General features: G+C 54.9%; 38 protein-coding genes. 12 read left to right on the top strand and 26 right to left on the bottom strand.

All coding sequences use genetic code 11. The features are described 5' to 3' along the window. Nucleotides 1-146: 146 nt before the first annotated feature. The 6 genes from ABLV04_RS07170 to aspA form a co-directional block, all read right to left on the bottom strand. A complete protein-coding gene (locus ABLV04_RS07170; RefSeq protein ID WP_180266231.1) occupies nt 147-2,234 on the bottom strand; it encodes a DUF1176 domain-containing protein in 2,088 nt (695 codons plus the stop codon). A gap of 67 nt (nt 2,235-2,301) precedes the next feature. Further along, the gene (locus ABLV04_RS07165) at nt 2,302-2,892 is read right to left on the bottom strand and encodes a transcriptional regulator (RefSeq protein ID WP_348815536.1); all 591 of its coding nucleotides are present in this window, start codon (nt 2,890-2,892) and stop codon (nt 2,302-2,304) included. Nucleotides 2,893-2,912: 20 nt separating this feature from the next. After that, complete coding sequence (locus tag ABLV04_RS07160) at nt 2,913-4,709, bottom strand: protein-disulfide reductase DsbD (RefSeq protein WP_180266230.1); 1,797 nt, start codon at nt 4,707-4,709, stop codon at nt 2,913-2,915. Further along, nucleotides 4,685-5,008, bottom strand: a complete 324-nt coding sequence (gene cutA / locus ABLV04_RS07155; protein ID WP_004206404.1) for a divalent cation tolerance protein CutA — start codon at nt 5,006-5,008, stop codon at nt 4,685-4,687. The genes ABLV04_RS07160 and cutA overlap by 25 nt, the downstream gene beginning before the upstream one ends. Nucleotides 5,009-5,102: 94 nt before the next feature. After that, a complete protein-coding gene (locus ABLV04_RS07150; RefSeq protein WP_180266229.1) occupies nt 5,103-6,404 on the bottom strand; it encodes an anaerobic C4-dicarboxylate transporter in 1,302 nt (433 codons plus the stop codon). A gap of 114 nt (nt 6,405-6,518) precedes the next feature. Then, nucleotides 6,519-7,955, bottom strand: coding sequence for an aspartate ammonia-lyase (aspA, locus tag ABLV04_RS07145; protein ID WP_004177762.1), 1,437 nt, complete (start codon nt 7,953-7,955; stop codon nt 6,519-6,521). Between the two features lie 337 nt (nt 7,956-8,292). On the opposite strand from aspA, the gene ABLV04_RS07140 reads away from it, so the two are divergent. Continuing rightward, nucleotides 8,293-8,769, top strand: a complete 477-nt coding sequence (locus tag ABLV04_RS07140; protein WP_023291691.1) for an FxsA family protein — start codon at nt 8,293-8,295, stop codon at nt 8,767-8,769. A gap of 50 nt (nt 8,770-8,819) precedes the next feature. Here ABLV04_RS07140 and yjeH read toward each other — a convergent pair whose 3' ends face one another. Continuing rightward, entirely contained in the window at nt 8,820-10,070 is a 1,251-nt protein-coding gene (gene yjeH / locus ABLV04_RS07135; RefSeq protein ID WP_086075967.1) for an L-methionine/branched-chain amino acid transporter, read from the bottom strand. Nucleotides 10,071-10,303: 233 nt separating this feature from the next. On the opposite strand from yjeH, the gene ABLV04_RS07130 reads away from it, so the two are divergent. The 3 genes from ABLV04_RS07130 (at nt 10,304) to ABLV04_RS07120 (ending at nt 12,894) form a co-directional block, all read left to right on the top strand. Further along, nucleotides 10,304-10,597 (top strand): co-chaperone GroES, encoded by a 294-nt coding sequence (locus ABLV04_RS07130; RefSeq protein ID WP_004152420.1) that lies wholly within the window; start codon nt 10,304-10,306, stop codon nt 10,595-10,597. Nucleotides 10,598-10,634: 37 nt separating this feature from the next. Then, on the top strand, nt 10,635-12,281 hold the full coding sequence (groL, locus tag ABLV04_RS07125; protein ID WP_023291693.1) for a chaperonin GroEL: 1,647 nt from the start codon (nt 10,635-10,637) through the stop codon (nt 12,279-12,281). A gap of 259 nt (nt 12,282-12,540) precedes the next feature. After that, nucleotides 12,541-12,894 carry a DUF4156 domain-containing protein gene (locus ABLV04_RS07120; protein ID WP_004152419.1) on the top strand — a complete coding sequence of 118 codons (354 nt, stop codon included), beginning with the start codon at nt 12,541-12,543 and terminating at the stop codon, nt 12,892-12,894. A gap of 54 nt (nt 12,895-12,948) precedes the next feature. Here ABLV04_RS07120 and yjeJ read toward each other — a convergent pair whose 3' ends face one another. From yjeJ to ABLV04_RS07080, 8 genes are all read right to left on the bottom strand, one after another. Then, nucleotides 12,949-13,812, bottom strand: coding sequence for a YjeJ family protein (gene yjeJ, locus ABLV04_RS07115; RefSeq protein WP_023291694.1), 864 nt, complete (start codon nt 13,810-13,812; stop codon nt 12,949-12,951). Between the two features lie 14 nt (nt 13,813-13,826). Further along, nucleotides 13,827-15,950 (bottom strand): peptidase domain-containing ABC transporter, encoded by a 2,124-nt coding sequence (locus ABLV04_RS07110; protein ID WP_180266228.1) that lies wholly within the window; start codon nt 15,948-15,950, stop codon nt 13,827-13,829. Beyond that, nucleotides 15,943-17,229 (bottom strand): HlyD family secretion protein, encoded by a 1,287-nt coding sequence (locus ABLV04_RS07105; protein ID WP_180266227.1) that lies wholly within the window; start codon nt 17,227-17,229, stop codon nt 15,943-15,945. Before ABLV04_RS07105 ends, ABLV04_RS07110 begins: the two co-directional genes overlap by 8 nt. Nucleotides 17,230-17,331: 102 nt before the next feature. Continuing rightward, entirely contained in the window at nt 17,332-17,682 is a 351-nt protein-coding gene (locus tag ABLV04_RS07100; protein WP_023291697.1) for a hypothetical protein, read from the bottom strand. Between the two features lie 331 nt (nt 17,683-18,013). Next, on the bottom strand, nt 18,014-19,030 hold the full coding sequence (locus tag ABLV04_RS07095; RefSeq protein ID WP_080901616.1) for a fimbrial protein: 1,017 nt from the start codon (nt 19,028-19,030) through the stop codon (nt 18,014-18,016). A 22-nt stretch (nt 19,031-19,052) separates the two neighbouring features. After that, on the bottom strand, nt 19,053-21,596 hold the full coding sequence (locus ABLV04_RS07090) for a fimbria/pilus outer membrane usher protein (protein WP_180266226.1): 2,544 nt from the start codon (nt 21,594-21,596) through the stop codon (nt 19,053-19,055). A gap of 35 nt (nt 21,597-21,631) precedes the next feature. Continuing rightward, the gene (locus tag ABLV04_RS07085) at nt 21,632-22,318 is read right to left on the bottom strand and encodes a molecular chaperone (RefSeq protein WP_004206417.1); all 687 of its coding nucleotides are present in this window, start codon (nt 22,316-22,318) and stop codon (nt 21,632-21,634) included. Between the two features lie 58 nt (nt 22,319-22,376). After that, entirely contained in the window at nt 22,377-22,937 is a 561-nt protein-coding gene (locus ABLV04_RS07080) for a fimbrial protein (protein WP_004206418.1), read from the bottom strand. A gap of 477 nt (nt 22,938-23,414) precedes the next feature. Here ABLV04_RS07080 and ABLV04_RS07075 point away from each other — a divergent pair, with 477 nt between their 5' ends. Then, nucleotides 23,415-24,059 (top strand): winged helix-turn-helix domain-containing protein, encoded by a 645-nt coding sequence (locus tag ABLV04_RS07075; protein ID WP_044525214.1) that lies wholly within the window; start codon nt 23,415-23,417, stop codon nt 24,057-24,059. Between the two features lie 129 nt (nt 24,060-24,188). Here the strand turns inward: ABLV04_RS07075 and epmB are convergent, their stop codons facing one another. After that, nucleotides 24,189-25,217, bottom strand: a complete 1,029-nt coding sequence (gene epmB / locus ABLV04_RS07070) for an EF-P beta-lysylation protein EpmB (RefSeq protein WP_180266225.1) — start codon at nt 25,215-25,217, stop codon at nt 24,189-24,191. Nucleotides 25,218-25,258: 41 nt separating this feature from the next. Here epmB and efp point away from each other — a divergent pair, with 41 nt between their 5' ends. The 4 genes from efp to sugE all read left to right on the top strand — a co-directional run bounded on the left by efp (nt 25,259) and on the right by sugE (nt 26,795). After that, nucleotides 25,259-25,825, top strand: coding sequence for an elongation factor P (gene efp, locus ABLV04_RS07065; RefSeq protein WP_004206421.1), 567 nt, complete (start codon nt 25,259-25,261; stop codon nt 25,823-25,825). A gap of 73 nt (nt 25,826-25,898) precedes the next feature. Further along, nucleotides 25,899-26,030 carry an entericidin A/B family lipoprotein gene (locus ABLV04_RS07060; protein WP_004206422.1) on the top strand — a complete coding sequence of 44 codons (132 nt, stop codon included), beginning with the start codon at nt 25,899-25,901 and terminating at the stop codon, nt 26,028-26,030. A gap of 157 nt (nt 26,031-26,187) precedes the next feature. After that, nucleotides 26,188-26,334 carry a lipoprotein toxin entericidin B gene (gene ecnB, locus ABLV04_RS07055; RefSeq protein ID WP_004206423.1) on the top strand — a complete coding sequence of 49 codons (147 nt, stop codon included), beginning with the start codon at nt 26,188-26,190 and terminating at the stop codon, nt 26,332-26,334. A gap of 143 nt (nt 26,335-26,477) precedes the next feature. Next, a complete protein-coding gene (gene sugE / locus ABLV04_RS07050) occupies nt 26,478-26,795 on the top strand; it encodes a quaternary ammonium compound efflux SMR transporter SugE (RefSeq protein WP_004206425.1) in 318 nt (105 codons plus the stop codon). Here the strand turns inward: sugE and ABLV04_RS07045 are convergent. The 5 genes from ABLV04_RS07045 to frdA form a co-directional block, all read right to left on the bottom strand. After that, nucleotides 26,792-27,325: a lipocalin family protein gene (locus ABLV04_RS07045; RefSeq protein WP_049013722.1), complete on the bottom strand. Its 534-nt coding sequence runs from the start codon at nt 27,323-27,325 to the stop codon at nt 26,792-26,794. The two genes, sugE and ABLV04_RS07045, sit on opposite strands and share 4 nt — an antisense overlap. Nucleotides 27,326-27,438: 113 nt before the next feature. Beyond that, a complete protein-coding gene (frdD, locus tag ABLV04_RS07040) occupies nt 27,439-27,798 on the bottom strand; it encodes a fumarate reductase subunit FrdD (RefSeq protein WP_002885526.1) in 360 nt (119 codons plus the stop codon). 10 nt (nt 27,799-27,808) lie between these two features. Continuing rightward, nucleotides 27,809-28,204: a fumarate reductase subunit FrdC gene (frdC, locus tag ABLV04_RS07035; RefSeq protein WP_002885530.1), complete on the bottom strand. Its 396-nt coding sequence runs from the start codon at nt 28,202-28,204 to the stop codon at nt 27,809-27,811. A 10-nt stretch (nt 28,205-28,214) separates the two neighbouring features. Continuing rightward, a complete protein-coding gene (frdB, locus tag ABLV04_RS07030; protein WP_004177729.1) occupies nt 28,215-28,949 on the bottom strand; it encodes a fumarate reductase iron-sulfur protein in 735 nt (244 codons plus the stop codon). After that, nucleotides 28,942-30,732: a fumarate reductase (quinol) flavoprotein subunit gene (frdA, locus tag ABLV04_RS07025; RefSeq protein WP_180266224.1), complete on the bottom strand. Its 1,791-nt coding sequence runs from the start codon at nt 30,730-30,732 to the stop codon at nt 28,942-28,944. The genes frdB and frdA overlap by 8 nt, the downstream gene beginning before the upstream one ends. A gap of 274 nt (nt 30,733-31,006) precedes the next feature. Between frdA and epmA the strand changes: the two genes are divergently transcribed. Both epmA and yjeM read left to right on the top strand, forming a co-directional pair. Continuing rightward, nucleotides 31,007-31,984: an elongation factor P--(R)-beta-lysine ligase gene (gene epmA, locus ABLV04_RS07020; protein ID WP_004206428.1), complete on the top strand. Its 978-nt coding sequence runs from the start codon at nt 31,007-31,009 to the stop codon at nt 31,982-31,984. 187 nt (nt 31,985-32,171) lie between these two features. Next, nucleotides 32,172-33,674, top strand: a complete 1,503-nt coding sequence (gene yjeM, locus ABLV04_RS07015) for a glutamate/gamma-aminobutyrate family transporter YjeM (protein WP_048336483.1) — start codon at nt 32,172-32,174, stop codon at nt 33,672-33,674. A 37-nt stretch (nt 33,675-33,711) separates the two neighbouring features. Here yjeM and mscM read toward each other — a convergent pair whose 3' ends face one another. The 3 genes from mscM to rsgA all read right to left on the bottom strand — a co-directional run bounded on the left by mscM (nt 33,712) and on the right by rsgA (nt 39,249). Beyond that, complete coding sequence (gene mscM, locus ABLV04_RS07010; RefSeq protein ID WP_017900929.1) at nt 33,712-37,041, bottom strand: miniconductance mechanosensitive channel MscM; 3,330 nt, start codon at nt 37,039-37,041, stop codon at nt 33,712-33,714. Nucleotides 37,042-37,064: 23 nt separating this feature from the next. Next, nucleotides 37,065-38,027, bottom strand: coding sequence for an archaetidylserine decarboxylase (asd, locus tag ABLV04_RS07005; protein WP_004206431.1), 963 nt, complete (start codon nt 38,025-38,027; stop codon nt 37,065-37,067). Between the two features lie 160 nt (nt 38,028-38,187). Next, nucleotides 38,188-39,249: a small ribosomal subunit biogenesis GTPase RsgA gene (rsgA, locus tag ABLV04_RS07000; RefSeq protein WP_023291707.1), complete on the bottom strand. Its 1,062-nt coding sequence runs from the start codon at nt 39,247-39,249 to the stop codon at nt 38,188-38,190. Between the two features lie 94 nt (nt 39,250-39,343). Between rsgA and orn the strand changes: the two genes are divergently transcribed. Beyond that, complete coding sequence (gene orn, locus ABLV04_RS06995) at nt 39,344-39,889, top strand: oligoribonuclease (protein WP_004206435.1); 546 nt, start codon at nt 39,344-39,346, stop codon at nt 39,887-39,889. A gap of 43 nt (nt 39,890-39,932) precedes the next feature. Here orn and ABLV04_RS06990 read toward each other — a convergent pair whose 3' ends face one another. Beyond that, nucleotides 39,933-40,664: a transporter substrate-binding domain-containing protein gene (locus ABLV04_RS06990; protein WP_048296467.1), complete on the bottom strand. Its 732-nt coding sequence runs from the start codon at nt 40,662-40,664 to the stop codon at nt 39,933-39,935. Between the two features lie 162 nt (nt 40,665-40,826). Beyond that, a partial coding sequence (locus ABLV04_RS06985) for a hypothetical protein (protein ID WP_205416085.1) occupies nt 40,827-41,013 on the bottom strand: 187 nt, incomplete at its 5' end.

The raw sequence follows: 41,013 nt of genomic DNA, 5'->3' as shown, positions 1-41,013 counted from the left end.
TCCCCTGCTCTACCGACTGAGCTATCCGGGCAACGGGGCGCATTAAACCGTAATCCGCCCACCCCGTCAACCAAATTTCTTAAATTACTTGTCGATTGCTTATCTTTGCGGCAATTCCGCGTTCAAAGGCGCATTTTGACTCAATATCACTGCATGCCGTTATCGCCTTCACGACTTTTCCAGCCGCTGGTGACGGAGATAACGTGGCGCAACCCGGAGATCAGGTAATCACCAATGACCTCTTCATCTTCCCGCGGCGAGCTCAGCGTAATTTCCGCATCCACGCCGTGACGATAGGCGCCATGATGGCTGAAAATGGTGCCGATATAACATTTTCCGTTCAGCCAGACCGGAATATAGGCCACCGTCTCATAGATATAGTTAACGGCAACGCCGCTGTAATAGTTGTCCGCCTCGTCGGCGGAGGCGCCGGGCGGAATGGGGCAGATCGGCGCATCGTTGTCGCTGGCGGGTTTGTCTTTCAGCAGGTTGCCCTGCATCACCTCCAGCGAGCGCAGCAGATCCGCTTTATCGCTGTCGCTCAGGCTGGGGGTCAGCGGTTGGTCTTTCTCCGGGGAGCGGATGCTGTTCAGCGTATAGCGATAGCGAACCGTCACCGCGGGCGTCTGGCTGGCGGTGCTGAACGGGCGCAGCAGATAGAGATTATCTTCGCCAAACTGGCCGTTGTACCACAGGGCATACACCTGGCCGTTGATTTTGACCCAGTGGTTCCATTGGTTGGCCCCGCGGCCATTGATCGAAAAGAGGGCGCCGGGCACCCCGGCATCGAAATCATCGCCGTTATCACTGTCGCTATCGTTGACGGCGGCAAAATCATCATCGCCGCGCCGGAGCACCCCGGTGTAGCTGAAGAGCCCGGTGCCGCCCACGTAGCTGTCGATGATCAGATCGCGTTTGCCGTCGCCGTCGAGGTCGATAAGCGTAAAGCTGACTTTACCGTTTTCTGAATCTGCGCTAATTGCGGAGCGCAGAAACGCCTGCCACTCGTCATCGCTGATATCCGGGGACGGTTTGCTGGTCGTCACCAGGCTGTCATCGGCGTAAGTGAGCGTGAAGTCGGTAATATGGCCGGTTAACGGAAACTGCTCGGCGACCCGGTTCAGCGCCAGTTCCGGATCGCTTTTTTGCGCTTTCAGCACCGCGTTGTACAGCGTTCGCAGGGCCAGGTTATCCGCTTCTTTCTGCTGCTTCGGGATCACCTGGCTGACAAAGGTCGGCAGCATCCAGGTGCCGCCCGGGGTGATTTCCCGGCACATACCGGTGCTGTACTTCAGGCTGGGAACGAAGGTTTTACCCTCCCAGACGCGCGTCTCGCCGGTTACGCAGTCGGCCATGCCCCGCTCTTTGTGCAGGAAGACCAGCGTGCCGTTGGCGTAGCTGGAGGCCTTGGTAGTGAGCAGCCGCGGTTTGCTCAACTGGGCGTTATCGACCAGCCACAGGGCATAGCCATCGTTATAGGGCGCTCGCCAGCAGAGCGCCTGCGCCAGCGAATGGGTTTTATCCAGCGCGGTGAGGGTGATCTGGCGCTCTGCCGCCGGAATGGCCGGGTTCTGCCAGTCTTCACAGCGCTGGTTCAGCAGCGGCGTCAGGGCGGGCAACAGCTTCTGGCGCTGGAGCATGCTCAGCGGTACAGGTTGCGCGTTGTGGATCACCGGCGCGGCGATGATTTCCGGGGCGGGGGCAGCGGGCAAAATGGCATCGTCGCCCGCGTCGCCTTTATCCAGCAGCGCGTCGGCGGTGCCGGTTCGTCGCTGAAACGCATCCATTTTACTCAGCACCTCGCGGCTGCCGGCGCTGGAAAGCGGCAGGTGCTGGCCGTTAAGCGTGAATTCGATTTTGCGCTGGTTCGCCAGGGCCTGCAGCACGGCGGAGGTCTGATCGCTGTCCAGACGGAAGTGGCTGTCATCCACGGCATCCAGCGAGCCGAGGTCCCGGTCGTCGATCAGCAGGCTGGCGGTGGAGTCGGCGGGGATATCGTGTTCGATCTGCGCGAAGGTGGCCGTAGCGGTGAGGTGCTGTTCGCTGCCGGCGTTGCGGGTCAACAGCACGCTGACCTCGCCCATGCGGACGCCGTAACCTGCCGCCCGGCAGGTGCCAGTGTTATCGCAGGCGAGCTCCCAGTCTTTTTGCGCAAAGGAAAAACCTTGCAGGGGCGCCGCCAGCAGAGGTGTGGAGCACAGCCCCAGCCAGGCAGCCCAGAAGAACGCGCGCATATCAATCCCTGTCAGCAATCAGTGAGGGGGAAATTATAGGCGCGACGTGGCGGTTAGGATATCAGAATCAGGTTAAGGCCCCGCCCATACGGCACTGGGCGAAGCGCAGAATATCTTCTGCCAGCCGCCGCGCCGTATCGACATCCGTCTGGCTACGCTTGATCAGCAGACGGCTCAGACAGCCCTCGACAATCAGCTCCATCTGCTTGGCGACCATTTCCGGATCATCCACCTCCAGCTGGGTCAGCAGCTCATGGGTGTAGGCCAGCGAAGCCTGCTTCTGCTGTTCCGCCAGCTGGTGGATCGGGTGCTGGGCATCCGGATAGAAGGTGCAGGCAGCGATAAATAAACAGCCGGGGTAGCGCTGGTTGCTGACGCAGGTGGTAAGCGCGCTATAGCGCGCCAGCAGCCTTTGCTCTGCGCTTAAGGTGTCGTCCAGCAGCAGCTGACGGCGCCAGGCATCCACCTGGTGGCTCAGATAGCGAAGCGCGTCGTAGAGCAGCGCTTCGCGATCGGGCCAGAAGCGTTTCAGGTCGCTCGTCGGACAGGACACGCGCTCAGCGACCATCTCCAGCGACGTGTTGGCGATACCTTCAATTTCAAGAATTTTAATGGCTTCTGCCAGGACGTCTTCACGTAGCACGGTGTTCTCCTCCATCTTTCCTCCTAAAGTGTCGCTCACGCTTGCCAATCGCGCAAATGGGCGCTGAATGCCGCAGCATCCATAAAGCCGGTGACCCGCCGGTCGGGTTGTTCCTGGCCCTGCGCGTTGAAGAACAGGATCGTCGGCAGACCGAGCACCTGCAGGCGCTTCAGCAGCGCGGCGTCTTGCGGACTGTTTTTTGTCACATCAACCTGTAATAACACGACGCCTTTCAGCGCCTGCTGCACGTCAGGTGAACGAAAGGTGTATTTTTCAAACTCTTTGCAGGCTACACACCAGTCGGCGTAGAGATCGAGCATCACCGGCTGGCCTTTTGCCTGCGCCAGCGCCCGATCAAGCTCGGTCACCGAGCTGACGCGGGTGAAGGCCAGATGCGCCTGCTGCTCGGGCGCCGGGGCGCCAAACGCCCAGTCCTGCAGCGGACGGGCGCTAACCAGCGCGGCGGCAAGAAGAATGATTTGCGCCAGCCGCATCCACGGCCGGGTCGCGCCCAGCGAGGTGATGAACGCCCAGCTGAAGAAGGCGACGCCAAGCATTGACCACAGACGTAATCCCCACTGGTCGCCGAGGATGCGCTCCAGCAGGAAAACGGGCAGAGCCAGGATCACGAATCCGAAGGCGGTCTTCACATGGCTCATCCACGGGCCGCTCTTCGGCAGCAGACGGTTGCCAAACACGGTGACGAGAATCAACGGCAGGCCCATGCCCAGCGCGTAGAGGTACAGCGTGCCGCCGCCCAGCCACAGATTACCGCTCTGGGCGATATATAACAGGATGGCGCTCAGCGGCGCAGTGGTGCAGGGGGAGCAGATCAGCCCGGCAATAGCGCCCATCGCAAAGACTCCGCCGGGCGAGCCGCCCTGGCGCTTATTGCTGAGCAGCGCCAGCCGCGTCTGCAGCGAGGAGGGTAGCTGTAGCGTGAACAGGCCGAACATGGAGAGCGCCAGCAGTATAAACACTGCCGACAGACCCACCAGCACATACGGGTGCTGCAGGGCCGCCTGGAACTGCAGCCCGGCGGCGGCCACCACCAGCCCCAGCGCGGTATAGGTTAAGGCCATCCCCTGGACATAAATAAAGGCCAGCAGCAGGGCGCGCGCGGTGGAAAGCCGCTGTTTGCCGCCCAGCACGATGCCGGAAATCAGCGGGTACATCGGCAGCACGCAGGGGGTGAAGGCGATACCAATGCCTATCAGCAGCGCCCACAGGGCGGTGAAAGGCAGGCGGGCGGGGGCGTCAGCGGGCGGCGCTGAGGCAGGCGCAGGCGAAGTGGCGATCTCCGGGGCCGGACGCGGCTCAATCGGCAGCGGCGGGTTGAACGCCGGACGGCTGCTCGCCGGCGGCGCAGGGGCAATGGTGGTCGCCCGGCCATCTGCCGAAGCCGCCAGCACGGCGCTCAGCGGGATCACTTTGGTCTCCGGCGGATAACAGAATCCGGCATCGGCGCAGCCCTGCCAGGTGACGGTGAGGGTGGCGTCTTTGTCCGCCTGCTTCACCGTGACCGGGACAGTCAGGCGCTGACGAAAGATCTCGCTTTTGCCGTAAAACTCATCCTCATGCCACTCGCCCGCCGGCAGCGCCGGTTCGGCGATCGTCGCCCCGGCGGCGCGGAAGGTAAACTGTTGACGATAAAGATAGTAACCATCCTTGATTTGCCAGCTCAGGTTGAGGTCATGCTGTTGCTGCTGAAAGTCAAAGGCGAAGGCCTGGTCAGCAGGCACAAAGTTCGAGCGCCCCGGCGCGTCGAATAACCCGGCGGTGGCTGACGCGCTGCACAGCAGCAGGATCAGCGTAAAGATGCGGTAAGCCATGAGAGGTAATCGTTGTCTCCATACGTGACGGGCAGAACCAGCAGTTCAGGGGTTTGATACGGGTGGTGAGACTTCAGGCAGTCCAGCAGCGCCTGCTGATGGGCAAGATCGGTTTTGAGCAGCATCTGAACTTCATACTCCTGCTCCAGCTTCCCTTCCCAGTAATAGAGCGAGGTGGCGCCCGGCAGGAGCGTGGCGCAGGCGGCCAGCTTTTCGGCCAGCGCTTTTGCCGCCAGATCCTGGGCGGTCGCTTCATCCGGCGCGGTACAGAGCACAACAACAGCATCAGGCGTAGTCATCATGAACCTCGTATCAGCGAAAAGAGGCACTATAGCACGCAAGGTGGGGAGGATTAACGAAACGGGCCAGGATCTGGCCCGAATTTGAAGAGATTTACAGCATGATGCCGCCAAAAATAAACCCGAGGATCACGCACAGCGTAATGGCGATGACGCCGGGGATCAGGAAGGCGTGGTTGAAGACGTATTTACCGATGCGGGTGGAGCCGGTGTCATCCATTTCGACCGCCGCCAGCAGGGTGGGGTAGGTCGGCAGAACGAAAAGGGCGGAGACGGCGGCAAACGAGGCGATGGCAGTGAGAGGGCTCACGCCCAGCATCAGCGCGGCGGGCATCAGCGCTTTGGTGGTGGCCGCCTGCGAGTAGAGCAGCGTGGCGGCAAAGAACAGCACCACCGCCAGCAGCCACGGGTAGTTATGCAGCAGGTCGCCGGCTACGGCCTGGATATCGCTGATATGCGCTTTAACGAAGGTATCCCCCAGCCAGGCGACGCCGAGCACGCAGACGCAGGCGCTCATGCCGGACTTAAAGGTGCTGGCGTTGAGCACTTCGCCGGTGTCGATTTTGCAGGTGATGCTGATCAGCGTGGCGATGGTCAGCATAAACACCACGATCGCCTCGTTACGCGGTAGTACCGGGTTTTTGATCAGACCGACGGTATCGCTGATTGCCGTGGCGTAGAACATCACCGCCACGATGCCGATCAGAAACAGCAGAACGGAACGTTTGGCGTGCGGCTTCAGCTCAAACACCTGGCTGCCGCGCAGTCTGACCTCACCCTTGGCCAGCCGCTCCTGGTAAATCGGGTCGTCTTTCAGTTCGCAGCCGAGGAAATTGCAGACGATAGCGGTGAGCATCACCGCCAGCAGGGTGACCGGAATACAGATGGCCAGCAGCGTCAGGTAGCTAACGCCCAGCGGCTCCAGGATACCGGCAAAGAACACCACCGCGGCGGAGATGGGCGAAGCGGTGATCGCTATCTGGGAGGCCACCACCGCAATCGACAGCGGACGGGACGGACGGATGCCTTGCTCTTTGGCCACTTCGGTGATCACCGGCAGCGTGGAGAAGGCGGTATGGCCGGTGCCGGCGAGCACGGTCATAAACCAGGTCACCAGCGGGGCAAGGAAGGTAATATATTTCGGATGGCGACGCAGCATCCGTTCGGCGAGGCTGACCAGGTAATCCATTCCGCCTGCGACCTGCATGGCGGCGATAGCGGCAATCACCGCCATAATGATTTCAATAACGTCGAAGGGGATCGCACCCGGTTTAATTTGAAAAATAAGCGTCAGGACAAGGACGCCAAGGCCACCGGCAAAGCCGATACCGATGCCGCCGAGCCGGGCGCCGAGATAAATCGCCAGCAGGACAATAACCAGTTCTGCACCAAACATATATGCCTTCCTTGTTTTTTAACAAGTTGATATTGGATTGTTGTATTTTAGTAAAACTAAAAAGCAAAAAGGCATGTCATCGCTGACATGCCTTTGAATGACTATCCGGAAAGATTACTGTTCGCTTTCATCGGTATAACGCTTCGCTTTATAAGCGGGATGCATCAGGTTTTGCGCGGAGAAAATGTCATCCAGCTCCGCCGCCGTCAGCAGCCCACGCTCCAGCACCACTTCCCGCACGCTCTTCCCGGTTTCGGCGCAGATCTTGCCGACGATATCGCCATTGTGGTGGCCGATAAACGGGTTGAGGTAGGTGACGATGCCGATGGAGTTATAGACGTAACCTTCGCACACCGCTTTGTTGGCGGTAATGCCGTTGACGCATTTCTCCAGCAGGTTGTAGCAGGCGTTGGTCAGAATGTGGATAGACTCGAACATCGCCTGGCCGATCACCGGCTCCATCACGTTCAGCTGCAGCTGCCCGGCTTCGGAGGCCATGGTCACTGTGGTGTCGTTGCCGATCACTTTAAAGCAGACCTGGTTGACCACCTCCGGCACCACCGGGTTAACCTTCGCCGGCATAATAGAAGAGCCAGCCTGCAGCTCAGGCAGGTTAATTTCGTTGAGGCCCGCGCGCGGTCCGGAAGAGAGCAGGCGCAGGTCGTTACAGATCTTGGACAGTTTCACCGCCAGGCGTTTCAGCGAGCTGTGAACCATGACGTACGCCCCGCAGTCCGAGGTGGCTTCAATCAGATCTTCCGCCGGAACGACCGGTAAGTTGCTCACTTCCGCCAGCTTCTGCACCGCCAGCTGTTGATAACCGTCCGGGGTGTTGAGGCGTGTGCCGATGGCGGTTGCGCCAAGGTTCACTTCCAGCAGCAGCTCCGCGGTGCGCAGAATGCTTTTGGTCTCTTCATTGAGCAGCACATTGAAGGCATGGAACTCCTGACCGAGGGTCATCGGCACCGCGTCCTGCAGCTGGGTGCGGCCCATCTTGAGGATGTCCTGGAACTCCTCGGCTTTCGCCTGGAAACCTTCGCCCAGCTGCTTAATCGCATCGATTAACTTGAGGATAGAGGCATACACCGCAATGCGGAACCCGGTCGGGTAGGCATCGTTGGTGGACTGGCATTTGTTGACGTGATCGTTTGGGTTCAGGTACTGGTATTCGCCTTTCTGGTGGCCCATCAGCTCGAGGCCGATGTTTGCCAGGACTTCGTTGGTGTTCATGTTTACGGAGGTGCCGGCCCCGCCCTGGAAGACATCGACCGGGAACTGGTCCATGCATTTGCCGTTATTCAGGACTTCGTCACAGGCGGCGATAATCGCATTTGCCGCGCTTTTGGGAATGGTCTGCAGCTCCTTGTTCGCCAGCGCGGCGGCTTTCTTCACCATCACCATGCCGCGCACGAATTCTGGTATGTCGCTGATTTTGCTGTTGCTAATGTAGAAGTTTTCAATCGCTCGCAGAGTATGAACGCCGTAGTAAGCGTCCGCGGGAACTTCCCTGGTGCCCAACAGATCTTCTTCGATACGAATGTTGTTTAACATGTGAACCTTCTTTTCAAGCTGCCAATGAATTCACCAAATACACAGAATATCCAGGATTCAGTATATTTTCTGGCCGACGATTATTTCCTTAACCGGCCCGGTGCCCAAGATCATATGCTGATGATAGCGAATATCAGTAAGCTTGATCACTTATTACATCGCGGGTGTGAGAAGATTTATTAATCTGTGAAATGGGTCACCGCTTTCCTATTCTTGGAAAAAATAAGCATTTCCGCTGATTGAAAAGCCGCTCAGCATCCCCATCTTAGTGGGATGCGATCAGCAAATTGATGACTACGGGGGCCGAATTCGGCGCCTGTCGATGAAGGAGACGCCGGTGCGTTGGATTCCGTTTATTGCCTTTTTTCTTTACGTTTACATTGAGATATCGATCTTTATCCAGGTCGCGCACGTGCTGGGCGTCTTTATGACGCTGATCCTGGTGATCTTTAGCTCGGTGGTGGGGATGTCGCTGGTGCGCAACCAGGGCTTCAAAAACTTCCTGCTGATGCAGCAGAAGATGGCCGCGGGCGAGAGCCCGGCGGCGGAGATGATCAAGAGCGTCTCGCTGATTATCGCTGGCCTGCTGCTGTTGATCCCGGGGTTCTTTACCGATTTCCTCGGCCTGCTGCTGCTTTTGCCCCCGGTGCAGAAGCACCTGACGATGAAGCTGATGCCGCATTTGCGCTTCAGCCGGATGCCGGGCGGCGGCTTTAGCGCCGGGACTGGCGGCGGAGAGACCTTCGAAGGGGAATACCAGCGCAAGGATGAACAGCGCGACCGTCTGGACCACAAGGACGATCGCCGCGATTAACGTTTATCGGCCCGGTCTGCAGACGCGACCGGGCCGCTTTCTTTTTGCGCCTATACGCTTCCTGTCGCCAGCTTACGTCTCGGTAAAAACAACCACAGCACCGCCAGCATCACCAGCGCGTACAGACTCTTCCAGCCGACCATCGCCAGCAGCAGCAGACAGAGAATGCTGCCCACCGCCGCCAGCAGCCGATAGCGCCCGCGCAGCAAACGACAGCCCGCCAGCATGCACAGCAGATAGATCATGATGAAAATGCCGTTGGCATAGACGATCAGCGCGTCCAGATTGATATCGAGAAAATAAATACACAAGGTGCTGACCACGCAGGAGCCCAGCACGGCGTTGAGGGCGTTGCGCGGGATCTGCCGCGGCGACAGCCTCGCGAGGTAGCTCTGTGGCTTATGCTGCGCCTGCGACCAGACCAGGCGGGCGAAGCTCTGAATATAGATGTTGAGGCTGGCGAAACAGGCGAGGTAACCGATAACGCAGGCCACCCACAGCGCTTCGACGCCGAACAGGCGGACCACGATATTCGGTAATGACGCCGCCGCCGCCATCTCCTCGCCAAAGGCGTGGAAGTGCAACACCAGCACGGTGCAGGCCCAGTAGACCGAACCGGCAAGCAGCAGGCCTATCATCAGCGCGCGGGGAAAATCGCGCTCGGGGTGTTTAAACTCCGAGGCGAGGTGGGCAAAGGCTTCCAGGCCGACAAAGCACCAGAACATCACCGACAGCGCGGAGAAGAGCTGGCCGCGGTCGATCTCCGCCGGGGCGGGGAAGGGGATCTGCGCCGGACTTATCCCGCCGCGCCACCAGACGGCGACGATCAGCGCCACGATCAGCACGGCAACCAGCGTCTGCAGGTTGGCGCTGGAGCTGGCGCCACGTGAACCGACCCACCAGACGATGGCCAGGGTACCCAGCTCCGCCAGCAGCAGCTGCGCATCATGCCAGCCGAACAGCGCCTGGCCGAAGCCGGTGGCGATGTGCAGGGCTGCGGGGAGTCCGACCGGGATAACCGATAAAAACAGCCAGCCGGTGACGCTGGCCAGACGTGGGCCAAAGGCCATATCGACAAAGTGGGCCACGCCGCCCGCGCTGGGGAAATGGCGGCCCAGCAGGGCGAAGACGATGGCAATCGGAAAAACAAGGAGGATAAGCAACGGCCATGCCCACAGGCTGTTATCGCCAGCGACCAGCGCCGCCAGCGCCGGAACGGCGAAAACGCCGGTGCCCAGCAGTGAGGTGGAAAGCAACCCGACTCCCTGTCCCAGCCCTAACTCCTGTTTTAAACCACTCATGATTCCATCCTGCGCCAGTGAAAAGAAAGAGAGTATCACAATCGCTTTTCCTTATGACCGGTTGCCCGGTGGCGCCGCTTTTTGCGCGCCAGCGCAAAGGTAAAAATTTTTTTTTAATTTTGCCCTTGAAGCGGGAAATGGCCATCCCCATCTCTCTCTGCACTAGCCGGTAAACCGCGTTCGGCCCGGCGTCACCCATAACTGATAATGACTTTCTCGAAGGAGAGCTATCAATGAGTATTCGTCCGTTACATGATCGTGTGATCGTCAAACGTAAAGAAGTTGAAACCAAATCTGCGGGCGGCATCGTTCTGACCGGTTCTGCAGCAGCTAAGTCAACGCGTGGCGAAATCATCGCTGTCGGTAAAGGCCGCATCCTGGAAAACGGGACCGTGCAGCCGCTGGACGTTAAAGTTGGTGACATCGTGATTTTCAACGATGGCTACGGCGTGAAGACTGAGAAGATTGACAACGAAGAAGTGCTGATCATGTCCGAAAGCGACATCCTGGCAATTGTTGAAGCTTAATTCGCACGACCCTGAACGAATTTGAGGAATATAAGAAATGGCAGCAAAAGACGTAAAATTCGGTAACGACGCTCGTGTAAAAATGCTGCGCGGCGTAAACGTACTGGCAGATGCAGTTAAAGTGACCCTGGGCCCGAAAGGCCGTAACGTGGTTCTGGACAAATCCTTCGGCGCGCCGACCATCACCAAAGATGGTGTTTCCGTTGCACGTGAAATCGAGCTGGAAGACAAGTTCGAAAACATGGGCGCGCAGATGGTGAAAGAAGTTGCCTCTAAAGCGAACGACGCGGCAGGCGACGGTACCACCACCGCAACCGTGCTGGCGCAGGCTATCGTGAACGAAGGCCTGAAAGCGGTTGCTGCAGGCATGAACCCGATGGATCTGAAACGTGGTATCGACAAAGCTGTCGTTGCCGCTGTTGAAGAACTGAAAGCGCTGTCCGTTCCGTGCTCTGACTCCAAAGCTATCGCTCAGGTAGGTACCATCTCCGCTAACTCCGACGAAACCGTCGGTAAACTGATCGCGGAAGCGATGGATAAAGTCGGCAAAGAAGGCGTGATCACCGTTGAAGACGGTACCGGTCTGGAAGACGAACTGGACGTGGTTGAAGGTATGCAGTTCGACCGCGGCTACCTGTCTCCGTACTTCATCAACAAGCCGGACACCGGCGCCGTTGAGCTGGAAAGCCCGTTCATCCTGCTGGCTGACAAAAAAATCTCCAACATCCGCGAAATGCTGCCGGTTCTGGAAGCCGTAGCGAAAGCTGGCAAACCGCTGGTTATCATCGCTGAAGACGTTGAAGGCGAAGCGCTGGCGACCCTGGTGGTTAACACCATGCGCGGCATCGTGAAAGTGGCTGCGGTGAAAGCGCCGGGCTTCGGCGACCGTCGTAAAGCCATGCTGCAGGATATCGCGACGCTGACTGGCGGTACCGTTATCTCTGAAGAGATCGGTATGGAGCTGGAAAAAGCGACTCTGGAAGACCTGGGCCAGGCGAAACGCGTGGTTATCAACAAAGACACCACCACCATCATCGATGGCGTTGGCGAAGAATCCGCAATCCAGGGCCGCGTTGCTCAGATCCGTAAGCAGATCGAAGAAGCAACCTCCGACTACGACCGTGAAAAACTGCAGGAACGTGTCGCTAAACTGGCTGGCGGCGTTGCCGTAATCAAAGTCGGCGCGGCAACTGAAGTTGAAATGAAAGAGAAAAAAGCACGCGTCGACGATGCCCTGCACGCCACTCGTGCTGCGGTTGAAGAAGGCGTGGTGGCTGGCGGCGGCGTAGCGCTGGTTCGCGTTGCAGCTAAACTCGCTGGCCTGACCGGTCAGAACGAAGATCAGAACGTCGGTATCAAAGTTGCGCTGCGCGCAATGGAAGCGCCGCTGCGTCAGATCGTGTCCAACGCCGGTGAAGAGCCGTCTGTTGTGGCGAACAACGTGAAAGCCGGCGACGGTAACTACGGTTACAACGCGGCAACTGAAGAATACGGCAACATGATCGACTTCGGTATCCTGGACCCAACCAAAGTCACCCGTTCTGCACTGCAGTACGCGGCTTCCGTGGCTGGCCTGATGATAACCACCGAGTGCATGGTGACCGACCTGCCGAAAGGCGACGCGCCTGATTTAGGTGCTGCTGGCGGTATGGGCGGCATGGGCGGTATGGGCGGCATGATGTAATCGTGCGCTCTACGGCATAAAAAAGCAGAAACCCCTGGCCAGTAATGGCTGGGGGTTTTTCTTTTGGCGCGCTTTTTAGTATAAGGCTTATACATAAAAATCATTTAAGCTGCATCAGAGCGGCAAGCACCTCCGTATCGGAAGCGACTAACTAGCGCGACCGGCTAAGGAATGAAAGCGGCTCATGCCGACGCAGTTTGAAGGATGACAGGTTTACATCCGGGCCAGTGCGTCCAGCTCATCGATCATGGGGATTAACATGCAGGTAAAATATTTAGCAGGGATTGTCGGCGCAGCCTTACTGTTGGCAGGTTGCAGTTCCAGCAATGAATTAACCTCTGCCGGCCAGAATGTGCGCTTCGTGCAGGAGAAGCCTGGCGCAGAGTGTCAGCTGTTAGGGACCGCGACGGGTAAACAGAGTAACTGGCTCTCCGGCCAGAATGGCGATGAGGGTGGCTCCATGCGCGGTGCGGCTAACGCCCTGCGTAACCAGGCGGCAGCCATGGGCGGCAACGTGATTTATGGCGTCAGCAGCCCGACGCAAAATCTGTTGTCGAGCTTTGTGCCCACCGACAGCGAGATGAACGGCCAGGTTTATAAGTGCCCGAACTGATGCGCGATGCCTCTCTCTGCGAGCGTAGAGAGAGGCGTGACCGGTAGAAGAGGGTCAGGCGTTAAGCTCCGCTTTCTTCTCCAGATAGAAGGCATGCAGGGGACGCAGACACTCTTCCAGGCTGAGCATTCTTCCTGGCTGGGAAGGAATAATGGTACTGAAGATTTGGCATGGCGCCAGCGCCGTGTGCATCGCCTTAAGCTTGGGGCTTTTCTCAATAAGGCGTACTACCACGCTGTTTTCCATTTCAGATAAATGTGGCGCACTGGTTTTTACCACCGCTCCGGAGACAATTTTCTTGCCTTCGTCCGTCTCGCAGCAATAGAGCACGCCCAGATAATGGGAAAACAGGTTTAGCTTCCATTCTTCCTGGGGATACTGCTGGTAATCAATATTCGGCTGAGTAGTTAAGTCGACGCTGTAGCACATTAAAAAATCCATATTTGAACTTAAATACTGGATAATTTCCTGATCGCCGACTGTTTTTAATGCCTGTTGAATACCAATTATCAGGGCTTCAACCTGTCGGTCATCAATAGTTAACGTCTTAATTTGCTCATCCTGAAATACCAGGATCAGCGTTGACTGCGTTTCGCCAGGTTTAAGCGTAATAGACATTATACGCCGCTCAGGAGAAGGCTGTTGTATTTCAGCCATTTCTACCGTGGGGATATGGGTAACAAGTGTTTCGTTATAAGCGATAATCTCATCTTTGTAAGCCTCGCCTTTATTTTCAAGTCGCTGAAAAATTAAGGCCATTCTACTTTGCAGTATCAGAAGCAGGTCGGCCAGTACGGGTGCCTGAAGATAGAAAATCTCACAGGTATCATTCGCTTTCTTGACCTTAAGTAACAGCGCCAGGAAACGCTCTTCAAAAGTAATTCCTGCAGTATTAAAACCAATAAACGTTCCTTGCATAATCTTCTCCTTTATTAAGCGGTAGCCATCGACTTCGATTGTGAGAGGTCAATAACGCGATCGGCAGATGCAATGGTTGATGGCCGGTGCGCGACAATAATTCGGGTGATACTTAATGATGAGATGGATTGGTTGATAACCGACTCATTTTTTAAGTCGAGGTGACTGGTGGCCTCGTCCATAAACAGGATACTCGGTTTACGGTACAAAGCACGAGCGATCAGGATACGTTGCTTTTGACCGCCGGAAATGCCCAGCCCCAGTTCGCCGACAATGGTTTCGTATCCCATCGCCATCTTCATGATTTCATCATGGATGTTGCAATGTTTGGCACATTCCATTACGAATTCCAAATCGGGGTTATCATCAAAACCACTGATATTATCGATAAGTGAACCTGAAAAGAGACGATCCTCCTGAAGTACGCAGGCGATACCGAGACGATAGTTATTTAAACCAATTTTTTGAATCTCCAGATTATCCGCCAGTATTTCGCCGGAGTCAGGTGAAAGCAAACCGCACATGACTTTCAACAGCGTGGTTTTGCCAACGCCAGATGGGCCAATTAGCGCGACAGACTCTCCTGGGGCAACCGTTATATTCAGATTGGTAAAAATGGGTTGTGAAAAAGGATCGTATTGATAACTCAGGTTCCTGACTTCAAGCATCACGCCGGTGTTTTCTGTAAACACACGTCGGGATGGCAGTTCTTTTTCCGGTTCGCTAAAGGCGATTTCAGATAGACGTTCATTATGAAGCGAGAGCATACGAAGCTGCATCACCAAATCAATGAGATTGGATGCTCGCTGAGAAAACTGGCCTCGATAAGCATTAAATGCCATAAACATACCGAGCGTCATCTCATTATCAATTACCATAATGGCACCCAACCACAGTACCACCACCTGATCGATAGAGGTGATAAAGGTATTAATCCCACCAAACATCATATCAAAGCGAGTTTGCTTAATACCTGCGTTACTGGCATCAATGTTAAGATTCAGCCAATGCTGCGAGCGACGTTCTTTTAAATTTAATGCTTTGATCGTGGAAATGCCATAAAGCGACTCCATAAAGTGAGAGTTAGCACGCGCCCCTTTAACGACCTGCTCTTCCGTTACGCGCCGATAAAAACTATAGGTAGCGAAACGCATAATCGCATAGCAGACGGTAAAGCCAATGACGACCCAGACTAACCAGCCGCCATATAATGTCAGCATGACTAACAAACCGATCGTCATTATCGAATCGATGATGCCAGTGACGATACTGTTGGTAAAAATTGAACGAATGGTATCCAGAGACGAGAAACGAGACTGGATATCACCTAAGTGTCTTTTCTCGAAAAAAGATAATGGCAAACTTGCCAAGTGATCGAATAGCGTTGTTTTCCATTGAATGTTTGTCAATGTATTCAACGTTAACGACGTCCATGCTCGGAGCATGCTAATAAACGTGCGGAATAGCGTAAAAAATATTAAACCAATACAAATAACAGAGAGTAAACTTTCATCGTGCGCCATAATGACATGGTCAGTTACTAACTGTGTACCAATAGGCAACAGGAGGCCAATCGCTTCTACCACAACAGAGAAAGCAAAGATCTTAATCAGCGCCGATTTTAAACCAACAATTTTATGCATTAAATCCAGGAGTCGTAAACGGGATTTCGCCTCCTCTTGTTGGAAGTTATGGTCAGGCCAGAGTTCAAGCGCAACGCCGGTAAAATTATTTGACATCTCACTGATGCCAATGATTCGTTTACCCAGCGCGGGATCGTGAATCACAAATCCGTTTTTCTTTACTTTTGTAAGGACTACATAGTGGTTCATTCCCCAGTGGATGATGCAGGGAAGCTTAAGCTGTTTTATTTCATCGAGGTCGAGCGCTAGCGCACGGTTTTTTAAACCAGCCTGCTCGGCTGTTTTGCTTAGAGACAGCAGTGAGGAGCCCTGTGAGGGGCTACCGAATCGTTGACGAAAATTAAATAAATCGATATTTAACCCATAATAACCACAGACCATCGCCAGACAGGCAACTCCACATTCCGATGATTCTGACTGTAGAATAACAGGCGTTTTGTTAACCAGAGAAAAATTTAGTTTTGCAACAATGGTTTTGAACAATTCGTTAGTCATGGATTGGCCCAGTAATGCTTTGAGTTATCTTATACACAGGGGTAAACATCCACATATAAAGTGGGCGCTCTTCGAGAAATACAACGGCTTGAGCCTTCAGTCCATTCGAAAGCGAAAGCGTTTTACCATTGTAATTAAAGGTTTTGTTTTCAATTTTGACAATGGTTTTATAGAGTGCCAGTTCCTGCTGGTTCGTTCCATTATTAACATTAGTGTATTCAGACAGTTCCTGTCGGGATGTCGGGACCGAAGATATTGAAAGTATTTTCCCCGGGAATTGCCCAAATTTATCGGATGGGAAAGCATCATAGCGTATGTTAATGACATCACCCGGTTTGACATAAGGTATGCTATTATTAGGTAACCATAAAATAAGATAATATTCTATATCACCAGTGGGTTTGATTTGCGCTAAACTGCTGCCTTTGTCGACCATTTGTCCTTTTGTTACAGCCAGCGATTCAATGCGTCCTTCTGTGGTTGCTTTAATAATGACATTACCATTGGCATTTGATTCAACCAACTGGTTTTTGTAATCATTAATCTGGTTTTCCTGAGATGATATTTGGTTGTCAAAATCTGCCGTTTTTGTGATTTTATCGCTATTTAACTGGGTTACCTGGGATTCCAGTTGCATTTTCTGACTGACCAAAGACTGATAGGTGCTCTGTTGTTGAAAGTATAATGAATGCTGATAGTTATACTGATCTTTGGTGATAAGGCCATCACGAAGATATTTATCGTAACTGGAAAGATTATCATGCATTTTCTTTAAACCAGTCTGCGCATTAACCAGCATGCGGTTAGTTTCTTTTAACGAATCATTGATGGTTTTTAGCTGTTTTTCTAAAGATAAGCGGGTTTCTTCTTTATTATGAGAAAGTTTGGTGATGATATCTTCAGCGTTTGCAATCTTTTCATTAATGACTTCTATTTGCGCCGTACTGACGTTACCTGTTGTTGTATTACGGGAAATGTCAATTTCATATAAAGACTGTCCTTTAGCGACAAGGTCACCGACTTTGGCATATTGGGAAATAACAAATCCTTGCTGTGGCGCATAAACATTGACAGAATGAGGTAATGTAATAACTTCCCCACGAACATCAATGCGTTGGGTAAAGGTACAAAATATTGTGGTGGTTATTAGAATGGCTAGAAAGGCAAATGAAAGTAATGCAATAAGCCATGCCGGAAGCCCTGCTAGCAGCAAAGCCTTTCCTTTCCAGTGATGCTTTTTGTATTCGATCGCTTCCTTGCGATAGATTTTTCTTAACATAATTATCACTTACATAATGAAATGAAAAGGCCCGATATTTCAGGCCCTATTTACTTAATAAAGAATGTCAACAAAACGTTGAGCAACCAGCTGAGGCGTAAATTAATTGCTCCAGAAGTTTAATGTGCCATCATAAACGGCATCCATTACACCTGTTGCATAATCCAGAGTCATATCCCAGCCAACGATACCCGCAGCAATACCAAAGCAGACGCCACCAGCTACTAAGCCAAACAACATACCTACACCCTGACCGATTGCGCCAAAGCCGAGAAGACCACCACCAGCCCCGCCCCAACGTCCAGCGAAAGCTGTCCCAAAAATCGCCCCCAGAGAGGCGCCCAGAGCGACGGCGCCTGCTTCTTTAGCAGCCCAGGTCATAATATCGGTAAGAGTATCAGTCAGCGCGCCGCCAGAAATCTCTTCCATTTCAAATACAGTTAATTGATGCATGATTAGTCCTTTAACTAAAATTAAAATTATATGTTCAATCCAGACCAGAAGTTGGTCCGCAGAGAAGATAGTCGTTGCTGTAGTATGAATCAACTCAACTTAATGTGAATTGTTGATGAAATTTCAGATTCATTCTTAATCTAATCTAATTATTTTACAGATTCATAAAGTAATATTAATTTTAGCAAGTTAAATTAAGCTGTTATTATGGATGTGATTCAAATTGTAGTGCGTTACTTTCATACGTACATATCATAATGCTTTTGATTATGTATGGGCAAATAAAAAAGGTGGATATCATTATCCACCTTTTATGAGATTATGGTTCTCTTTATTCCTCCTGAACTACTACCTCTAGTATCGCTTTTACATGCCCGGCCGAGACTTCAGCGCTGTTGTCGCTCATTCGGTAATAATCGGCGGTAAAGTTAATTTTTTGTGATGCTTGAGCGCTGGCAAAACTGTATGTCTCTGCGTCATAAAATATAACGGGACTATTGTCTTTTTTGAAGATAATGCCAACGTTGCTTGCTGCTCCGCCTCCTGTTAGCAGATTATCGATGATGCCATCCCCCGCAGGACTGGTGCCGCTAACTGGGTTAAACCAATAGTAAAGTTTATTACCAATTGAACCCGCTGGGCATGAAACGTCCATTGTGATAGTTTTCTGTGATGGGGTTGTGCCACCCCGAGGGATTGACATTAATGTGTTTTTTTCAATTGTATTTAAGGTGATTTGGCTCGGTCCAGACACAGAAATATCACACGAGGTCGCCTTATAAGAAATACTCTTGAATTTCAGAGACGCAGTCATTAACAGACGATCTGCCGCCCTGGGGTTGGTGCTTAAGTTACCCGCTGAGAATTTAAATACTGGATTGGTACTGACGCCGGATGTATCAATGACAGGTTTTGTTTTTATTAACCATACTGTCATAAATTTGTAGTCATCATTCGACTCTAAAATTGGCACAATCGTAGATTGTGCCACTGCGGGTTTAATTGAACCATGCTTGCTGTCCAGAATATCTGAAAACTGAAAACCAATACCATCAATCCCCGTTTCATAGACCGGTTTTCCCATTATACCCGTGACACCAGAGACCTCGGGTGCGGATGAGGTAATGATATACTGATCACCCATTATCTTGCTGCATTCAAAGGTTTTATAGTGTCCGGTACCAACTTTTTTGGTATACAAAACTGTACCTACGGGTATTGTTGGATCCGTTGCGATTTTAGGACTTAAGTTAAATACTGCTTGCCCAGCGGAACCATCATAATCGCATTTGGCAGCTGCTTCACAACAACATAATAATATAGATAGAAAAATCAGTGTTTTTCTCATTCTTTATTGTCCTTGGTCAATATTAGCGACAAATTGTTTCGATTTGACTGATGCCAGCCGCTTTGCCTTCCCTGGCCGGTAAAGTAAAGGAAGCATTGCACTGCTGCGCCGCGCTTTTGCCCCATTGCACGTTAAGTATTCCGGTTTGCTGCAGGCCGGACATATAGACCATCCCGGCGTCGCTGACGATGCCTGGCTGTGCCTGGCTGCTCCCGGCGAGTAACACCATCGCACCATAAGGTACGTCCTGGCCGCTGGCCGTTTTCAGATGGACAAATGCGCGCTGGCCGATATTACCGGCATAATTGGCCCGTACGATGGCGCCGCGTGTCGGAACGACGCTCTGCGTGGTTTCCGGAAGCTCCATATCTTCGCCAAGCGAAGTACTATCGAGGGTGATATCGGTGCGACGATAAGGCGTGACATAAGGTACGATGGCGTAACCACGATAGTCGGTGGTGATGGTGTTATCGTTGGCCAGCTTGACGTTATCCAAACCTGGGGCCTTAACCAGTACGGCGGCATCGGTGATGTCCTGACCAAGCGTGACCCCATCGGCATGAGCGAGAATGCTGCCGTTGGCGCCATAGTCTATACGCTCGCTACCGCGATCGTAGCTGTAACCGGCATTGACGCTGCCGCGAGCACCGTTATAGGTTGCGCGCATATCGCCGCTGTAGTATTCCCGGTTGCTGTATCCTTGCTGCAGGCTCCACTCCAGGCTGTCGTTATCCAGCGCGTTACCACCGATGGAGACCGACTGATCGGTAGACCCCGGATTACTGTTGGTTAACTGATAACTGGTATAGGTGCCCGGTAACCAGTTGCTCAGCGGCAGCGTGACGGTCAGCGAGATACGCTGATCGTCCTGGGCGTCTTTCCCGGAGTTATTCCCGCTCCAGGTATAGCGGTTATAGCTGTACCCGAGGTAATAGTTTACATTGCGGAAGCCACCGTTGTACCCCACGCTGATCGACTTGTTGGTGCGCTTATCGTCCCAGTAATCTTCAATCAATCCACTGATAGACAGACTGCCGAGGCCTTTACCCAGGCTTTGATTCAGCGTCAGATTGGTGCGGTTGCGCAGCGAGCGAGGAGTATACTTGCCGTCATTAGAATAGCTATCTAACACTTCAGAGAGGGTATTAAATCCGCGGGTGGAATAGCGGTAGCCAGCGATAGTCACGTTTGTACCGGTTTCGATAATATTTTTCCCGTAACGGACACGCCATGACTGCCCAGAGGTCTTTTCGTCGTCTTTCATTTTTGACCAGGCCTGAGTGACGTCTGCCGAGGCGGCGCCAAGCTCGCCGAGGTTATAGCCGAGGCCTGTTGACAGCGCCTGATAGCGCGATGCGGCCTGCACCCCGCCATAAAGCGTCAGGCTGCTGGAGACACCGTAGGTCGCGGTAGCTTGCGTAAAGGGCGTTTCATCGACTCCGCCGTCGTAAGGACGATATTTACCAGACGTAATTTCATATTCCAGCTGATCTTCACGGACCATCACCGGCAGCGTAGCGAACGGTACGACGAACTCCTGCTTAGAACCGTCGGACTCTTCCACGGTGACGTAAAGGTCGCCGCTACCGCCGCTCGGGTACATATCGGTGATTTCAAACGCGCCAGGCGCCACGTAGGTCTGGTATACCTGGTAGCCGTTTTGTTTAATGAAGACACGGGCGTTGGTTTTGGCGATACCACGGATAATCGGCGCATAGCCGCGCATACTTTCCGGCAACATTGATGTATCGGTGGCCAGTTGAATACCGGTAAACGGTACACTGTCAAAGATGCCTGAGAGTGACGAGCTCTCACCCATCACCAGGTTACTGTTGATGGGACGAATGCTGCGCTGCATGTAGAGATAGGCTGAGTCCCAATCACCCGCATCGCCGTTGTTTTTATTCCAGGTGCTGAGGTTACGGATACGCCATGGGCCAACGTTGAGGCCAGACTGCAGGTTCAGGCTGTAGTATTCGTCATTGGCCTGCATGTCGTTTGAGCCGCTGAACTGATAGTTCACCAGCAGGGCGTTGATGCCGTCATCAAACTGATCCGGTGGAATATATCCCTGCGCGGTGGTAGATAGTGCCGCCTGCGGAATGGATATATTCAAGCGCTGGACGGTAAAGTCGAAATCCGCTTTGGTATCCGGGATGACTGAAAGATTGGCGCAGCCGTTTTTATCCTCGACCAGTTCGGGAAAGGCTTTAACCCGTACGCCATACTCTGCCAATGTTTTCAGGCTCAAACAGGGCACCAGGGCGGGCTCTCGATTATTCCCAGTGGCACGGCTATTCGCAACAAACTTCATTGTCCTGGTATCCAGATAGCGACCATTAAACATGATATCTACCCGATAATCCCCTGGCGCCTGTGCGTTCTGCGTCTGGAAAATAGATAAGTCGGGAGTGGTTGATGGATCGCTACCATTCAATGAGCTAATGAATGAGGGATCGAAAAAGTCACGTGCTTGCGCTTTATTATTCAAACCAGAAAGCAATGCCGGAAGCATTGCGAGGAAGACCGCGGATAGTTTGAATAATCCATTATTCTTATTTGGCATAGACACATCCCTATAATGATAAAATAAAATTCTTATTACAGCGATGAGGAATAGAGCGATCCTGCTCCGCCATAATCATTAACTACTTTCCAGTTGACGCTGGAGGCATTGATATTTTCTTTTAATGTCACTTCTTTGGTCGTCATTGGAGCGACCGAGTTGACTTCCGGCTTCACTTCTTTGCTACCAATCTGAACACTATGGAAATAGAAGAAAAACGGTGTAGGATTTTTAATCGTCAGTTTTGTGCCTGATTTCCGCCATTCGAGTTTTTTGGCTTCAATGTTTGGAGAAAGGTCGAAAAGTGCTTTTGGACGATAGACCAGACGCATGCGGTGGCGGACCGCCAGTTGAATAGTATTGGCGTTGGCTTTCTCATCGTCCGCCGGCGGGATGGCCATCACGTTAAAATAGTATATGGATTCCCGGTCGTTCGGGGCATTGACGTTTCCGGTAGAAAATAGACGCACGGTATTCTGCTGCTTACCCTCAAGGCGGAATAACGGAGGTGTAGCCATAAAAGAGGGCGTTTTCCCTGCCGGCGCTTCAACCCAGGATTTAATCAGATAAGGGATGTCATCTTTATTTTCGATTTGCGCGGTGATTTCACGCGCACCTTCTTTATAGAGGTAACGGGTGGATTCAATCACAATACCAGCATGGGCAATACTACTGAGGAGTAATGCACAGGATGCGGTGATATTTAATAAGTTCCTGAACATGGTTTTTCTCTGAATGCGAAAAAGGGCCCGCTGTGAAGCGGAGCCCTTCGGGGAAAAATTAGAGGGTATAATCGATAGTAAAGGTCGCAACACCTTTAACCGGACCTTCGGTAACCGGAGTCGCGGAGTTCACTTTCACATAACCAGTGGTGTACTTCAGCTGAGTGCCGCCAGCTGCAGTGTAGCTTTCGGTCATGAGGTCAGAACCGTCGAAGCCTACGCGGTGTGCATCACGTACGCGCTGGATACCGATACCAATGCCGGTAGCGCCGCCAGGTGCGGTGTTGTCCAGGATGTTAGCGTTGCTGGAGGCACCGGTCACATTGACGGTTACAGCAGTAACCGGAGTGGCGCTACCCTGTGCGCAGTCTTTCACGTCAAAACCGAAGTCCTGAGTTTTAAACAGAGCACCAGCCGCTTCAGCATTCGCTTCGGTAGTGGTCACGGTCATCAGCTGAACGATACCGTTGTTCAGGGTACCCGTCGGAGTCACGACGCAAGAGTTAGCTGCATCAGAGACTTCACCCAGTACAGTTACCTGAGCGGTGTTGGTTGCCATTACCTGAGCACTCAGAACTGCAGAAGCAGCGACCATTACAGCTACGATTGTCTTTTTCATTTAATTAATCCATATATAGATACTTAGTCCTGTGTAGAATCGATAACAGTTATCATGGGAATGGAGTATACATTCCTATTGATATTGAAAATAAGCGCCAGCATTCCTTATATAGTGCTGAAACCTACCTTCCTGTTGAACGACGCTACAATATCACTTGCCATAGCGAACCATGGAGAAGCGGGGGTAATTTAAAAGTCTGGTGCAAAAAATGCTTGTGAATTCTTGATGAAGTACGCGTGAATTTAATAGTGACCTTTTCTAATGAGATGTTGAGTTAGGTTGAGATAAATTTAATCCGAAAATGTGGCTTTTAAACAAGATAACTATCGCTTGTCATTTTTTATGCGGTATCCTCAAAGCTGAAGTTCAATGTGAACTGACCCCGCTTCTGTCTGAAGCGATAATGTTCACGCCATGGTTTTGCTGGGATTATTTATTTTTGTTATGGATAATAGGGTTGCGTGGGGCAAGGATATGGATGATATTGCATTATTTAATGGCTGTATAATTAATCAGGAAATTATATTTAATGCCAATATGAATGAGCTGCGACCGCTTGCCGGGAATGGGGAGAGCATCAGCCTCAATGCGCCTACCGCCAGATGCTTGCTGCTGCTATTGCAGAATTGCGGCAAAGTGATTTCTCGGGATGAATTTCTGGCGGCTGTATGGGAAACACGGGGAGTGGTAGTTTCGCAAAATACATTTTATCAAAATATCTCTTTGTTGAGAAAATCGCTGCTCAAAGCGGGACTATCTGAGGATATCATTATCACCGTCAGACAAAAAGGCTTTAGCGTCGCCCCGGATACTTTAGTTATCCCGCTCTCGGATGAAGAGTGCGAGAATATGAATCGGGAAAGATTAACGCATTTTCACAGTAGTAAAACTGCTGATGTCATTTTCAATGATACGGGGAAAATTGACCATAAATTAAGTCTTCCACTACCAGTGAATTTAGCAATCCAGGAGAATGATAGGCGAGAAAATAGCGTGAAGGTGGCAGAGAAAGTATCGGAACGATTACATATAACCTTTAAAGTTCCCACCTGGTTAATCGCGCTGATTGTCGTAATGATAGTTATCAATGTTATCGTACTGATCGTGTTACATCGATAATACGCCGCCGCTGGGGTTTATATTGAGAAGGTAACGGTAAAGTGGATTGCCGAGTATGTTAGTCCCAACCTGACGGTGTATTCATATTAAGATGTCTGCCAGCACGACCTGGCAGACAAGGGAGGGGAGCTAACGCTGCTTCAGTCCTAAATCCAGCGGCGTCTTGCTGGGTTCGCCGCCGATCTCTCGCGCCAGCTTCGGCACCATATAGCCGGAGATGAGGGTCAACAGTTCACGCATGATTTCACGGGCTTCATCATCGCTGACCATAAAGTGTGCCGCCCCTTGTACCCGGTCCAGCACGTGCAGGTAGTAGGGCATTACCCCGGCATTGAACAGCGCATTGCTGAGATCGGCCAGGGTTTGCGCGTTATCGTTCACCCCGCGCAGCAGCACGCTCTGGTTAAGCAGCGTGACGCCCGCCTGACGCAGCATGGCCATCGCCGCGCGAAACTCGCCGTCAATTTCATTAGCGTGGTTGACGTGGTTAACCAGGATCACCTGCAGCGACGAACGGTGGAAGCGGCTGGCCAGCGTCTCGGTGATGCGCGCCGGGATCACGATTGGCAAGCGGCTGTGAATACGCAGACGCTTAACGTGCGGAATGGCTTCCAGCTGGGTCATTAGCCAGTCAAACTCATGGTCCTTCGCCATCAGCGGGTCGCCGCCGGAGAAGATGATTTCATCCAGCTGCGGATGCTCAGCGATATAGTTCATTGCCGTCTGCCAGTTGCGCCTGGTGCCCTGATTTTCGGCATAAGGGAAGTGGCGGCGGAAGCAGTAACGGCAATTGACCGCGCAACCGCCTTTCACCAACAGCAGGGCCCGGTTGCGATATTTGTGCAACAGGCCGGGCACGACGCTATGCTGTTCTTCCAGCGGATCGGTGGAGTAGCCGGGGGCGACGATAAACTCCTCTTCGGCGGTAAGTACCTGACGAAGCAGCGGATCGTCAGGGTTGCCTTTCTCCATTCGGGCAATAAACGCGCGCGGGACGCGCAGCGGGAACAGGCGTCTGGCCTCACGTCCGGCGAGCAGTTTTTCATCAGCGTCTACATTTAAAAGACGCAGCAGTTCATCAGGACTGGTCACAACATTGGCAAGTTGCGTTATCCAATCTTCTCTGGATGGGGTATTTAGGGTTACAATATGCGCCATTTTGTGGCTTAGCTACCAGTTAAACAATTTCAGAGGGCCTTATGGCGACTTACTATAGCAACGATTTTCGTGCTGGTCTTAAAATCATGTTAGATGGCGAACCTTATGCGGTAGAAGCCAGCGAATTCGTTAAACCAGGTAAAGGCCAGGCGTTTGCGCGCGTTAAGCTGCGCCGTCTGCTGACCGGCACCCGCGTTGAGAAAACCTTCAAATCTACTGATTCTGCAGAAGGCGCGGACGTTGTCGATATGAACCTGACTTACCTGTATAACGACGGTGAGTTCTGGCACTTCATGAACAACGAAACCTTCGAACAGCTGTCTGCTGACGCGAAAGCGATCGGTGACAATGCCAAATGGCTGCTGGATCAGGCTGAGTGCATTGTGACCCTGTGGAACGGCCAGCCGATCGCGGTCACCCCGCCGAACTTCGTTGAGCTGGAAATCGTTGAAACCGACCCAGGTCTGAAAGGCGACACCGCAGGTACCGGTGGTAAACCAGCGACCCTGTCTACTGGCGCTGTGGTTAAAGTGCCGCTGTTCGTCCAGATTGGCGAAGTAATCAAAGTGGATACTCGCTCTGGCGAATACGTATCCCGCGTGAAGTAATTTCACGTCATGATGACTGGCGCAGCCTCTGTGCTGCGCCGCTCTTTCTGTACTGGCACGACGAGCACGACACATGAAGCGCAGCGTAAAACTCCTGGCGTTACTGTTTCTGAGCAGCGCACTGCTGTCTGGCTGCAATACCGCCCGCGGTTTCGGTGAAGATATTCAGGGCCTGGGTCACGCCATCTCTCGCGCTGTAAGCTGACTTCCTTCCGTTTCGCCTGCCGCGATCGCCTTGCGGTGCGCCTGCTTCCTCCACGAATACTCCTTTTCTCTTAAAAAACGCAAAGATCCCTTCATCTGTGGACGGTTTGTCTATGCTTATAGGGCATGAAAACAAAACTGACACTAAGGATGACATTATGGTGAAAAAAACGATTGCAGCGTTCTTTACGGTTTTGGTCCTCTCTTCAGCACTGACCGCTTGTAACACCACGCGCGGTGTGGGTCAGGATATTTCAGAGGGCGGCAGCGCAATCTCTGGCGCAGCAACCAAAGCTCAGCAATAACAGCCTTCGACGGTACGGTTTTGCGCCGTACCGTTCTTCACTTCCCCCATCCTGTTGGATATACTCACTACGACTTTTCATCCACCTTACGGGACGACCCGTAAGCGTTTCTCATCCGGGGACGGCCCCAGCAAAGGAGCCTCATGTCCTGGATAGTCTTATTTATCGCTGGCCTGCTGGAAGTGGTGTGGGCCGTCGGCCTGAAATATACCCATGGCTTTAGCCGCCTGGTTCCCAGCGTCATCACCATCGTCGCGATGGTCGTCAGCATGGCGCTGCTTTCATGGGCGATGAAAACCCTGCCGGTGGGTACCGCTTACGCCGTCTGGACGGGGATCGGCGCCGTGGGCGCCGCTGTGACCGGTATCGTACTGTTAGGTGAATCCGCCAGCGCTATGCGTATCGCCAGTCTTGTCTGCATCGTGGTCGGCATCATTGGCCTGAAGATCAGCGCGCACTAGTTGTAGCGCTGATTGACCCAGACCAGTTTGCTGATATCAAAACCCTGCCGGGTGGCAATATCCAGCATCTGCTGCCTGACTTCCGGGGCGATGGTGGGGGCTCGCGCCAGTAGCCAGAGATAGTCGCGGTCGGGGCCGCAGACCAGCGCGTACCGATACTCCTTATCCAGCGCAATGACGTTATAGCTGCCATAGAAGGGGCCGAAGAAGGAGATCTTCAGCGCGGCGCGGCTGGGTTCGCCGGTAAAATACGCCACCCCGTCCGTTTTCTGCCACATGTCGCGGTCGGGGTTATAGCCTTTATTGACCACGTCCAGACCGCCGTCATCGCGCGGCTGCCAGGCGATCGTGACCTTTTCAAGCCCGCTTTCAAAAGGATGGTCGAAGCGGGCGATTTCGTACCAGGTACCCAGATAGCGCTGAACGTCGAAGGGGGTGACCACGGTGACGCCCGGCGGCGGGGCAGGGGGGCTGCAGGCGACAGACAGGAACGAGACGGCGACCGCGGTGATTATCGGCAGGATACGCATGGTATGCTCCTTGCTGGCTTTTAAGCTAAGTGTAGAGTCCGGCAGGGCAAAGGCGGCAAGATTTTTCTATGAAGCGAGCCCGGTAGCAGAATTGCTGCCGGGCTCTTGCGGGATCAGATAAACAGTACGCCAACGAGAGTAATGACGCTGAGGATCGCCGCCAGACCGTAGAAGACCCATTTGCCGTTTGGCACATGGATTTTCAGGTCGTGCATGGCGTGGTGAATACGATGCAGCCCACACCACAGCGGCAGGACAATCATCAGAAAGATGAACGCGCGGCCGATAAAGCTTTGGGCAAAGGCCAGCACGCGCTCATAGCTGAAGGCGTCGGCGGGGGCGAGCCCCAGCGGCAGCAAAATGCCCACCAGCAGCACCATCACCGGCGCGACAATCGCGCCCCACATGCCGCCAGCGCCAAACAGCCCCCAGAAAACGGGTTCATCGGAACGTTTCGGATTGGGATTAATCATCTCAGCCTCCTTACCAGAACAGGGCGACAAACAGGATCACCACGGTGACCACCGCCGTCACCACCCAGAGACCTTTAATCACCGGCTCTGGCCCCATTTTTTCGCCTTTGATGATGACGTTGGCGGCTTTCGGCGCCAGCTCGAACCAGGTTTTGGTGTGCAGCAGCGCCGCCGCCAGGGTGATCAGATTGAGGATCACCACCACTGGATTTTGCAGGAATCCGATATATCCCGCCCAGCTTTCGGCGCCGTGCTTGAGGGCAAACAGCCCGTAAATCAGCACAATGCTAAACCAGACCGTCGGTACCGCCGTGCCTTCCCGCACCATGTAGAAGCGATAAAACGGCAGCTTTTTCCACCAAGTGGAGGTCATCGGCCGCACGTAGGGTTTGCGTTTCGTCGTCATAATGCACTCCTTAGCGTGGTTTCAGGGTGGCGATAAGAAAGTCTTTCGAACTTTCCACCTTGCCCTGCTGGATCGCGGCCGCCGGGTCGACGTGCTTCGGACACACTTCCGAGCAGTAGCCCACGAAAGTACAGGTCCAGACGCCGTTCTGGCCGTTAAGCTGCGCCATGCGTTCCTTTTTGCCGTGGTCGCGGCTGTCTTCGTTATAGCGGTGGGCGAGGGTGATCGCCGCCGGGCCGATAAACTCCGGATTCAGGCCGAACTGCGGACAGGCGGCATAGCACAGTCCGCAGTTGATACAGCCGGAGAACTGATGGTATTTGGCCATCTGGGCCGGCGTCTGCTTGTTAGGTCCCTGGTCTGGGGTGCGGTTATTGCCGATGATATACGGCTTAATGGCCTCCAGACTTTCGATAAAGTGGGTCATATCCACCACCAGATCGCGCTCGATCGGGAAGTTGGCCAGCGCTTCAACCTTGATGCCTTTGGTGTAATCCCGCAGGAAGGTTTTACAGGCCAGCTTCGGTACCTTATTGACCATCATGCCGCAGGAGCCGCAGATCGCCATCCGGCAGGACCAGCGGTAGCTCAGGTCGGGCGCCAGGTTGTCTTTAATGTAGCCCAGCGCGTCCAGCAGCGAGGTCTGCTCATCGTAAGGCACGTCATAGAACGCGCTGTGCGGTGCCGTGTCGACCTCCGGGTTGTAACGCACCACTTCGACTTTCAGGTTTTTCATCTCAGCCATGGGTGGTCTCCTTCTTCTCAGCCGCTTCCGCCTCAGCGCCATAAACACGTTTCGCCGGCGGCAGCGTGGTGATCTTCACATCGCCATATTCCAGGCGGGTGGTGCCATCAGCCTCGCGGAAGGCGAGCGTATGTTTGAGGAAGTTGACGTCGTCGCGTTCGGTACAGCCTTCATCCAGACGCTGGTGCGCACCGCGCGATTCTTTACGGGCGATGGCCGAGTGCGCCATACATTCGGCAACGTTTAAACCGTGTCCCAGCTCAATGGTGTAAAGCAGATCGGTGTTGAATACGCTGGAGTTGTCGGTAATGCGCACGCGCTTAAAGCGCTCCTGCAGCTCAGCCAGCTTGTCGATAGTTTTCTGCATCAGCTCTGGCGTCCGGTAGATGCCGCAGCCTTCCTCCATCGAGAGCCCCATTTCGTCGCGGATTTTCGCCCAGTTTTCGTTACCCTCCTGGTTGACGAGATCTTTCAGACGACGCTCCACATCGGCAGCCTGCGCATCGAGGGCGGAGCCGTTCGTCTCGCCCGCTTGCGCGGCGCGCTGCATGGCCTGTTCCCCGGCCAGGCGGCCGAAGACCACCAGCTCGGCCAGCGAGTTGGAGCCCAGGCGGTTGGCGCCGTGCAGACCAACGGACGAGCATTCGCCCACGGCAAACAGCCCTTTGATGCGGGTTTCGCACTGTTGATCGGTTTCGATGCCGCCCATGGTGTAGTGCGCGGTCGGGCGTACCGGAATCGGTTCTTTCACCGGGTCGACGCCGACGTAGGCTTTCGCCAGCTCACAGATAAACGGCAGGCGCTCCAGCAGCTTTTTCTCGCCGAGGTGGCGCAGATCGAGGTAGACCACGTCGCCGCGCGGCGTGGGAATGGTGTTCCCTTTCCGCCATTCGTGCCAGAAGGCCTGGGACACTTTGTCGCGTGGGCCCAGCTCCATATATTTGTTCTTCGGTTCGCCGAGCGGGGTTTCCGGGCCCATGCCGTAATCCTGCAGATAGCGATAGCCGTTTTTGTTGACCAGAATCCCGCCTTCACCGCGGCAGCCTTCGGTCATCAGGATCCCGGAGCCCGGCAGGCCGGTCGGGTGATACTGCACGAATTCCATATCGCGCAGCGGCACGCCGTGGCCCAGCGCCATCCCCATCCCGTCACCGGTAACGATGCCGCCGTTGGTGTTGTAGCGATAGACGCGTCCGGCGCCGCCGGTGGCCAGCACCACCGCGTTGGCGCGGATCTGCACCAGCGTGCCTTCCATCATATTCATCGCCACCAGGCCGCGGGCCTGGCCGTCATCGACCAGCAGATCAAGGACGAAATGTTCATCAAAGCGTTGAATTTGGGGAAACTGAAGGGAGGTCTGGAAGAGGGTATGCAGCATGTGGAAGCCGGTTTTATCGGCGGCAAACCAGGTACGTTCGATCTTCATGCCACCGAAGCGCCGGACGTTAACGCTGCCGTCAGGGCGGCGGCTCCACGGGCATCCCCACTGTTCCAGCTGGGTCATTTCCGTCGGGCAGTGGTGAACGAAATAGTCGACGACATCCTGCTCGCACAGCCAGTCGCCTCCGGCGACGGTGTCGTGAAAATGGTACTCAAAGCTATCGTGATCCTGGGCAACGGCTGCGGACCCCCCTTCTGCAGCGACCGTATGGCTGCGCATCGGATAGACTTTAGAAATCAGGGCGATTGTGGCATTGGGGTTGGCCTGGGCGGCGGCGATAGCGGCGCGAAGGCCTGCCCCGCCGGCGCCAATTACGGCGAGATCGGCTTGAAAAGTGTGCACGACATTCCTCCAGTTTTAGTGTATTTCGCCGCCGGGCTGGCGAAAAAGTATCACTGCTCCTTTATAGGTACAGGAGTATAGCCGTAGGGTCAGTATGGAAAATTGACGTGTTCGATTTTTTTATCGATATGTGCGGTTATTTATCAGTGATATTTATGCATTTAGGTTAACGATAGATTAATGGCATGTAATCTGCCGGGGATTGCACAAAATTTGTTTCACTCGCCGGTTGCGAGTAGACTTCGTGCCCTTGTTTGCAATCGGAGAAAGTACCATGAGCGAGACGGCAACCTGGCAGCCGAGCGCACCCATTCCCAATCTGTTGAAACGCGCGGCGGTGATGGCGGAAATCCGCCGGTTCTTTACCGATCGCGGCGTGCTGGAGGTGGAGACGCCTTGCATGAGTCAGGCGACGGTAACGGATATCCATTTGTTCCCGTTTGAAACCCGTTTCGTCGGCCCGGGCCACTCACAGGGACTCAATCTGTACCTGATGACCAGTCCGGAATACCATATGAAGCGCCTGCTGGCGGCGGGCTGCGGCCCGGTTTTCCAGCTGTGCCGCAGCTTCCGTAATGAAGAGATGGGGCGGCATCACAATCCGGAATTCACCATGCTGGAGTGGTATCGTCCGTGCTATGACATGTATCGTCTGATCAACGAGGTGGACGATCTGCTGCAGCAGGTGCTGGAGTGCCAGCCGGCGGAAAGCCTCTCCTATCAGCAGGCGTTCCAGCGTCATCTGGATATTGACCCGCTCTCTGCCGATAAAGCGCAGCTGCGCGAAGTCGCGGCGAAGCTGGATCTGAGCAATATCGCCGATACTGAAGAAGATCGCGACACGCTGCTGCAACTGCTGTTCACCATGGGCGTGGAGCCGCACATCGGCAAAGATCGGCCGACGTTCATTTATCATTTCCCGGCGACTCAGGCCTCTTTAGCGCAGATCAGCCCGGAAGATCATCGGGTCGCTGAGCGCTTCGAGGTCTATTACAAAGGAATTGAGCTGGCGAATGGTTTCCACGAGCTGACCGACGCCCATGAGCAGCGCCTGCGCTTTGAGCAGGACAACCGCAAGCGGGCCGCGCGCGGCCTCCCGCAGCAGCCCATCGATAACAACCTGCTGGCGGCGCTGGAGGCAGGTCTGCCGGACTGCTCCGGCGTGGCATTGGGCGTTGATCGCGTGGTGATGCTGGCGCTGGGCGCTGAAAGCATCGGCGAAGTGATCGCCTTTACGGTCGACCGCGCCTGATGGCGCTGTCACCTCCCGCCGCCTGCGGGCGAGGGAGGTGACAGGCCTCTCCTGACCTATCCCTCGCACGGTATCCCGGCATTCGCCCGAATACCCACAATCTCTCTCCGTGCTTTTGCTACTATCCGCGCTCTTTTTATGAGACCAGGCGTTGCCCGTCGGGCGATGCTCACGTTTGGATAGGTTTATGCATCAACAACTCAAGAAGATGAGCCTGATTGGGCTGATTCTGATGATCTTCACCTCGGTGTTTGGCTTTGCCAACAGCCCGTCGGCGTTTTATCTGATGGGCTACAGCGCTATGCCGTTTTATCTTTTTTCCGCACTCTTTTTCTTCATTCCGTTTGCGCTGATGATGGCGGAGATGGGCTCAGCCTTTCGTCGGGAAGAGGGCGGCATTTACTCCTGGATGAACCACAGCGTCGGGCCGCGCTTTGCGTTTATCGGCACCTTTATGTGGTTTGCGTCGTACATCGTCTGGATGGTGAGTACCGCGGCTAAGATCTGGGTGCCGCTATCTACCTTTTTGTTTGGCGCCGACAAAACCCAAAGCTGGGCGCTGGGTAGCCTGACCCCGACGCAGACGGTGGGCATTCTGGCGGCCTGCTGGATGGTCGTCGTGACCTTTATTGCCGTCAAAGGGATCAATAAAATCGCCAGGATCACCGCCGTCGGCGGTATTGCGGTGATGGGGCTTAATCTGGTGCTGCTGCTGGTGAGCGGGGCGATCCTGCTGCTCAACGGCGGCCATTTCGCCCAACCGTTAAACTTCGCCCTTTCGCCTAATCCGGGCTATCAGTCGGGTATGGCAATGCTGTCATTTGTGGTATTTGCCATCTTCGCCTATGGCGGAATTGAGGCAGTCGGCGGCTTAGTGGATAAAACCGATAAACCAGAAAAGAACTTTGCCAAAGGGATTATTATCGCGGCGATCGTGATCTCGGTTGGTTATTCGCTGGCGATTGTGCTGTGGGGCGTGAGCGCTAACTGGCAGCAGGTGCTCGGTGCGCGTTCAACCAACCTCGGCAACATCACCTATGTGCTGATGACCAGCCTCGGGAACACGCTCGGCCAGGCTCTGCACATGACGCCAGAGGCGGCAGCCCTGACCGGGATCTGGTTCGCCCGTATTACCGGGCTGTCGATGTTTCTCGCCTATACCGGCGCGTTTTTCACTCTCAGCTATTCGCCGCTGAAAGCGATTATCCAGGGCACGCCAAAAGCGCTCTGGCCATCGGTGATGACCCGTCTCAACGTTAATGGTATGCCCGCCGCGGCGATGTGGCTGCAGTGTTTGCTGGTCGGGGTGTTTATTGTCATGGTGTCGTTCGGTGGGGACAGCGCTTCCGCGTTTTATAACAAACTGACGCTGATGGCCAATGTCTCCATGACTTTGCCTTACCTGTTCCTGACCATCGCCTTCCCGTTCTTCAAGTCAAAAGCGCATCTCGATCGGCCGTTCGTGATTTTCAAAAACCGCCAGTCGACGCTGCTGGCGACCGGCGTGGTGCTACTGGTGGTGACCTTCGCCAATATCTTCACCATTATTCAGCCGGTCATCGACAGCGGGGACTGGAACAGCACGCTGTGGATGGTCGGTGGGCCGATCTTCTTCTCGCTGCTGGCGTTGGCCATTTACGAAAGCTACCGTCGGCGCCTGGCGTCCGGTGTGCTGGTAATGGAGAGCTAGAAAGCCTGCCCGGCGCCGCCGCCGGGCAGGGTATGGCCTACAGGCTGCCAGCCGTACGTCGGCTGGTTTTCCCGGCCGAGGTCATGGTTTTACTGCTTTGCCTGCCGTCGATACTTTCCAGCCGCATCTGGAACGGAGGGAACGGCATATCAATGCCATGCTCGCGGAAGCCCGCCAGGATCAGCTGATGCATCTCATGGCGTAGCGGCATGCGGTGCCCCATCTCGGCGGCAAAAATACGCAGCTCGAAAATCTGGATCCCCTGCTGCAGGTCGACGAGAAACGCCTCCGGCGCCGGGGTATCGATGACCAGCGAACAGCGATGCGCCGCGGCGATGAGGATCTTGGTCACCTCTTCGGTATCGGCGTCCACCGGAGCCGGCACCGTCAACACCACGCGGGTGACCGAGTCCGACAGCGACCAGTTGATAAACTGTTCGGTGATGAACGCCTTGTTCGGCACGATAATCTCCTTCCGGTCCCAGTCGCTGATGGTGGTGGCGCGGGTATTGATGCGGGTGACGCTGCCCGTCAGGTCGCGGATGGTGACCGTATCGCCGATGCGGATCGGCTTTTCAAACAGGATAATCAGGCCGGAGATAAAGTTAGCGAAGATCTCCTGCAGGCCAAACCCGAGACCCACACCCAGTGCGGCGACCAGCCACTGCAGCTTCGACCACTCAATGCCGATCATCGAGAAGCCCACCAGCCCACCGATCAGCATCAGCAAATACTTGGTGATGGTGGTGATGGCGTAGCCGGTGCCGGGCGTTAAATCGAGGTGCTGGAGGATCGCCAGCTCCAGCAGCGCCGGCAGGTTGCGCACCAGCTGAGTGGTGATGATCAGCACCAGAATGGCAATCAGCACTGCGCCAAGGGTGATGGGCTCGAGGCTTTCCACCCCCTGCACCGTCGAGGTGACGTCCCACAGCGAGATATTCTCGAGGAAGCCAAACGCCGAATGAATTTCCGACCACAGCACGATGACTGACAGCAGCGCGATCAGCATCAGCAGAGAGCGCACGAGACGCAGCGACTGGGTACTGATGGCATCGAGATCGACCTCGCTGACCTCCGTCTCCACCGACCCTTCCGGGCTGCTGACGTGAACAGGCTCATCTTCGCCGCGGGCGCGCTGGGCGAGAATTTCCGCGCGACGATGGCGGGCCCGGTCGAAGGCCAGTCGGCGCCGCTGGATCAGCATCCAGCGGCGGATAATGTGATAGACCACCAGCAGCAGGAACCAGATGGCGACGGAGGTTTCCAGACGCGCCAGCAGCGCCTGAGCGGTGGCGAGGTAGCCGACGGCGGCCGCCAGCATGGCCACCAGCGGGGCGCCAAGCATCAGGTTCCACAGCAGGCGGTTCACCATATTGTCGCCATTCCCCTCTTTATCCAGGTAGAGCGGGATGCCGGCATGCTTAAGGCTGAGGGTGACCACCGCCAGCGCGCCGCAGATCAGCAGGAAGCACAGGCGGCCCAGCGAGGCGGAGAACTCGCGGTCGTTAAGATTATCGAACATGATCAGCGCCATTATCAGCGGCACAATCAGTCCGATGCTCATCAGGTAGTAGCGCATCGCTTTCGCCACGCGGTTACGCGGCCAGCCGAAGTGGGCGATAAACAGCCCGTTTGGCCGGGCGAAGGTGGCGCAGATCATCACCACCCACAGCAGAGGCACCGTCGCGGTGACCCCATCGCCAATCGCCACCGCCAGCGGGAAGGGCCAGGCGGACTGCAGACCATAGCCGAGCGTCATCCACAGCACCGGCAGCGGCGAAGCTACCAGTATCGACCAGAAGACCGTGCGCAGCGTCAGCCAGAAGTGATCCTGGGTGACTTTCCCCACCCGAGCGCTGGAGCGCTCAAGGAAGCGGGTGAAATGGCGCCGGGAGCTGATGCTGAAGCCAACCAGCAGCAGGGCGGCAAACAGCGGTAGCAGGGTCTCTTTGCTGGTGAGCATCATCGCGCTGGCTTTACCCAGCTCGCTGATGGTATCCAGGGAGATCAGGCGCCGCAGATCCTGGACGATCTCCAGCGGCCAGGAGAAGCCGATGGGGCTGACGTCCGAAGTCCAGAACAGATAGCGGTGGGTGGCTTCGTTGATCTCCTTCAGCGCGTCTTCCAGCTGGCCGTTGGCGACCTTCAGCTTGGTGAGCTCCAGCATCAGGGTATCGCCGCCGCGCAGCAGCGAGTTCAGCAGCTCGTTCTGCGTGCGTAGCTGCGCCTGCAGGATCTTGTTCTGCTCGCTGGTCAGCGGTTCGCCGTCGGCCTGGCGGATCTGCCGCAGCTGCGGCTGCTTACTGAGTAAATCCTCAAAGCGCAGACGCTGCACGCGCAGCTGCGCCATCTCCGTATCCAGCTGCTGCGGGCGAGGGCGCTCCGGCAGCCGCGCCACCTGGGCGCGCAGGGCTTCGCCCAGCAGATTAGAGGAGCCCAGCCACTGCGACTGCTCGCGCAGGGTGTTTAACGCCTGGCGCACCTGCAGCGTTTGATTCGTCGCCTGCCGCTGCTGGGACGCCACCAGATCCATACGCTGCGCCTGCTGGTTCAGCGCCTGGGAGAGTTCGCGGTTGACTTTAAACTGGGCGGTGATGTCCGGCGGCAGGTTTTCACTGTTCTCCGCCAGCAGTTCGGTACTCTCCAGCGCTTTTTCCGCCTCCCGCTGGCGCTGGCTGTTCTGCAGATTACGCAGCGCCTGCAGATAGGCATCCAGCTGCTCGCTCTGCTTTTGCGCCAGTTCAGAACGGGCGCGCGACAGCTCCTGGCGGTTATTGGCGGAAAGCTGGGCGAGGTCGAGCTCATCCACCAGCGCCTTCAGGCGCGCCGATTCCGCCTGCAGGGCAAGATTTTGCGCCTGGGCGAGAGCATTGTTGCCGGTTTGCGTGCCGATGCGGCGCTCAACCTCATTGAGCTGACGCCGGGCGTCGGTTTGCTGCTGCGGCAGCTGGTTCAGGGAGTCGGCGATTTCACGCGCGCGATCCTGCTCCTGCTGCGCCTGACGGCTTGACTCCAGCAGCTGGCTGCTGACCTGGAGGATCTCCTGGTTCAGCGCATCGGCGGTCAGGCCGACTGGCACCTGGCGCGGCTCTTCGCTCAGATTGTTGAGCTGGGCACGCAGGCTTTGAAACAGTTTGGGGAAATTGTCGATAACGTCCTGATACTGACGGGCGCGCTCGAGAGACGATTTTCGCTCCTCAAGCGCGTTCAGGGCGGACTGCAGAACTTCAACGGTTTCAGGCTGGGCGGGCTTTGCCGCCTTCGCCTGTTCCAGTTCCTGGGTTATCTGTTTAGCATCCGGGGCTGTCGCAGCGTACGCCCCGAAACTGAGGCTCAAGGCCAACAGGAAAGTGTATATCAGGCGCACGGCATAACCCTTTTGCTGAAGAATTAACCTTGGTCTTGTTTATCGTCAACCAGCGGGCTGGCGCGATGTTCGGCGCGGATCTCTTCTTCCGGTAACGGCGCCGGTTCAGCGGCGGTGGTTGCTTCCACCGTTGTCGCCAGCGGTTGGCCGATTTTAGTCACGGACAGGCTTTGCAGCGTGTCGACCAGCTTCACCTGGCCCGGGGCAAACAGGTTGATCACGGTGGAGCCCAGTTTGAAGCGGCCCATCTCCTGGCCTTTCAGCAGGGCGACGGAGCCTTCGCTGTCGCCAGCGGGCCAGGTCCAGCGTTTAATAATGCCTTCGCGCGGCGGGGTTACGGTGCCGGACCACACGGTCTCGATGCTGCCGACGATAGTCGCGCCCACCAGAATTTGCGCCATCGGGCCAAACTCAGTATCAAACAGGCAGATGACGCGCTCGTTACGGGCGAACAGGTTCGGCACGTTCTGCGCCGTCAGATGGTTAACGGAGAACAGGTCGCCAGGAACGTAGATCATTTCGCGCAGGATACCGTTGCACGGCATGTGCACGCGGTGATAGTCGCGCGGCGACAGATAGGTGGTGGCGAAGCTGCCGTTACGGAACAGGTCGGCCATCTGGTAGTTGCCGGCCAGTAAGGCTTCCAGGCTGTAGTCGTGGCCTTTGGCCTGCAGAATTTTATCGTTCTCAATGGCACCAAGCTGGCTGATCACGCCGTCGGCCGGCATCACCAGTACGTTAGGATCGGTATTCAGCGGGCGAACGTCGTCGCGCAGCGGGCGCACAAAGAAATCGTTGAAGGTGCGATAGGCCGCGGTATCCGGCTTCTGCGCCTCTTTCATATCGACCTTGTAGTATTTCACGAACAGATCGATGACCAGCTTCGTCAGCCAACCTGCGCGTTTGCTCGCACCCCAGCCTGCGAGGCGGGTGAGCCACAGTTTAGGCAGAATGTATTGCAGTGAAAGTTTAAGATCGTTTAACAAAGTAGCCTCCAGGCCATGATATGTCGTTCCTGACCCCGCTTGCGGGCGGGGACCTGAAAAAAGGGGACGATTCTATACGTAAAACTCGCCAAATGGCATCCGCGTAAGCCGCGTCATCACCGCTGCCCGGCAGCGCCTGACGTGACGCTCAGCTTAATGGTCAGTCATCGGTCGAGGAAAAGTTTTTACGCGTTTTTACCTGTACCTGCGCCATGCTTTCCAGGATGCGGTGGTAGTTCTCGAAACGGCTTTCGGCGATCTTGCCGCTCTCTACCGCTTCGCGAAGCGCACAGCCAGGATCGGTATCGTGTTTACAGTCGCGATATTTGCAACGGCCTAAATAATCATGGAATTCGACAAAGCCGTTGGTGATTTGTTCCGCTTCCAGATGCCACAGGCCGAACTCACGTACCCCCGGTGAATCAATCACATCGCCGCCGTGCGGGAAGTGGTAGAGGCGCGCCGCGGTGGTGGTGTGCTGGCCTAAGCCGGAAACGTCCGAGACATCATTGGTGAGGATCTGATCCTCATTCAGCCCCAGCAGGGCGTTCAGCAGGCTTGATTTACCCACCCCGGACTGCCCGGCGAAGATGCTGATGCGGTCGGTCAGGGCTGCTTCCAGCGGCTTGAGGCCGTCCTGAGTACGGCTGGAGACCAGCAGTACGCGGTAACCGATGTTGCGGTAGATGTCCATTTGCTCATTGACGAAGCGCAGGCCATCGTCATCCAGCAGATCGATTTTGTTCAGGACGATTAACGGCTCGATATCCTGCGCCTCGCAGGCCACCAGATAGCGATCGATAATATTCAGTGACAGCTCAGGCAGGATCGCGGAAACCACCACGATCTGGTCGATATTGGCGGCGATAGGCTTCACGCCGTCGTAAAAATCCGGGCGCGTCAGGACGGAGGCGCGATCGTGAACCGCTTCGACGATCCCTTTGACGCTTACGCCGTCGGCGGCGTCTTTACCCGGCCGCCAGACCACGCGGTCGCCGGTGACCAGCGAACGGATCGTCCGGCGGATATTGCAGCGATGCACGCTGCCGTCAGCGGATTCGACGTCGGCATGCATGCCAAAGCGACTGATGACAATGCCTTCCGACGTGTCGCCAAACAGGTTGTCATCGTAGTCGGCCTTCTCCGCAGTGGTTTTCAGACGGCGCTGGTGGTTGGCTTTGACGCGGCGCTGCTGGCCTTTGGAGAGTTTATTTTTACTCAATCGAACTGGCTCCTGGTCGCCCTGATGGGGCAAAACCTCTATGATACACGCTATTTTAGATGAATATAGTCACGCAAGAAGGGTGGAAAATAGCATGAGTGCAAATGAAAACAACCTCATTTGGATCGATCTTGAGATGACAGGGCTGGATCCGGAGCGCGATCGCATTATTGAAATCGCCACCCTGGTGACCGATGCCAACCTGAACATTCTGGCCGAGGGGCCGACCATCGCGGTGCATCAATCGGATGCCCAGCTGGCGCTGATGGACGAGTGGAATGTGCGGACGCATACCGGCAGCGGGCTGGTGGATCGCGTGAAGGCCAGCGCCGTCAGCGAGCACGACGCCGAACTGGCGACCATTGAGTTTCTTAAGCAGTGGGTGCCGGCGGGCAAGTCGCCGATCTGCGGCAACAGCATCGGCCAGGATCGTCGCTTCCTGTTTAAGTACATGCCGCAACTGGAAGCCTATTTCCACTATCGCTATCTGGACGTTAGCACGCTGAAAGAGCTGGCGCGTCGCTGGAAGCCGGAAATTCTCGACGGCTTTAAAAAGCAGGGTACCCATCAGGCGATGGACGATATCCGCGAGTCAGTCGCCGAGCTGGCTTACTACCGCGAGCATTTCATTAAGCTGTAAACCGCGACCGGGCCCTGTGCGCGGCCCGGTACACCTTTCTGCGTTATTTAAACCACTTCTGCTGCATCTGCTGGAAGTCAGGCGTCGCCATGACCGCGGTCAGGGCATCGTTGATCGCATTCAGCAGCTCCGGATCGTCTTTGCGCACCGCAATTGCATACTGCTTACCGTAATAAGCCGGGTCGGTGGCCCGTTCATCCATGATGGCGTAGTCAGGGTTCTCCTGCTGCCAGGCGTCGAGGGTGGCGAAGTCGCCCATGACGCCGGTTATTTGCCCGGCCTTCAGCGCGGCCAGGGCGCTGGCGACGTCGTCGTAAGGAACAGCCTGTACGGCTTTCTGTTTATCACGCAGATAGTGTTGATGCAGTGTGCCTTTCACCACGCCGACTTTTTTGGCTTTCAGGTCGGCAAAGGTATGGGCGACATCTTTGTTGACGATCACCACCCCGGAGAGCGACTGGCGATAGGGACGGCTGAAGGCGACCTGCTTCTCACGCATCGGGATCACTTCCATGCCGGCAATCACCGCGTCAAATTTCTTGAAGCGTAAAGCCGGGATCAGCGTATCGAAACGCTGCGCCGTGAACTGGCACTGCGCCTGCATCTGCTGGCACAGGGCCTGGGCAAGATCGATATCGAAGCCGACAGGCTGATTTTTGCCGTTGGCGGTGACAAACGGCGGATTGGCCGTGCTGGTGCCAAAATGGAGCGTCTCGGCTGACGCGGTTCCGATGGCCAGCGTGCTCAGCAGCAGGACGGTGAGGACTTTTCTCATGCTAATTCCCTGTTTGGCGGCGTGGTGGCCTCGTTTTACGTCGCGCCACCGCTGTATGATGCGAGCGATTTTGCGTCATTCAGGCGGGCGGAAAAAGCGATTTTGCCCGAAATGACGCTTATTTATACAATTCAGCGGCGTAGGTGGCGAGAAAATATCCATTTAAACAAAAAACGCAAAAAAGTGATGAACAGGGGGTTGCAGGGGCATCGAATTCTCGTATAATGCGCCTCCCGTAACGACGCAGAAATGCAAATTACGACGCCATCGAAATATGGCAAAAAATGCAGTAACGCGGGAATAGCTCAGTTGGTAGAGCACGACCTTGCCAAGGTCGGGGTCGCGAGTT

It is taken from the genome of Klebsiella sp. JN_Kp127 (assembly GCF_040062505.1).
Lineage (GTDB): Bacteria > Pseudomonadota > Gammaproteobacteria > Enterobacterales > Enterobacteriaceae > Klebsiella > Klebsiella quasipneumoniae.
This window is presented reverse-complemented; position numbering and strand designations above follow the sequence as displayed.

Excerpts from the sequence above, each read along its gene's own strand:
- ABLV04_RS07150 (WP_180266229.1), bottom strand. The coding sequence starts at position 6,404 with ATGTTTGGTGCAGAACTGGTTATTGTCCTGCTGGCGATTTATCTCGGC.
- ABLV04_RS07170 (WP_180266231.1), bottom strand. The coding sequence starts at position 2,234 with ATGCGCGCGTTCTTCTGGGCTGCCTGGCTGGGGCTGTGCTCCACACCT.
- epmA (WP_004206428.1), top strand. The coding sequence starts at position 31,007 with ATGAGCGAGACGGCAACCTGGCAGCCGAGCGCACCCATTCCCAATCTG.
- ABLV04_RS07085 (WP_004206417.1), bottom strand. The coding sequence starts at position 22,318 with ATGTTCAGGAACTTATTAAATATCACCGCATCCTGTGCATTACTCCTC.
- yjeH (WP_086075967.1), bottom strand. The coding sequence starts at position 10,070 with ATGAGTGGTTTAAAACAGGAGTTAGGGCTGGGACAGGGAGTCGGGTTG.
- ABLV04_RS07165 (WP_348815536.1), bottom strand. The coding sequence starts at position 2,892 with ATGGAGGAGAACACCGTGCTACGTGAAGACGTCCTGGCAGAAGCCATT.
- orn (WP_004206435.1), top strand. The coding sequence starts at position 39,344 with ATGAGTGCAAATGAAAACAACCTCATTTGGATCGATCTTGAGATGACA.
- ABLV04_RS07080 (WP_004206418.1), bottom strand. The coding sequence starts at position 22,937 with ATGAAAAAGACAATCGTAGCTGTAATGGTCGCTGCTTCTGCAGTTCTG.
- ABLV04_RS07100 (WP_023291697.1), bottom strand. The coding sequence starts at position 17,682 with ATGCATCAATTAACTGTATTTGAAATGGAAGAGATTTCTGGCGGCGCG.
- frdD (WP_002885526.1), bottom strand. The coding sequence starts at position 27,798 with ATGATTAATCCCAATCCGAAACGTTCCGATGAACCCGTTTTCTGGGGG.
- yjeJ (WP_023291694.1), bottom strand. The coding sequence starts at position 13,812 with ATGCAAGGAACGTTTATTGGTTTTAATACTGCAGGAATTACTTTTGAA.
- sugE (WP_004206425.1), top strand. The coding sequence starts at position 26,478 with ATGTCCTGGATAGTCTTATTTATCGCTGGCCTGCTGGAAGTGGTGTGG.
- ABLV04_RS07060 (WP_004206422.1), top strand. The coding sequence starts at position 25,899 with ATGAAGCGCAGCGTAAAACTCCTGGCGTTACTGTTTCTGAGCAGCGCA.
- ABLV04_RS07110 (WP_180266228.1), bottom strand. The coding sequence starts at position 15,950 with ATGACTAACGAATTGTTCAAAACCATTGTTGCAAAACTAAATTTTTCT.
- ABLV04_RS07090 (WP_180266226.1), bottom strand. The coding sequence starts at position 21,596 with ATGCCAAATAAGAATAATGGATTATTCAAACTATCCGCGGTCTTCCTC.
- cutA (WP_004206404.1), bottom strand. The coding sequence starts at position 5,008 with ATGACTACGCCTGATGCTGTTGTTGTGCTCTGTACCGCGCCGGATGAA.
- frdC (WP_002885530.1), bottom strand. The coding sequence starts at position 28,204 with ATGACGACGAAACGCAAACCCTACGTGCGGCCGATGACCTCCACTTGG.
- ABLV04_RS07105 (WP_180266227.1), bottom strand. The coding sequence starts at position 17,229 with ATGTTAAGAAAAATCTATCGCAAGGAAGCGATCGAATACAAAAAGCAT.
- ABLV04_RS07120 (WP_004152419.1), top strand. The coding sequence starts at position 12,541 with ATGCAGGTAAAATATTTAGCAGGGATTGTCGGCGCAGCCTTACTGTTG.
- aspA (WP_004177762.1), bottom strand. The coding sequence starts at position 7,955 with ATGTTAAACAACATTCGTATCGAAGAAGATCTGTTGGGCACCAGGGAA.
- efp (WP_004206421.1), top strand. The coding sequence starts at position 25,259 with ATGGCGACTTACTATAGCAACGATTTTCGTGCTGGTCTTAAAATCATG.
- groL (WP_023291693.1), top strand. The coding sequence starts at position 10,635 with ATGGCAGCAAAAGACGTAAAATTCGGTAACGACGCTCGTGTAAAAATG.
- ABLV04_RS07095 (WP_080901616.1), bottom strand. The coding sequence starts at position 19,030 with ATGAGAAAAACACTGATTTTTCTATCTATATTATTATGTTGTTGTGAA.
- ABLV04_RS07160 (WP_180266230.1), bottom strand. The coding sequence starts at position 4,709 with ATGGCTTACCGCATCTTTACGCTGATCCTGCTGCTGTGCAGCGCGTCA.
- frdB (WP_004177729.1), bottom strand. The coding sequence starts at position 28,949 with ATGGCTGAGATGAAAAACCTGAAAGTCGAAGTGGTGCGTTACAACCCG.
- ABLV04_RS06990 (WP_048296467.1), bottom strand. The coding sequence starts at position 40,664 with ATGAGAAAAGTCCTCACCGTCCTGCTGCTGAGCACGCTGGCCATCGGA.
- yjeM (WP_048336483.1), top strand. The coding sequence starts at position 32,172 with ATGCATCAACAACTCAAGAAGATGAGCCTGATTGGGCTGATTCTGATG.
- ecnB (WP_004206423.1), top strand. The coding sequence starts at position 26,188 with ATGGTGAAAAAAACGATTGCAGCGTTCTTTACGGTTTTGGTCCTCTCT.
- ABLV04_RS07045 (WP_049013722.1), bottom strand. The coding sequence starts at position 27,325 with ATGCGTATCCTGCCGATAATCACCGCGGTCGCCGTCTCGTTCCTGTCT.
- ABLV04_RS07130 (WP_004152420.1), top strand. The coding sequence starts at position 10,304 with ATGAGTATTCGTCCGTTACATGATCGTGTGATCGTCAAACGTAAAGAA.
- ABLV04_RS07075 (WP_044525214.1), top strand. The coding sequence starts at position 23,415 with ATGGATGATATTGCATTATTTAATGGCTGTATAATTAATCAGGAAATT.
- epmB (WP_180266225.1), bottom strand. The coding sequence starts at position 25,217 with ATGGCGCATATTGTAACCCTAAATACCCCATCCAGAGAAGATTGGATA.